This window comes from Streptomyces sp. NPDC098789, from assembly GCF_044759975.1.
Taxonomy (GTDB): domain Bacteria; phylum Actinomycetota; class Actinomycetes; order Streptomycetales; family Streptomycetaceae; genus Streptomyces.
The window spans coordinates 506072-556591 of record NZ_JBIWAJ010000004.1; the positions used below are offsets into that span (position 1 = coordinate 506072).

Consider the following 50520-nt stretch of genomic DNA (forward strand, 5'->3'; position numbering starts at 1 on the left):
TACGGGCGCCCGCCCGCTTCGCGCAGGACCCGGCCCTGGGTGTGGGTCCAGCGCAACCGCCCGTCGCGGCACCTGATCCGGAAGTAGGCGCCGTAGCTCTCCAGCCCGCCCTTGAGGGCGCTGGAGACCAGCGCGTCGAGCCGGGCGGCCTCGGCGGGCGGGACCCGGGGCGAGAGGGACTCGGGCCGCTCGTCGTAGTCCTGGGGGAGGGTGTCGAAGACGTCGAGGGCGGGCGGGTCCATGTGCATGAGTCCGGTGACCAGGTCCCAGTCGAAGCTGCCCATGCGGTTCAGGGAGAGCGACCGGTCCGGGTGTGCGGGCCAGTCGTCCGGCAGCGATACGGTGCTCGGCACCGGTCCACCATGACACACGCGCGGATCAGACGCTCTCCAATGAGTAACCCGGGTCCGGGGTGAAGTGCTGGCCGGGCACGGCGTAGGGGTCGGTGGGGTCGTCCGGGGCGTAGGGGTCGGTGGGCGCGTAGGGGTCGTACGGGCTCAGGCTGGGCCCGTCGGGGGTGGGCGGCAGGTCCGGGGGAAGGTCGCCGGGCGTTTCGCCCATCGGTGGAACGGCGGGCGGCGCGGGCGGGTTCGGCGGCGCGGGCGGGCGGGGCCGGCTCGGGGTGTTCGGTGCGGTGTCCCGGGCCGGGGGCGGGGCCGTGGCCGACCCGGACGGCGGGCAGTCCGGCGCGTCGGGCGGCGGCGGGACGGCGGCCCGCGGCGAGGACGGGGCCGTCGGCGGGGTGGTGCGCGCCAGGCTGTTGGGGTCCCGGGTGACGCAGGGCGATGACGGGACCGGGGGCTTCGCCGGGTCCGTCCGGTCGGTGGAGGGGATGCCGTCCGCCGGGTCCTGCGCGGGTGGCACCGCGGGGCTCTTGTCCTGGGCTCCGTCGTCGCCGGTCCTGCGCTCGATCCAGGTGTTGTCGCCGATGTTCGCGATGACGAGGCTGTTGATGACCTGGACGGTCGGTTCGATGACGATGACCTGGTGGGGGTCGTAGCCGGGCCAGGGGTCGCCCTTGAAGACGGGGTCGCCGCTCGCGGCGCGCGGGGACTGGAGCGGGTTCCCGCAGGCACAGCGGACCCGGGGCGTGCCGTGGTCGTCGACGAGGACCGCGGTGCCGGCCTGGAGGACGGACTGGAAGCCGGTGGCGCGGCCGTCCTTGAAGCCGTGGCCGGTCACCCGGGTGTCGGCGCGGAGCACGACCGGGGTCAGGCCGCGCAGGAACTCGGGGAGCTTCGCCCGTTCGATGCCGGCGGCCTCGGCGAAGGCCTTCGCCTTGGCGCCGTCGGAGGCCAGGTGGCCGACCTGGCGTTCGATGTCGCAGCTGCCGAGTCGCTGGGTGCCGCCGTAGAGGCCGGGGGTGGCGCCGCCGATGGTGCGGATGCCCTCGCCTGTGGCGTTGGGGACGGGGGGTTGCAGCGGCGCGGATTCCGCCGTCGCGGTGGAGGGGTTGAAGGGATCGGGGCCCGCCACGGCGACCGGCTGGAGCAGGACGTCCTGGCTCTCCGGGGCGGCCGCGGGGGCGCGCGAGCCGTCCCCCGGGCCGCCGCAGGCCGCGGCGAGCAGCCCGAGGGCGGCGAAGAGGGCGGTGCCCGCCGCTGCGCGGCGGCGGGCCGGCTGCGGGGACGCCCGGCGCGGCGGAGGTTGCGGTACGTGCTGATCCGTCACGAGGTTCTCCCTGTTAGCCCCTGTTGCTCCCCTCTTGTCTGCCGCATGTCCGGGGGTGTCGCAAGCGGAGCGTCACCGTGGAGCACCGGTGGTGACGGGTGGCGACACCGCGCCGCGGAGCGGATCCTCGACTCTCTTGAACATGTTCAAGAGACCCTCTAGGCTCACACCGTGAGTTGAACGCGTTCAAGGCGTTCGACCGCACGGGGGAGGGCGGTCCACGGTGACGGTACTGGTGCATTGCATCGTCACCCTGGGCATGCTCTACGTCGTCCCGGCCGGACTGCGCCTGATCGACCCGGCCCGGCTGCGCACGACCGCCCGGCTGTGGCCCCTGCTCGCCGCGCCCGGCGCCCTCTGCCTCTGGTTGCCCCGCGGCGCACTCGCGGGCACCCTCGCCGTCCTCTACGCGGGCGCCACACTGGCGCTCGCCCTGCACGCACCGGTCCGGCTGCTGCGCACCCGCTCGCTCGCCCCGCCCGAGATCGCGGTGCTCACCGCGCTCGTCACCCCCTCGGTCGCCGGGCTCGCGCTGGTCGCCGAACGCACCGGGCACCGGCTCTTCGGCTTCGACCTGGAGATCCTGGCCCTGACCGTCCCGCACTTCCACTTCGCCGGATTCGCCGCGGCCCTGGTCGCCGGGCTGGTGTGCCGGGCCGGCGGGCCCGGACCCTGGGGGCGCTGGGCGGCGTACAGCGTGCCGGGCGGGACCTCGCTGGTGCTCGCCGGGTACTTCGTCGACGACTGGGCGGAGCTCGCGGGGGCCGTCGTACTCACCTCGGGGATGTGGGCGGTGGCCCTGTTGACCTGGCGGGAGATCCGGCCCGGCGCGCCCGACCGGGGTACCGCGGCGCTGCTCGCCGGCTCGGCCGGCGTGCTGGTCCTCACCATGCTCCTCGCCCTGTGGTGGGCGCTGGGCGAGGCGAGCGGACTGCCGCACCCCACCCTGACCTGGATGGCCGCGACCCACGGCCTCGGAAACGCCCTCGGCTTCGCACTGTGCTCGGTGCTGGCCTGGCGCCGCCTGGAGGAGAACGCGTCATGACCCGCATCATCAGCGAGGGCGCCCACCGGCCGCGGCCCACGGCCGCCCGGACCGGCGCACTGACCTACCCCGACCGCGGGGCGACCCGGCTGCGCCCGCTGCCCACGGGGTACCACCACCTGGACCACCGGGTCCGGATCGGCCGCGGCAGGGCCGTCTTCGAAGCGGCCGGCGCCGCCGTCACCACCTTCGACCTGCACCGGGCGACCGGCATGCGGATCCGCGCGGAGCACGCGGCGGTGCGGCCGGGCGGCCGCGTCGAGGTCGGGATCGGCTTCGGGCCGCTGCGCGTCACCGCGCCCTGCGAGGTGATCTGGACGGCCTACGAACCCGGCCGGGCGGGCTTCGCCTACGGCACCCTCGACGGGCATCCCGAATGCGGTGAGGAATCGTTCCTGGTGGAACTGGCCGAGGACGGCAGCGTCTGGTTCTCGGTCACCGCCTTCAGCCGGCCGGGCGCCTGGTACACCCGCCTCGCCGGTCCGCTCGTCCCCCCGCTCCAGCTCGGCTACGCCCGGCTGCTCGGCCGCACCCTGCGCGCCCTGGTCGCGCGCGGCTGATACTGGAGGCGATGGACTGGTTCACGTCGCCCGGCTACTGGCTCGGCCGGCTGGTCTTCCAGCGGGCCCTGGCGGGCGTCTACGTCCTCGCCTTCGCCGGGGCCGCCCTGCAGTTCCGGGCGCTGATCGGCGCCCACGGCATGCTCCCCGTCCCGCGCTACGTCCGCCACGTGCCGCTGCGCGCGGCGCCCAGCCTGTTCCACCTGCACTACTCCGACCGGCTCTTCGCGTGCTGCGCCTGGTTCGGGGCGGCGCTGGCGGCGGCGCTCGCCGCGGGCGCGGGGGACGCCGTACCGCTGGGCGCGGCGATGGCGATGTGGGCGGTGCTCTGGGCCCTGTACCTGTCCATCGTGAACGTCGGACAGACCTGGTACGCCTTCGGCTGGGAATCGCTGCTGCTGGAGACGGGGTTCCTCGCGGTGTTCCTCGGCAACGCCCGGGTGGGGCCGCCGGTGCTCGTGCTGTGGCTGCTGCGCTGGGTGGTCTTCCGGGTGGAGTTCGGGGCGGGGCTGATCAAGATGCGCGGCGATCCGTGCTGGCGGCAGCTGACCTGCCTTTACTTCCACCACGAGACGCAGCCGATGCCGGGGCCGCTGAGCTGGTTCTTCCACCGGCTGCCGCGGCCGGTGCACCGGGTGGAGTGCGCCGCCAACCACGTCACCCAACTGCTGGTGCCGGCGGCGCTGTTCACCCCGCAGCCGGTGGCGTCCGTGGCCGCCGGGGTGATCGTCGCGACCCAGCTGTGGCTGGTCCTGTCGGGGAACTTCGCCTGGCTGAACTGGCTGACGATCGCGCTCGCGCTCTCCGCCGTCGACTTCACCGCGCTCGCGGGTCCGCCGCCCGCCGCCGCGGCGCGCGCGGGACCGCTCTGGTACGTGGTGGCGGTGTGCGCGCTGACCGCGCTGGTGCTGCTGCTCAGCCGGCATCCGGTCCGCAACCTGCTCTCGCGGCGCCAGGTGATGAACCGCTCCTTCGACGCGCTCCACCTCGTCAACAGCTACGGGGCGTTCGGGACCGTCGGGCGGATCAGGGACGAGGTGGTGGTGGAGGGGACCGCGGATCCCGCCCCGCACCGGGACGGCGCGTGGCGGGAGTACGGCTTCAAGGGCAAGCCGGGGAGACCCGACCGGATGCCGCGCCAGTTCGCGCCGTACCACCTGCGGCTGGACTGGCTGATGTGGTTCGCGGCGCTCTCGCCCGGCTATGCGCGCGACTGGTTCGGCCCCTTCGTGGAGCGGCTGTTGACCGGCGACCGGGACACCCTGCGGCTGCTCGCCCACAACCCCTTCCCCGACTCGCCGCCGCGCTACGTCCGGGCCCGGCTGTACCGCTACCGCTTCAGCACCCGGCGGGAACTGCGCGCGACGGGTGCGTGGTGGCAGCGGCGCCTCCTGCGCGAGTACCTGCCGCCCACCCGGCTCTCCGGGCCCGGGCCGGGGACGCACACGGAGCACGCCCCCGGCCCGGCGGAGCACGGTTCGGGCCGGACGGAGCACGGTTCAGGCCAGTAGGGCCGCCTCCTGCTCCGCGCTGATGCCCTTCTCGGGCCGGTCCGGGCGCTGCGGGGCGGCTCCGCCGATCCCCTGGAGCCAGCTCCAGGTATCGGCCACGGTCTCCTCGACCGGGCGGCACACCAGGCCGGCGGCGAGGGCCTTGGAGACGTCGCCGCCGAACATGTAGTCGTACAGCTCGCCCTCCGGCAGCCAGATGGGCAGCTCGATCCAGGGCTGTACCCCGGCCTCCTCGATCACCCCCGGAGCGGTCCACCGCAGCTCCGCGCCGCCGCCGGTGACGGCCGCGACGGATTCGAGGAGGGTGCCCATGGTGGCGTGTCCGAGCGGCGAGGCGAGGTTGTACGCTCCCCCGCGCCCGTCCCGCGCCGCGTCGAGGGTCCAGCGCGCCAGGTCGCGCACGTCGATGTACTGGAGTCGCAGCCCGCGCGGGCCCGGGGCCACCATCGGGCCGCCGCGCGCCGCGCGGCCCAGCCACCAGGGCAGCCGCCCGACGTTCTCGTAGGGCCCGACGATCAGGCCGGCGCGCACCAGCAGGGCGTGCTCCTCGCCGAAGACGGCGAGCGCGGCCAGCTCCCCGCCGCGCTTGTCCTCGGCGTAGTCCACCGTCTCGGCGTCGGGCGATCCCTCGACCACCGGGGCGTCCTCGCCCAGGCCGGGGGGCGAGGGGTAGGCGTAGACGGAACGGCTGGATATGTACGTGTAGTGCCCGACCCGGCCGTGCAGCAGTCGCGCGGCGTCGCGGACGGCGACGGGGGCGCCGCCCCAGGTGTCGACGACGAGGTCCCACTCCCCCTCGGCGAGGGCCGCGAGCCCGCCGGGGGCGGTGCGGTCTCCGTGGAGGGAGTCGACCCCGGGCGGCGCGTCGTGCCGGCCGCGGTGGAAGACGGTGACGTCCCAGCCCCGCTCCAGCGCGTCCTCGGCGATCGCCCGGCCCACGTATTCGGTCCCGCCCAGCATCAGCAGTTTCATGGCGCCAGCCTGCCCCGCGGCCCGGGCCGCGGGAAGCGGTGATCGCCGTCAGCGATGACGCTGTGGGCGTACAGGACGTACACGCCGTACGTCGACGCGGACGTACACGCCGTGCGCCGACGCACATCGGTGGCGCACGCGCACCCGCGCCCCGGCGCCGGATCGGCGCGGGGACGCGGGAGGGGTGGAGCGGCCGCCGGTACGTGCCGGGGCCGGGACGGTCAGTCGATGCCGGGCAGGATGTGCGGTTCCGCCAGGTCCTCTTCGTATCCGGCGAGCCGGATCGGTGCGGAGCGGGCCCACACTTCCAGGCTCCCCAGCTGGTCCGAGCGGTTGCGGGAGCGCTGGTCCGTCCGCTCCGTCACCCCATGGTCACGCTTGGTCATTTCAGGTGTCACCGCGCACTCCTTTGTGTCGCGTAACCCGGCGGGCGTACCGCTGCCGGGCAGGGAAAGGACATCCGGACGCGGTGGCGCCATGGTTCTCGATACGGAGCGTGGCCCTGGTGGGGCCGTCCGTGTGCCTCAGGGTACACATATGAGCGGGGCCCCGCTCGATGGAAAGGTAAAATCCACTTTCGACCTCTTGATTTCGGCCGATGTTCAGGATTTCGTCCCCGGTGCGCCCACGGCTCGGGTAATGCCCCCCGGCGGGGAACGGCGGGCCGGAACGACGGACGGCCCCGTACGACCGGGAGCGGTCGTACGGGGCCGTCGGGGCGGGGCAGCCGGGGCGGGCGGCTACCAGTTGCCGGGCGCGTAGTCCTTGAGGAAGACGCCGAAGAGGTCCTCGCCGGCCTCGCCGCGGATGATCGGGTCGTAGACCCGGGCCGCGCCGTCGACCAGGTCGAGCGGGGCGTGGAAGCCCTCCTCCGCGAGTCGGACCTTGTCCGGATGCGGGCGCTCGTCCGTGATCCAGCCGGTGTCGACCGCGGTCATCAGGATCTGGTCGCTCTGGAACATCTCCTGGGCGCTGGTGCGCGTCAGCATGTTCAGCGCGGCCTTCGCCATGTTGGTGTGCGGGTGGCCGGCGCCCTTGTAACCGCGCCCGAAGACGCCTTCCATCGCGGAGACGTTGACCACGTAGCGGCGCTCGGCGGCGGCCGCGGCCATCGCCGGGCGCAGCTTGCTGATCAGGATGAACGGCGCGGTGGAGTTGCACAGCTGGACTTCGAGCAGCTCGATCGGGTCCACCTCGGACACCGTCTGGATCCAGCTGTTCGTGTGGTGCAGGTCCGGGACCAGGCCGCCCGCGTCGATCGCGGTACCGGCGGCGATCCGCTCCAGCGAGGCCGAGCCGGAGACCAGGGCCAGCTCGGTGACGTCCTGGGCGGTGAGCTTCTCGCCGTGGCCGCTGGGCAGGGCCGCGACCCGGTCGACGGTGCCGCTGCCGAAGGTGCCGATGATCTCGGAGGCGGGCAGTTCGCCGGCGGGCAGCGGGGCGTTCTCGGCGGCGACCAGCTCGCTGTACGCGCCCGGGGAACGGCGCACCGTCTGCGCGGCGTTGTTGATCAGGATGTCGAGGGGGCCCTCGGCGGCGACCGAGTCGGCGAGCGCGACGACCTGCGCCGGGTCGCGCAGGTCGATGCCGACGATCTTCAGGCGGTGCAGCCACTCGTGGCTGTCGGGCATCGCCTTGAAGCGGCGGACCGCGTCGTTGGGGAAGCGGGTGGTGATGGTGGTGTGCGCGCCGTCGCGCAGCAGCCGCAGCGCGATGTACATGCCGATCTTGGCGCGGCCGCCGGTGAGCAGGGCGCGGCGGCCGGTGAGGTCGGTCCGGGCCTCGCGGCGCTCGCGGTTGAAGGCGGCGCAATCCTGGCAGAGCTGGTGGTAGAAGGCGTCGACCTCGACGTAGCGCGTCTTGCAGACGTAGCAGGAGCGCGGGCGCTGGAGTATGCCGGCGACCGGGCCCCTGGTGGCGGTGGTCAGGGCGTTGCCCTGGGTCTCGTCGTCGATGCGCTCGGCCGAGCCGGTCGCGGTGGCCTCGGTGACGGCCTTGTCGTTGGCGGTCTTGGAGGCGCGGCGGTCCTGGCGGCGGCGCTGCTTGACCGTGCGGTAGATACCGGCGGTCGCGCGACGTACCGTGACGGCGTCGGGGTGGTCGACGTCGAGCTCGTCCAGCTCGTCGAGCACGGCGAGGCAGACGGCCAGGCGCTCGGGGTCGATGCCCGGGCCGTACGTCTGGATGTCTTCGGTCACCGTCATGGCCGTTGCCGTTCCTCGATCAAATCGTCCGCGTCCGCGTTTCGCGAACTCCCCAAAAGCAGAACTGTACGGATCCGACGCGCCCGGGACCAAACCGCTCCCGCCCGCCTCACGCGCAGCGGCCGGATCATCACGTTATGTACGGAAGGGCCGCGTTCCGCGGCGGCAAGAGCGGTCATCCCGCTGGATGACGAACGGCTCCCACACGACCAGCGGACTACAGATTTGCTAGGCGTGTACTACTCCCGGAGTACAGGTGATCACCACCTGTGGGACGAGGAATACTCGAGCGGGACCAGGCATTGTGGCCACCATGAGTGCCCTAGCCCTGTCAGTCCTCCTCTGCTTGATCTCCGCGCTCGCCTACGCGGCCGGCGCGATCGTGCAGGAGCGGGTGGCGGAAAGCAGCCCCGGGCGGCCGTACGCGCCGCTCGCCCGGGGCGGCTGGTGGCTGGCCGTGGGGCTCAACGGGCTCGGCGCGCTGCTGCACGTGGTCGCGCTGGCCTACGGTCCGCTCAGCCTGGTCCAGCCGCTGGGCGCGCTCACCATCGTCTTCGCCCTGCCGATGGCCGCCGTCCTCGTCGGCCGCCGGGCGGGTGCGGCGGCCTGGCGCGGCGCGGTGCTGGCCACGGTGGGCCTGGCCGGGCTGCTGGCCCTCACCGGGGGCGACGGACGGGACGGGCAGACCCTGTCGGGCGGTGAGCGCACCCTGCTGCTCCTGCTGACGGCCGGTGTGTCGGCGGCGCTGTTCCTGGCCGCCCGCCGGGTCCGGCGGGCGGTGCTGCGCAGCGTGCTGCTGGCGAGCGCGGCCGGTACCGCCTTCGGCATGGGCTCGGTCTTCACGAAGTCGGTGGCGGAAGGCTTCGAACAGGGCGCCGTGTTCGGCCAGGCCCCGCAGTTGGCCTCGATCGCCGCGCTCGCGGCGGCCGGACTGGTGCTGTCCCAAGCGGCCTACCGGGGCGCCGGTCTGACCGCGCCGCTGGCCACGGTGACCGTGGTCAACCCGGTGGTCGCGGCCAGCGTCGGCATCTCGCTGTTCGGCGAGGGCTTCCGCTTCGGCGCCCTCGGCACGCTCGGCGCGCTGGTGAGCGCCGCGGTCGCGGCGGTCGGCCTGGTGCTGCTCACGGCCGTACCGCCGCGCGTGCGGGTGTCGTCCGACGCCGGTGCCGCTTCCGCGGCGCCCTCAGATGTCGACTCCGTGCCCGCGCAGGTAGGCGAGCGGGTCGACGTCGGTGCCGTAGCCCGGCCCCGTCCGGATCTCGAAGTGCAGGTGTGGTCCGGTCGTGTTGCCGGTCGAGCCGGAGCGGCCGATCCTCGCTCCCCCGCTCACCTGCTGACCGGCCTTGACCCCGAGGGCCGACAGGTGCGCGTACTGCGAGTACCGGCCGTCGGTGTGCCGGATCACGACCTGGTAGCCGTAGGCGCCGGCCCAACCCGCCGAAACGACCTCGCCGGGGGCGACGGCCTTGACGGACGTGCCGGTCGCCACCGGGAAGTCGACGCCCGTGTGGTAGCCGCTGGACCATGAGGAACCCGCGACGCGGTACGCCGTGCCCAGGCCGGCGTCCACGGGTGCGGTGAAACCGCCCGAAGCGGTGGCGGGCTTCGGCTTGGCCGCCGCCGGTTCGACGGGCTTGACCGGGTCGGCGGTGCGCGGCGGCTTCTCGGGCGAGGGCGTGGTCTTGGGCGTGGGTTCGGGAGTCGGCTTGGGAGTGGGCGCCGGGGTGGCCGCGGGCGGTGGGACCGGGGGCTTGGGCGTGACCGGTGCGGCCGTGATCCGCAGGGTGAGCCGCTGGCCCGGGAAGATCAGGTCGGGGTCGCTCCCGACGGTGGCCCGGTTGGTCTCGTAGAGCGCCTGCCAGCCGCCCTCGACGTGCTGGCCCCGCGCGATCGCCGAGAGCGAGTCGCCCGGCGCGACGACGTACGGGTTGGGCAGGACGGACGTGCCCGTCGGGGTGGGGCCGGCGCCGCTCTTGGCGGCGACCTGGGGCGCGGCGGCCTGCGCCGTGCCGGTCTGCGCCTTGCTGCCGGTCTGTGCCTTGCTGCCGGTCTGTGCCTTGTCCGTCGACGCCTTGCCGGCCGGCGCCTTCGGGGTCACCGCGGGTGCGGCGCCGCCCCGGCTGAGGCCCGCCTCCTTGGAACAGACCGGCCAGGCCTGCGGTCCCTGGGAGCCCAGCACCTTCTCGGCGACCGCTATCTGCTGGTCCTTGGTGGCGAGGTCGGCGCGGGCGGCGTACGCCGTGCCGCCGAAGGCCCGCCAGGTGCTCTGGCTGAACTGGAGTCCGCCGTAGTAGCCGTTGCCGGTGTTGATGTGCCAGTTGTTCGTGGACTCGCAGGCGGCGACCTTGTTCCACGTGTCGACGGTGGCGGCGTGGGCGGCGCCGGCACCGATGAAGGGCAGCGCGATCCCGGCGCCGCCCGCGGTCACCACCAACGAGGCCCGGTTGATGGTGCTTGGTTGGTACCGGCGGTGCCGGCCCCGTACGCCCATGGGAGCCCCCTTGAAGACATCAGGAACCGCACAACCTAACGCTGCCACCACGCCGTGACAAGGGGCGCAACAGGGCGCGTCACAAGGGGGGTTGAGTGGACCTCAGCGTGTGGGAGATCCATTGGCGGGCCCCGCGATGTAGCGTCGGCATCCTCCGTACCCGACGGGGCACCGGAGAACACCCCGGCACACCGAGGCACACCAGGAGCGCGACGATGAGCAGCACGGCCCAGATCGGCGTCACCGGGCTCGCGGTGATGGGCAGCAACCTCGCCCGGAACTTCGCCCGCAACGGCTACACCACCGCCGTCCACAACCGCACGGCCGCGAAGACCCGCGCCCTGGTCGAGGAGTTCGGCCACGAGGGCACCTTCATCGCCACGGAGTCGGCGAAGGAGTTCGTCGACGCGCTGGAGCGCCCCCGGCGCCTCATCATCATGGTGAAGGCCGGCGATCCCACCGACGCCGTGATCCGCGAGTTCGCGCCGCTGCTGGAGGAGGGCGACGTCATCATCGACGGCGGCAACGCGCACTTCGAGGACACCCGGCGCCGCGAGCGCGAGCTGCGCGAGCAGGGCATCCACTTCGTCGGCGTGGGCATCTCCGGCGGCGAGGAGGGCGCGCTGCTCGGCCCGAGCATCATGCCCGGCGGCTCGCCGGAGTCGTGGGCGTCCCTCGGCCCGATGCTGGAGAAGATCTCCGCCAAGGCCGCGGACGGTACGCCGTGCACCTCGCACGTGGGTCCGGACGGCGCGGGCCACTTCGTGAAGATGGTCCACAACGGCATCGAGTACGCCGACATGCAGCTGATCGCGGAGGCGTACCACCTGCTGCGCGAGGTGGCCGGGTACTCCCCGGCCAGGATCGCGGAGACCTTCCGCGCGTGGAACCGGGGCCGCCTGGACTCCTACCTGATCGAGATCACGGCGGAGGTGCTGGCGCACACGGACGCGGCGACCGGTCGCCCGTACGTCGACGTCGTGGCCGACGCGGCCGAGCAGAAGGGCACCGGCCGCTGGACCGTGCAGATCGCCCTGGACCTCGGGGTCCCGGTGTCCGGGATCGCCGAGGCGGTCTTCGCGCGGGCCGTCTCGGGCCACGCGGACCTGCGCGCCGCGTCCCGCACGCTGGGCGGCCCGACGGCCTCGGCGCTGTCGGCGGACGAGGCCGACGCCTTCGCGGCCCGGGTCGAGCAGGCGCTCTACGCGTCCAAGATCGTCTCGTACACCCAGGGGTTCCACCAGATCCAGGCCGGCAGCGCGGAGTACGGCTGGGGCGTGGACCCGGGTGCGGTGGCCTCGCTGTGGCGGGGCGGCTGCATCATCCGGGCCGCGTTCCTGGACCGGATCCGGGCGGCCTACGACGCCCGGCCGGAGCTGCCGAGCCTGCTGGCCGACGACCGGTTCGCCGAGGAGATCGGCGCCGCGCAGGACGACTGGCGCGAGGTCCTGGTCACCGCCGTCCGCCAGGGCGTTCCGGTCCCGGCCTTCGCCGCCTCGCTGTCCTACTACGACGCGCTGCGCGCGGACCGGCTCCCGGCGGCCCTGACCCAGGGCCAGCGGGACTTCTTCGGTGCGCACACCTACCGGCGCACCGACCGCGAGGGCTCGTTCCACACCCTCTGGAGCGGCGACCGCTCCGAGGTCCGCACGGACTGACACCGCGGGCCGCTCCGCGCCGTGCGCGGGGCGGCCTCCGGGGGTCAGCTCAGGGGGCCGGGCTGCGGGAGCGGCGCGGGGCCCGGGGGCGGCGGGATGGGGTCGGGCTCGGGTACCGGTCCGGGCACGGGCGGCGCGGGCCGGGGCGGCGCGGGCACCGGGGCCGGCACGGGCGGAGTCGGTGCCGGCGGAGTCGGTGCCGGCGGAGTCGGCACCGGGTCGGGCACGCCCGGATCGGGAGCGCCTGGCTCGGGCACTCCCGGGTCGGGCCGGGGCGTGGGGAACGGATCCGGCAGCACCGGCTCGGGGACCGGGTCGGGCCACGCGGGGCCGGGGGGCGGGTTCGCTACGTTTCGCACCATGGGCCCCGCCTTCCCCCGATCCCGGGGGCTATGCCCGTCGGAGCGCACCCACCGCCGCCGCGAGGCCGACCGCGGGACTGGACAGCAACGGGATGCCCGTCGTGGCCAGGGCCACCGCGCCCGCCATCGACACCTGGGCCAGCACGATCACGTCCGCGTCGACCACCGCGTCCACCGCCCGGGCCACGAGCGCCAGGCACCCCGCGTCGTCACCCGCTTCGAAGCGCTCCCAGGCACCCGGCACCACCCGTGCCCGCAGGGACAGGGCCGCCGCACTCCCCGGGCGTTCCCGCTCCAGGGCATCGGCCTCCTCCCGGAGCAGGGCCAGCGTCGGGGCCAGGGTGCTCTCCACCGTGGCCAGGACCGCGACGCGGGGGCCCGTACGGACGGCGGCCGCGGCCATCGGCCGGTCGACCCGCAGCACCGGGCGCCCGAGCACCGGCCCGAGCTCCTCCGCGACCGCCCCGATCGTCGAACAGGTGCAGAGCACCGCGTCGTCCCCGCTCCCGCTCGCCGGCTCGGCCAGCAGGGCCTCGATCTCCCCGGCCACCGCCCCGGGACCCACCACGCGGGCCCTGGCCAGCAGCTCGGGCACGACGAGGTGGCGCAGCGCCGTCCCCGGGTGGTGCAGGTCCCGCAGCGCGTCGAAGACGGGCACGTGCACCGGGGAGGTGTGCAGCAGCGTCAGCCCGCCCGGGCCGCCCTGCCCGCTCACCAGAGCGCCGGATCGGTGTCCAGCTGCCGCTTCGCCGCCGCGACGACCTCGGCCGACGGCTGCGGCGCTCGGTCGGGGTGACGGGCCGCCCAGCTGGCCGCGTACGGGCAGAGCGGGACCACGGCGACGCGCTCGGCGGCCGCGATGCCGTAGAAGGTGCGGACGAGGTCCCCGGCGATCCCCTTGCCCTCGTGGCCCGGTTCGACCACGGTGTGCACGGCGACGAGGGCGCCCGCGCCCGGCTCCGAGGCGAGCACGAAGTAGGCGATCACCCCGACCCGCTCCGTCCCCTCATAGGCCCGCAGCCGCCCGGCGGCCCGGTCGTCCCTGATCTCGATCGCCATGCCCATCGCCTCTCGCCTCTCGCCTCTTGTCCCGCGTCCCGCGTACCCGGCGTCTCGTCCCGGTCCTGCCACCGTCGTCAGACCGCGACCGCGTGCGGGCTGCGCCGCTGGTCCGTTCCCGGGACGGGGGCGGAGGGGTCCGCGCCCAGTTCGACGATCCGGTTGTCCGCGTCGACGTGCACCACGCGCGGCGCGAAGGCCCGCGCCTCGGCGTCCTCGAACTGCCCGTAGCTGATGAGGATCACCAGGTCACCGGGGTGCACCAGATGGGCGGCGGCCCCGTTGATCCCGATCACCCCGGAACCGCGCTCGCCCTCGATGACGTACGTCTCCAGCCGGGCACCGTTGTCGATGTCGACGATGTGCACCAGCTCCCCGGGCAGCAGATCGGCCGCCTCCATGAGATCGCCGTCGATGGTCACGGACCCGACGTAGTGCAGGTCGGCCTGGGTGACGGTGGCCCGGTGGATCTTGGACTTGAACATGGTGCGCATCATCGAGGTACTCCTGGATCTAGGCTCCCTGCCTGCGTTTGTGCAGGTCAAGTGCTGTTTCCCTACCCTACAACCCGTCGCGATTCCGGGCAGCTCCGCCCCGGTTGACGACGTCAGCGTACGCAACGACGACCGGAGGGCGGCCAGGGCCGTCGGCGCTGTGGCCGGGGCCACGGCGCGGGGCCCCCATCTTTCTCCGGAATGCCGTATTCACCCCCCTTGGCGGAAAGCGTCGGTGATGATGGTCGAGCAATGCTCGGATCCGGGGGCGACCCGGGACGTCATGCCGAATGAGGGCAGCGGAAATGGCAACGGCAGCACTGAAGTCGGGCCTCAAACGGCTCCTGGGGCGCACCGGTTTCGACATCGTGCGCAGCACCAACAGCCGGGGCGGGGTCGATGACTTCCTGCCGTTCGAGGCGACCGTGCGGGCCGCGCGGTCGGCCGGTCTGTCGGTCGGTGACTACATCGACGAGGTCATGAACGGCACTCCCGGCGCCACCCAGGCCACCATCGACGAGCTGCGCGCGCTCGGCGTCTTCGCGGCCGACCCCAGGACGGTGCTGGAGATCGGCCCCGGGTCCGGCCGGTACCTGGAGAAGACGCTCCTGGAGTGCTCTCCGGACCGGTACGAGATCTACGAGACGGCGGCGCCCTGGGCCGGTTACCTCGTGGACAGGTTCGAGGTGGTCGCCCGGCCGACGGCGGAGTGCAGCCTCGCCCCGACGCCCGACGCGAGCGTCGACCTCGTCCAGGCCCACAAAGTCTTCAACACCGTGACCTTCCTCAGCGCCTCGCGCTACTTCCTCGAAATGGCGCGCGTCACGCGGCCCGGCGGACGGATCGTCTTCGACGTCATGACGGAGACCTGTCTGGACCCGGTCACGATGCGCGCCTGGGCGGCGCAGGGCGGTGCGGGACACGACTCCTACCCGGCCGCGATGCCCCGCCGGGCGTGCGTGGACCTCTTCGCGACCCTCGACTGCACCTTGGAGGCCAGCTTCCCGGCCCGCATGGGCTTCGCCTCCACCGAGGTCCTCGTGTTCGGCAAGGGGGCCTGACCCCGGACCGCGCAACGGTCCGGGGTCGGGCCGACGGCGTCCGGTCAGACCTTGCGGATGTTGTACGACATGCCGCTGCCGACACAACCGGAGTTCTGGTACGAGCCGGTGACGACCCACCCTGCCGGGATCGGGGAGAAGGAGCACACGGAGGCGTAGCTCGCGGCGGACACGTTGCTGATGCTGTACGCGACGCCCGAACCGGCACAACCAGCACTCGAATACGAGCTGGTGACCACCCAACCCGACGGAATCGGCGAGAACGAACACACCGTCGCGTAGTTCACCGCCGACACGTTGCTGATGCTGTACGCGACACCCGAACCGGCACAACCAGCACTCGAATACGAGCTGGTGACCACCCAACCCGACGGAATCGGCGAGAACGAACACACCGTCGCGTACTTGGCCGCGGCCATGTTGCCGATGCTGTAGGCGACGCCCGAACCGGCGCAGCCCGCGCTCGAATAGGAGCTGGTGACGACCCAGCCCGACGGGATCGGGGAGAAGGAGCAGACGGTGATGCCGTTCTGCCCGGCCGAATCGGCGATGGTGTAGGCGACGCCGGTGCCGGGACAGCCGGCGGATCTGTACGAGCTGGTGATGACCCACCCTGCCGGTATGGGCGAGTTGGAGCAGACGGTCGCGCTGGCGGCGACCTTCTGCGCCGCCGCTTGCGACGGTGCGGTCATGGCCGTCATCACGCCCAGCATCAACAACACGACCGTCACCAGGTGCGGGACGCGGTTCCGTAAGGTCTTCAAGGCCAGCCTCATGTCTTCTCTACGTTCTACGAACGCGTGGATGCGTGGATGCGTGGATGCGCGCGAGATGAAGCGGTGGCTCGATGAGGACTCGGCCCAACAGCGGTCCATCTCGGGTGAGATGGTGTCAGAGTCACCCGAGGGGCACCAGTGGTGCCATGGGTACCAGAACCGGTCAGAGTGCCTCGCCCAAGGGCCCGAATTCGTCCTCCAGGTTCGCGGCCCAGTGCGCGGCGAAGTCGGGCTGCGTCCCGTCGGTGTCGGTGAACCCGTACTCCTGGTACAGACCCCATGTCGCCAGTGCACGACCGGACTTGGCTATCACGTCGGGGTCGGCGGCGAGTGCGGCGACCGCGCGGCCGAGGTAGGCGGGGCTTTCGGAGTGCGCGAAGTTCGGGTCCTGCGCGGCTCCCTCGCGCCAGGTGTCCTCGGTGACGCCCAGGTGTTCGAGCATGGCCTCGGAGCGCAGGAAGCCGGGGGTGAGGGCGACGGCCGCCACGTCGTACGGCCTCAGCTCGGCGGCTTGGGCGACGGCCAGGCGGATCACGCTCGACTTGGCCAGGTCGTAGAAGAAGGAGCCGCGGTAGCGGGCGGTGTTGCCGTCGGTGACCTCGACGACCAGCCCGCTCCTGCGGGCGGTCATCAGGGGCAGGGCGAAGCGGCTGGTGATCACGTGCGTGTCGACGGCCTGCCGCAGGAGCCGGAAGCCGGTGTCGAGGTCCTGCTCCCACAAGGGGTGTTGCCAGTCGGTCAGCGGGTCACCGCCCCAGACGCAGTTGACCAGCACGTCGAGCCGCCCGTCCTGCTCGGCCGAGATGCGCGCCACGAGGGCCTCGACCTCGTCGGCCCGGCTGTGGTCCACCCGGGCCGCGATGCCCCTGCCGCCGGCGGCGGTGACCCGGGCGGCGGTCTCCTCGATGGTCTCCGGACGGTCCAGCTCGGAGCGTCCGGCGGCGCTGCTGCGACCGGTCACGTAGACGGTCGCGCCGGCGGCGCCGAGCGCGAGGGCGATGCCCCGGCCCCCGCCCCGGGTTCCACCGGCGACCAGGGCCACCCGACCCGTGAGCGGCTGCGTGCGCGTGTCCGTGTGCGTGTGCGTGTGCGTGTCCGTCGTCATGATTCCTCCAGGTCTGACGTCGTGCGGTCGAACGTGATGCGGTCGAACGTGAGGGGTCTCATCACGTCGGTACGTGCGGGGACAGCGCGGTGTCCAGCTCCTGCCGCAGGCGCTGTGCGAGGCCGCCCTCGCGCGCGACCGCCCAGGTCACGCCGGTACCCGCGATGACGACCTGGACCGTGCGGGCCAGGGCCGCCGCGTCCGTGCCGGAGCGCAGCTCGCCCGCGGCGACCGCCTCCGTCAGCAGGCCGAGGATCGCCTCCGTCTGGGCGCGGTGGACCGTGAGCGCGCGCTCGTACAGCTCGGGGTCCCCGAGGTCGGCGCACCAGAACGCGAGGTGGTTGGCGAAGGTCTCGGGGGTGTCCATGGCCGCGGTCCACTCCGCGATCAGGGCCGCCAACGCGTCGAGCGCACCCTCGTGCACCGCACGGACCCGGGCGATCAGCTCACCGATGTCCTCGACCGTCCGGTCGGCCAGGGCCAGCAGCAGACCGCGCTTGGAGCCGAAGCGTTGGGTCAGTGTCGCCGGCACCAGGGCCACCTCGCGCGCCACGGCGGCCAGCGTGAAGCCGGCCGGACCCACCCGACCCATGACCTCGGTCGCCGCGCGCAGGATCGCCAGGTCGTCCACCCCGCGGGGTCGCGCCATCGCCCGTCACCTCCTATTAATAAATGGCTGTTCATTTATTAAAACACCCAGATCCCGCACACCGCGAGCGGCGCGGCGCATCAGGCGTCCAGGACGTCCAGCACCAAGGTGTGCAGGGCGTGGGCGTCCATGGCGGCGAGGTGGGCGACGAGCGCCGGGTCGAACGAGAGGGCCAGGGCCTCCGCCAGCAACCGGGGCGCGCCCGTGGCGCGGGAGATCCCGCCGAGGGCGCGCGCCCGGTGCCCGGGGTGGGGCAGCGCACGGGCGAGGGCGAGTGCCTCGGACGTCAGGCCCGCTCCGGCGAGCGCCACGGCGATGTCCGTCCGCGTGGCCTCCCGCAGCTTCGGGGGGAGGTCGAGGACGGTGTCGAGCGCCGCGCTCGACTCCCCCGCCGTCGCCGCGGCGACGGCGATGCCGGCGAACGCCTCGGCCCGGTCGTCCTCGTCGGTGATGGTGCGGGCGACTTCGGCCGCCGCTGCGCGGTCCCCGGACTCCGCCGTGGCCACGGCGACGGCCGCGAGCGCCTCGGCCCGCAGTTCGGCGTGGGGGATGGTGTCGACCAGCGCGAACGCCTCCTCCCGCTCCCGCGCCGCCGCCACGCACCGCGCGACGGACGCCAGGGTCCGGGCCTGGAGGACCGGAAGGGAGAGGGTGGCGACGCACGCGACGGCCGCGTCCCGATCCCCGGACTCCGCCAGCGCCACGGCGATGAGGGCGCGCGCCTCCTGCCGCCGGGTCGGGTGGGTGAGCGCACCGGCGAGCGCGAGGGCCTCGTCCACCTTCCCCGATCCGGCCATCGCCGCCGCGATGCGTCCGGTCGCGCGTGCCCGCCAGGAGGGGACGGAGATCGAGCCGGTGAGGTCCACCGCCACCTCGTGCCGTCCCTTCGCGGCCAGGGCCACGGCCACGTCCTCGAACGCCCGGTCCCGGGCATCGGCATGGGTGATCGCGCCGGCGAGTTCGATCGCGGCGTCCACCGCGTCGGCCGCGGCCAGTGCCCCGGCGACGTCCGTCAGCGCCCAGGCCGCCTGCTCGTGGTCGGCGGCGGCAGCGGCCGAACCGAGGACGGACGCGACGAGACCCGTGGTGTCGAGTACGACGGGGGGCTCGGCCGCGGCCGATGCGGCCACGGCGACGGCCAGGAGGCGCAGTTGGTGCGTGGCGGCGCTGCTGTGGGCCAGCCGCGCCGTCGTCTCGGCCAGCCGTTCGGCGGCCGCCGCGTTGCCCTCCTCGGCCATCGTCTCCGCCGTGCGCCCGAGCACGTTGAGGTCGGTGACCAGATCGGTGACGAGGTCGGTCACGAGATCGGTCGCCTCCTGACCCGCGCCGACCTGCCGGCCCGCGTCCACCTGCCGGCCCGCGTCCACCTGCCGGCCCGCGTCCACCTGCCGGCCCGCGTCCACCTGCCGGCCCGCGTCCACCTGCCGGCCCGCGTCCACCTGCCGGCCCGCGTCGTACGCCGCGACCTCCGCCCCGTCGGGCCCGGTCCTCGCCGCGGCCGTGACGATGCCCTCGTACGCGCTGGCCCGGGCATCGGCGTCGGCGACCGTGCGGGCGAGCGCGACCGCCGCACGGCGGTCCCCGTTCTCGGCGAGCGCCCGGGCGATTCCCGCCAGCGCCCACGCCTGTTGTTCGGGGTCGACGATGGACCGGGCCAACTCGATTCCCCCGTCCGGTTCCCGGGCCGCCGCCATCGCCCTGGCGATCTCGGCGAGCGCCCACACCCGCTGCTCGGGGACCGCGACGGTACGGGCCAACTCGACGCCCCCCTCGTGGTTCCCCGCCGCCGCCATCGCCCTGGCGATCTCGGCGAGCGCCCACGCCCGCTGTTCCGCGTCGTTGATTCCACGGGCCAACTCGGCAGCCTCGGGGTCGTGTTCGCCGGACACCGCCATGGCCACGGCGATGCCCCTGATCGTCTGGGCCCGTTGTTCGGGATGGCCCAGGGTGGCGGCGAGCTCGACCGCGGGACCGTACGCCCCGCCGTCCGCCATGATCACCGCGATGCCGGAGAGCGCCCGGCCCCGCTGTCCGGGATCGGTGATGGCTCCGGCGAGTTCGACGGCGCCGCCGTGGTCGCCCCCTTCCACCACGATCCACGCCACGACCATGAGCGCCGTCGCGCGGTGCTCGGAGTCCGTGATCGTGCGGGCCAGCTCCGCCGCGCCGCCGTGGTCGCCCGATTCCGCCATCGCCCCGGCCACGCTGGTGAGGGCCTGGGCCCGGAGCGCGGGGTGGACGACGCCGCGGGCGAGCCCGGTCGCGGGCCCGAACTCGCCGGCCGCGCACATGGCCACGACGATGCTCGTCACGGCTTGGGCCGACTGGTCGGGATCGGTGACGGACGAGGCCAGCCCGATCGCCTCGTCCCACCGGGAGCCGGCCGCCAGGGCCTGGGCGATCTCCGTCAGCGCCCGTTCCCGCACCTGCGGGGTGGTGAGGGCCCTGGCCGCCTCGATGACCTGCTCCGTCGCCTCCGCGGTGGTGCCGGCCGCGGTCAGGATGCTGCCCAGCAGGGTCTGTCCCGGCGCCAGGGGCGGGTGGCTCCGGTGCGTGGCGGCGGTGATCGCCCGGCGCAGGTGCCCCAGCCGGGCCCAGGTGGTGATGACGGTCGCGGGCAGCACGTCGGCCGTGTGCTGGAGGCTCTCGCGGCGGTGGGCGAGTCGGACGCAAGGAACGAGGTCGAGGTCGTCCGGGGCGGCCAGGTGGAGCTGGAACGCGGCGGCGATCTCGCTGAACGCCTGGCTGTCGGTACCGGTCGTCTGCCACAGGCGTTCGTGTCGGGCCCGGTCGGTGGCCAACGCGGTCAGGCGTGCGGTGTCCGCACGTTCGTGGAGGAGTCGGGGATACCCGCTCAGCAGGTAGTCGGCGCAGGCGGCGGGCCACGCGCCGGATCGGGCGCGCTCGGCCCAGGCGTGGATGCGGGCCCGGTGGGCGTCCAGCTCCGCGGGGTCGAGGAGGCCGCGGGCGCCGGTGAGGAGGTCCTGGTGGGCGAAGGAGTAGAGGGGTCGAGCCCGGCCTTCGGCGTCGGTGGCCCATTGGGCGGGGCGGTGCTGGAACGCCCGTCCGGTGCTGCCGCCGAGCACCAGCTCGACGCGGCGCCGCGAGGCGGTGGTCAGGTCGGCGAAGTCGGTGGGGCTCAGGCCGCCGCCGGCGGCCGCGGTGAGGCCGACGAGTTCCAGGCCGAGGCCACCGGAGGCGATGAGGGCCTCCAGGTTCCGTTCGGCATCGGCGCGCACCGCCTGCGCGGCGGGTGACACGGCGAGGGGGTGGTCGATGACGGTCGTCAGGAGCGGGCCGGTCCGGACGTCGGCGGGGACCGGCGGGTGGGGGCGGCCGGCGAGGACGACCCGCATGCCGGGCGGCGGCACCTGCGGCAGGCATGCCGCGATGCTCTGGCCGCCCACCGCGCTGGGGACGCCCATGTCCTCGTCCATGCCGTCCACGACCAGTACGAGCCGGCGCCCCGCGCCGCGGGCCCGGGCCGCCGCCCGGTCGAGGCCGTCGAGGAAGCCGCCGGGGGCGGTGCAGTCGACGTCGCCGTCCTGGAGGTAGGTGCGCAACTGCCCCTGGAGGGTGGTGAGGAAGGCGGTGCGGTCCGCCCGGCCGGTCATCCGCGCGGTGATGAAGAAGGCGAGCACGTCGACGCCCTCGGGCGGGTGGAGGGCGAACTGGGCCATGAGCGCGGTCTTCCCGGCCCAGGCGGGCCCCAGCCACCGCCAGTACCCGCGGCGCCCCGCCGCGCCGTCGCCTGTGTCGCCGTCCCTGCCGTCACTGTCACTGTCACTGTCACCGTCCGGCGCGCTGGCGAAGGCGGCCATGGCCGCGAGTTCCTCGGCCCGGCCCTCGAAGCGGGTGACGGCCGCGAGGTGGCGGATCTCCCGCCAGTACGCCGACCTCGGCTGCGCGGGCTGCCGGCCGAGGACCACGTCGCCGTCGATGCGGATGCGGTTGCCGTCACCGCTGACCCCCAGCCCGATCGCACCGCCGGCTGCGATCGAATGCTCGCCGCCCACCACCGGTGCGGACGCCGGCGCCCCCTGCACCCCCTGCACCCCTTGCGTTTCCTTCGGCGGGGTTGCCGCACCGGCGGGGGAAGGACCGCGCGGCCACCACCCCCGGGGTAACCAGCCGCTCACCGCTGTTCGTTCCCGTCGCCGGTGACCGCCTCACCGATGCCACCGGCGGCAGCGACACCCCGCTCCCCCGGAACGGGCGGCCCGGCGGGCGGAGCCGAGGGCGGTACGGACGCCGGGGCCGGCACCGACGGAGCCGGACCGCGGAAGCGGTTGGCGTCGCCGGTCACGGCGCGTCCGATGCCTTGGCCGGACTGCACCGAACGACTGCCGGCCGCCGTGGGACCGGTCCGCGCGGGCCGGGTCAGCCCGTGCACGGCGAGAGCGACGCCGCCGACGCCGGCCACCGCTCCCACCACGCTGGCCACGCTGGCCACGCGGTCCCCCGTATCCAGGTCCACCACCAGCGCGACGAGCACCAGGCCCACGGCCACCGCTGCCGACACCGCGCAGACCGCTCGCCAGATCCACCTGTTCCCCCGACCAGCCATCCCCGCCACCCCTCTTGGCACACCGTCACCAGTGCGTCCCCACGAGTGTCCAGCCTCAACCACGGGTGCACCAACCCGTGGGAGACACCCCCTAAGGAAGGTAGACCTCGTCCAGGGTGTCGATGACCCCGCCGGCGCCCAGGTGGTACCGGAAGGGGAGGCCGGAGTTCGGGTGGGCGACGAGCCACGCGGTGAGCTCGTGCACCGTGACCGGCTTGCTCGCGGAGCCCGCGAGGATCGGGGCCGTCGCGGTGATCTTCGCGGTCTCCGCGAGCGGGAGGTACGTCTCCACGCCGACCGGAGCGAAGGGCCCTCCGGCCGCGCCCGGCGCGCCGCCACAGGTCCAATTGCCGTACCTGACGATGAGGTTGTGCGATCCGCCCTCGGGCGTGTAGCGGTAGAGCGCGATGGTGTCCGGCGAGATCGGCATGACGTGGTCGCAACTGGGCTTCGGGGCGGCCGGGGTGGGCTTCTTCACCGGGGCGGCGCTCGCCGACGGCTTCGGCACGGACGACACGGACGGTACGGGCGACACGGACGCGGACAGCGTCGGCGCGGCGGGCCCGGGCGGGGTGGCGCCGGGCTTCGCGCCCGGCGCCGCCCCGGCGGCCGCCCCGTTGTCCTGGCAACCGGTCAGCGCCACCACCCCGCACACGGCGAGGGCCGCCCACGCCCCGCTGGTCCGTCTCCGGCTCCGTACTGCCCGCATGGTCGTCTCCCTCTGCCGTGCCTGCGCGTCGGCAGCACCGTAGCGAGCGGGATCCGGCCCTGGGGGCGGCCGGATCCGCATCGTCACCGGCTCGGGATCACGTTGTTGCGGAGTACGGACGTACCGACGTACCGACTTACGGACTTACGGACTTACGGACGTGCCCGGCCGCAGCGCGTCAGGAGTGCCCCGCGTGCGAGGGCGGTACGGACCCCCCACCCGCGGGGTCGGAGGACGCCGGGGCGGGGGAACCCGGTTCGGGGGACTCCGCGTGGGAGCCGGTGTGGGCGGCGCCCGAGCGGATGGTGCCGCCGAGGTGCTCGCGGGCCGGGGCCAGGGCCTCGGGCGAGGCGGCGGTGACGACCCAGCGCTCCCCCACGAGGTAGGTGCCGCCGTAGGCCTGCGATTCGGCCAGCCAGGCCGCCTGGCCCGCGTCCGCGGTGAAGGTGGCCATGCGGTAGCCCTCCTTGCCCGCACCGCAGGCGCCCTCGCGCAGCTCGTCCGCCTCGACCGTCACCTCCGCCGTGCAGCCGAGGGCCGCGGCGAGCTCCTGGATCGTGCGGGATCCGGACCCGGCGGGAGCGGCGGGAGCGGCGCGCGCGACGGGCGCGGAGGACCCTTCGTGCGCGGCGGACCCTCCGTGCGCCGTGGGCGCACCGCAGGCGGCGCACAGGAGGGACAGGGACAGGGCGGTCGCCGCGAGGAAACGGCGGCCGGTGGAGCGCGGCGGGTTCGGCACGGATCAGCCCGCCGCCGGGGCCTTCTTGCCCGCGTCGGTGACCGCGAACCAGAGGCCCTGCTTGTTGTGCCCGTTGGTCTGGCCGGGCGCGGTGTCACCGGTGAAGGTGTAGACGGGCCAGCAGTCGATCGTCAACTGCATCGAGCCGTCGGGCCGTTTCACCGATCCGACCAATGCCTCGGGAATTCCGTTCACCTTCTTCTTGTCCACCGCCGCGGCCGGCTTCCACGTATCGAGACAGGCACCGAGGCACCCGAATTTCATCGGCCAGGCGCTGTCCTTGTTGAATCGATAAAGGGTGCGGCCCTGTCCGTCCACGAGAATGTTCCCGAGTTTCGCGTCCTTCGTGACGGAGAGTTCCGCGCCCTTTTGGTCCGCACCGCCCTGACCCTCGCCCTGCTGGTCCGCGCCCATCTGACCGGCGCCCATTCCCGCCATGGTGGAGCCGTCCGCCGGCTTCGCTCCCGCCCCCTTCTGGTCCACGGCCTTCTTCCCGTCGGCCGCCAGCGCGTGCCAGGTGCCGCCGACCCCCTCTCCCTTCGCCTCGCCCGCCTGGGTGTCCTTCGCGTACCGGTACACGGGCCAGCCCGCGAGGGTGAGCTGGCGGCTCCCGTCCGGCCGGACGACCGCGCCCAGCAGGTCGGCCGAAATGCCCGCCGAGGCCGTGGCATCGTCCGCCGGAACGGCGGGCCAGGTCGTGGCGCAGGTGCCGTCGCAGGCGGACTTGGGCGGCTGGGCGGTGTCCTTGTCGAACCGGTAGAGGGTGGCGCCGGCCCCGTCGGTGACCACGTTGCCCACCGACTGGATCGCCCGTACGGCCAGCTGCCCGGCCGCGGCGCCCTTCGCCCCGGCGGCGCTCCCGGAACCGGCGGCCGGGTCCGCCGCGGAGTCCGCTCCGTATCCGGAGCCCGATCCGGAGCCGTACCCGTCACCGTTCCCGTTGCCACCGCTCGGGGATTTGCTGCCGGCCGGCTGAGCCGCGTTCGCCGTACGGAAGTTCTCCGTGTCGCTCCCGCAGCCCGCGGCCAGCAGCACCACCGCGGCCACCGATCCCAGCATGACCCCACGACGCTTGTTGTTCACGATTTCTCCTTCTGCCGAAGACATCCGGTGAATAGGGATGGTGAATGGGGGTGAAGGGGGCCCGATGAAGGGGACCGACGCTTTCACGCCCTGTTCCATTCATAGGGCCCGTGGACCCCCGCACCTTCGAATCTCCCGGAATTTGTCAGATCGCGCCAAAGGGTGAACTGCCGAGAACTACTCCTGAATACGGAGAGCGAGCGCGGGACAACGCCGCACCGCGCGCAGGGCCTTCGGGCGCAGTTGCACGGGGACCTCCATGACCCCCTGCGCCGGATAGCCGTCGCCGTCCAGCCGGACGACGTCGGGCAGCAGGTCCACGCACAGGCCGTGGCCCTTGCACAGGGTCCAGTCCACGACGAGGCGTTCGGGGTTCGCGTCGGCGGGCAGCGGCAGGGCGCCCAGCACGCGGCGCCCGCAGCCGCTGCCCACGGCGTGGTCGCGGAACTCGTCCGGGAAGACGGCGAGCGCCGAGGCCACGAAGGACGACGTGCCGTCGGGGTGGCTGCACGCGCCGCGGCGGCGCACCGCCCGCATCCGGGCCTCCACCGCTTCGAGTGCGGCCCGTCCGCCGCCGGCCACGAGGTCGGAGACGGCTCCGGCGAGCGAAGGCAGCCCCCGGACGCACGGGCCGCACTGTCCGGCGCTCTCGTCGGCCATCCAGCGCACCACCCGGGCCACTTCGCCGGCCGGGCAGGTGTCCTCGGGCAGCGGCAGCACGGCGCCGGCGCCGAGCACCGCGTCGTACGCGGCCAAGGACTCCCGGGAGAGCGCGGCGGACAGCGCCGCCCCCGGGGTCAGCCAGCGGCCGTGGAAGCCCCCGACCAGGACGCCCTGGCCGGGTCCCGTTCCGCACAGCCCCAGTACGTAGGCGAGGGAGGTCCCCGTGGGCACCTCCACCACCGTCGAACCGGCGACCGTCAGCAAGATCGTGCCCGGTTCCGCGGGGAGCCCGACGGACCGGTAGTCCAGTGCGCCGAGCCGGGCGGCGACGGCGAGCTGGGCGTAGGTCTCGGTGTTGGACAGCAGGGTCGGCAGGCCGCCGAGCCCGCGTTCGCTCGTGCGGACCTTCTGCCCGGACGGGAGGGCCTTGCCGCCGTCCAGCCCCGCGATCAGGGCGGTCCCCTCGCCCGTGACGAACCGCTCGGGCAGCCGGGTGACGCGGATCCGGCTGCCGGTGGCGCCGCGTTCGGCGACGGCGGCGCGCGCGGAGCGTTCCACGTCCTCCCGGGTCACGCCGACGACCACCTCCTCCGCGCCCAGCGCGGCGGCGGCGAGCAGGGCGCCGTCGAGCACGAGGTGCGGGGCGTGCAGCCACAGCGCGGCGTCCTTGAGGCAACTCGGTTCCCCTTCGGTGCCGTTGACGACCACCGCGGTGCGGCCCTCGCGCCCGCGGGCGGCGCGGGTCACGGCCCGGAGCTTGCGGGCGAAGGGGAAGCCCGCCCCGCCCCGCCCGCGCAGGTCCGTGTTCTCGGCCAGGGCGAGCAGTTCGTCGGGGCGGTACGGGGGCGGGCTGCCGTGTACGGCGAGGTGGCCGCGCCGGTCGAGCCGCTCCGCGACGTCGAGCCCGGCCAGCAGCCGGGGGTGCCCCACGCAGCCGAGGGCCGGGTGGGGCGCGTACGTCACTGCCGGCCCCGGAATCCGTCGAGGGGTCCGACGGGCCGTTCGGCGTCCGCCACGAACCCACTGACACCGAACACCGGTTCGTACGGCTGTGGTTCGGGCCAGGGCAGTACGGGCATCGGAGCCGGCGCGGCCCGGCCCGCCACCACCGGCGCGGCGGCCATCGTCGGGGTCAGCGGTGCGGGAGGCGCCAGCGGTGCGGGAGGCGCCAGCGGCGGGGCGGGCGGGGCCAGCGGCGGGGCGGGCGGGGCCGGGGGCCCGACCCGCACCTCCTGCGGGAGTCCGGGCCGGTCCGGTTGGCCCGCGAGGCGGGCGGCCAGGCGGTCACCGGGTCGTTCCGCGGGCTGGTGGACGAACGAGCGGGTGGCAGCGGGGCCTTCGCCCGGGGCGGGGGCCGCGGGCGCCGGGGCGGCGGCCGCCCGGGCGGGCTGGGCGGGCTGGGCGGGCTGGGCGCGCAGCCGGCCGCGCAGCCGCAGGGCGAGCACGCCCGCGACCGCGATCAGGCACAGGGCGTACGCGACGGTCACCCACCCGCTGGCGGGGCGGCCCGACTTGAGCCCGTGCACCAAGGAGGCGCCCCAGGCCGGGTAGGCACCCATGTGCAGCGCCCGCCACCACATCGACCGGCCCTTGGTGGCGAAGGCGCTGCGCACCGCGCCGGAGACCGCGACCGCCACGAAGAGGTACCCGGCGAGCGTGCCCAGCCCGATGAGCAGGGCCTGGTCGGGATCCGCGAAGGGGACGACGACCGCGGTGGCGGTGGTGTGCGACTCGGCGACCTTGACCCAGACGTGCAGGGCGAGGAAGCCCAGCCCCGCGACGGCGAGGCCGCGGTGCGCGCCCTGGGCGGCGAGCCGGTGGCCCGAGGCGAAGAGGGTCCGGTCGGTGGCGGCCAGGCCCCACAGGACGGCGGAGGTGAGCGAGACGAGCGAGAGCACGCCCGCCCCGTAGTCGAGGAAGTCCCACAGGTGGGACAGGGCGCCCGCCTGGGCGGCCACGCCCAGGGAGACCAGGGCCGCGAGGGCGGCGGCGGCCAGGGCGCCGGGGTGCGCGCCGCCCCGTGCGGAGAGCAGGGGTGGCCGTCGCAGGGCGCGGCGGCCGACCGCGGCGGCCGCGGCGGCGCCGGCGTGGCGTCTGGTGCGGAGGGCCCGGTGGGAGCGGGGCGCGCGGATCTGGGACAGGGGCATCGAGTTCTCCCATACGCCAGGACCGAGCACTCCACGTCACGCGCTCGGCGCCCGGGGTGATCGTCGGAACTGCTCGGCAGCGGGCGGCAGATGGGTGCCTCGCCGACCGGGAGCGGGGGCCGGAGTGCATGAGCATCGTGGAGCTTCGCAACGTCTCCACAGGATTTATCGAAACGTGACAACTTCTGGTGCCCACAGCGTCATCGCATCGAGTATCCCCGGAAGATTCCCTTCCAGTGGTGCGGATGTGACCGGGTTGACGCCCGGTTCGCCGCTACACAGGGGGAGGCGGGCCCCGACGGGGCGTGCCACCCTCCCACGGGACAGGCCGTACCCCGGCATGAACGAGGTAACAATGTGCGAACTTCTCAACCGCATCTGGTCCCGCCCGCGCGGCGAATGGACCCGGGTCCTGCGAAAGGAACTGCCCGCCCTGGCCGCGGGCATCATGGAGGAACTCCGCGACGGGCTGCCGGAGTTCTCCACGCTGGTCGAGGACCTCGGCGACGACGTGGTCAGACAGCAGGTGGAGGCGGCCCTGCTCACGGTCCTCGGTTACCGCGAGAGCGCCACCGGCACCTGCGGCGGCGAGGCGGAGCCCGATCAGGGGGTCGCGGACCGGCAGGACATCACGGAGCGGCCCCGGATCCCCAAGCAGCGCGACGACGAGCCGGGTGCGCGAGCCCCGCGCCCCGCTCTGTCCGCCGTGCCCACCCAGGGCTCCGGCAACGCTCCCGACCGCGCGCGGCGGGAGCTCTTCGCCGTCCTCACAGGTGACATGACCATGGCTGACGTGCTCCTCGACGAGCTCGCCGAGGCCGCGCACTGGCCCCTGCCGGACAGCGTGCGCGCCGTCGTCCTGGCCACCCCCGGAGACACCCAGCAGCTGGCGTCCGTACTGGACGACGGCCTCGTGGGCATGGTGGGCGGCCAGCCGTGCCTGCTCGTCCCCAGCCCCGAGCCGGACGCCCGGGGCGCCCTGGAGGGCGCCCTGCGCGGCCGTTTCGCGGCCGTCGGCCACCCCGTCGCCCTGCGCGACAGCGCTTCCTCGCTGCGTTGGGCACTGCGGCTGCTGGCCCTCACCCCGACCCGTGCGGGACTGGACGCGCGGGCCGTCTTCGTGGACGACCACCTCTCGACCCTGTTGCTGCTGCAGGACGAGCCCCTGGCGCACGCGCTGGCCGCGCGCTGGCTGCGGCCCCTGAACGACCTCACCCCCCGCCAGAGCGAGCGGCTCGAAGTGACCCTGCTGGCCTGGTTGGAGGGCGGCGGCGCGCCCGAGGCGGCGAAGGCGCTGAGCGTGCACCCGCAGACCGTCCGCTACCGCATGCGGCAGCTGGAGAAGCTCTTCGGCCCCGGGCTGCGGGACCCGCGCACCCGGTTCGAACTGGAGATGGCCCTGCGCAGCCGCCGCCTGATGGCCCAGGTCCGGCGCCAGCACTCGCGCGTGGGCCGCAGGGCCCGCACCGTCACGGCGGACTTCCGCCCGCTGGACGTCATGGCCCGCGTCAACGGCCTCTGACCCGAACTCCCGACCCCTCCCCCACCCACGGGCTCCGGCCCCTCCCCCGCCCGTACGGCGGAGGAGGGGCCGGAGCCGCACTCGGGACGGCGCTGGGGAGGTGGAGGGGGACGCCGCCCCGAGGGTCTGGTGCCCGCGGGACCCGGGGGCCGCGGGTCAGCGGCAGGAGCGCCCGCCGTTGATGCAGCGCACCGCGTTCGCCATGAGCCCGTCCGACATCACGTTGATGAAGTCGCCGTGGTCGGTGACCGGCTTGTGCAGCTGCTCCGGGAAGCTGTCCACCGCGAACCGCGAACCGGCCGGCACCCCGTAGACGATCCGCTGGACCAGCTGCGGGATCGCCTTGAACCCCGCGGGGCAGGCCCCGTTGGCCCCCGCGAAGGCCACGTGGGTGCGGTGGTTGGCGCTGTCGGTGTTGCGGCCGTCCCAGCAGCTCTGGAAGGTGAAGGTCCGCACGACGTCACTGCCCTTGGGGCAGATCGGGTACTTGTCCTTGAGCTGGCGGTTCTCGAATCCGGTGCAGCTCCAGGACGCGTTGGCGTTGGCGACGCCGTTGGTGAAGGCCTTGGCGTCGCCGGTGATGATCCGCAGGAACCGCGGCATGGCCGTGACCTTGGCGGCCGGGCTGCCCTTGAAGTCGGTCGTCACCTGCTTCGGCTTCAAGATCGTGCCCACGTTCGCGTCCTTGCCGCCGCCGGGCGCCTGCGCGTCGCGTTCCGCCCGGCCGTCGCGCAGCCGCAGCACCGGCCAGTAGTAGGTGGACTGGTCGCCGTTGGTACAGGTGGTCCCGGCCGCGGCCAGGCTCTGGTTGGTGGAGAAGGCGTCCGTGGTCTTGTTGCCGACGTAGTCGTGCATGTGGTGGGCGCCGTTGCCGACACCGGGCGCGACGATCACGTTGTCGGGGTTCAGGTGGCGGTTCTCGTTGCGGCCGCAGTTCACGGCGAGGGAACCGGTCGAGGCGCGGGACGAGGGCGCGGGGGTGCGCACGTTCGGACGGACGGTGTTGATCGCGACGAAGTCGCTGCGCGCCGGGCCCCCGCTGCCCGCGCCGCCCTTGCGGGCCGCGTCCTGGGCGTTGCCCCCGGCGTCCGCGGCGGCCCGGGGTTCGTCCGCCGGGTCCGCGGCCGCGGCCTGCTTCATCACGCAGGATCCGAGCGCCTCCAGCCCTTCGGGGCGGGCGGAGGCCCGGCCGAGCGCGTCGGTGAGCCGGCCGATGGTCGTACCGCGCTGCTGCTTGAGCGTGCCGAGCAGGGCGTCGCCGCGGGCGCGGCCCGAGGCCAGCTTCGTGTAGGCGTCGGCGACCTGGGCGTCGAGCTGGGCGAGGTTGTCGTCGACCTCCGCGCGGGCCTGCTCGGGGACGGTGCGCAGCTTGTCGCCTACGTCGGGGCAGTCGATGGTGGCGGTCACCGGGGCGCTCCGGGTCGAGTCCTGGCCCGCGGAGGCCTGCTGGGTGACGATCACGACTCCCCCGCCGCCCAGGACGAGGGCGCTGGCGAGGGCGAGGGCCTTGTGCGTCGGCCTCAGACGGCGTTTGTGGCCGTTCTTGCTCATGCGATCACTTCACTTCACTTCGTCGGTCGGGGGACCTGGGAGGGGGAAGGGGTGGGGGCGGGGGTGGCATCGGCGAGCCCGTCGAAATCGACCAGCCCGCTGGCTTCGAGGACCGAGATGTGGTCCAGCACCGTGGTGTTGGCGTCGGTGGCGAGCTGGCGGACCATGGAGTTGCGGGTCTGCGCCCGGATCTGGGCCACCAGGGCGAAGACCTTGCCGTGCGCCCGGCGCAACAGCTGGACGAAGAGCCGCTCGTACTCGGCGCCCTGGGCGCGGTCCAATTGGCCGAGCCAGCCCTGCTGCTGGTCGCTGGGGCGGTCGGGCAGGTCGATTCCGAGGGCCTCGCCCACCTCCAGGACGCGCCGGTCGAGCTCGGTGTGGCCTTCGACCAGGTGCTCCCCGGCGGTGCGCACGGCGGGCCGGGTGCCGCGCTGTTGGGCCTGGCGCCCCGCGGGCAGCTCCCACAGTCCGGCGAGCCGCACCTTGCGGACGAAGTCCCGGTCCTGGGGGCTCAACGGACCGAAGGCCGTGCTCAGGGTCCCGGCGCCGTCGTCGTCCGCGGCCGGCGCTTTGGCGGACGCGGCCGCGGCCGCCGTGGCGGCGTTCTTCCCGCCGAACTTCTGTACCGGGATCAGCAGGGCGACCAGGGTGAAGGCGAGGGCTCCGATGACCACGCCCGTGCCGATCACCTGGCGCGAAGCGCGCGACATGCCGGCGAGGGACGAGCGGCGGAATGACAGCACTGTGCCTCCTTGTGCGGGTCCGGGAAGCCGCGCCGTGTCTGCCTGCGGCGCGGTGCTCCCGGGTGCCAAGGGACGCTAGGCGAGTTGGGGGGCCCGTACGGAAGGGCCATCACGAACGGACAAAGATCCGGGCGTCCCCTCGGGCGGATGGTACGGTTCCGCCCGGCCGCCCCCGGATCGCCCGGGCAATCCGACCGTTCGCAACTCCTGTGCCACGACGCATGGTTGAGTGGGATCGAGCCTTGTGGAAGCCCTGTGACAGGAGACGCGCGATGCGCCGGTACGGACCCGCCCGCCCCGCCCTCACGGCCCTGGCGGCCCTCGCGCTCGCCCTCGTCACCTCGGGCTGCGGCGGCGGCGACGGGGCGTCGAAGGAGGTCTCCCAGGAGGGCAAGGGGGGCTATCCGTGGGTGGCCACCGACGAGATCTGCAACGCCCTGCCCTACGGGAAGCTGACCGACCTCCTCGGCAGCCGCGAGGAGGTCGCCGACCGGGCCAAGCGGACCACTGGCGGCGCCCCCGGCTTCACCTGCACCCAACCGCTGGCGGAGCGCGGCGCGGTCACCTACGGGGGCGTGAAGGTCGAGGTGGACTTCAGCTTCACGGAGGGCGTGGACTTCGCCAAGCAGGTCTTCGCCACCGGCCGCAAGGACACACCCACCACCGTGCCGGACGGCCATCTGGTGGAGGTCGCGGGTGTCGGCCGGGAGGCCATCCGGTTCGGCTACGACAAGCCGACCGAGCTGCACCAGGTCCGGGAACTCCAGGTCAGGGACAGCAACTTGCTGCTGACCGTGGTGCTCACCGTGGACGCCCGCCAGCAGCCGACGTCCGAGAGTCTGGGGAAGCTGGACGCGGCCGTCGACTCCTTCGCCCGGGGCGTCCTGGACGCCGTAGCGAAATGACCGTACATGAACAACCCTTGACGCAAGGTTGACGCTCCCTTCGACCGCCCCGGCCGCCCCGGCCGTTACGGTCCCTCCCATGTCCACACGACCGACCGCCCTCCCGGTCCTCCCCTACCGCAAGCCCACCCGCGGCCGCGACTACTGGGTCCTGGACGACGTGCTCGCCGACCCGGACGCGGTCCGGGAGCGCGCGCTGGCCAGGGACGACTGGACCGAGGGGTACCCCCACAAGCCCGAGAGCTGGCCCGGGCTGCGCGTCATGCCGGGGCTGGACCCGGGCGAGCTGGAGCGGGTGGAGCGCCTGGTCCGCAAGGCCACCGGCGCCCGCGAGCTCTGGGCCGAACGGCCCGCCGGCGGCGGCACCTTCAACCACAACTGCGTGCAGGTCGTCGGCGCGGGCGAGTGCGAGCCCCGCCCGCACACCGACTCGCGCAGCCTGTGCCGCTACGCCGCCGTGCTGTACCTCAACCCCCGCGTGCCCAAGGGGTGCGGGACCAGCTTCTACCGCCAGAGCCTGCCCGGCGGGGTGCTCGGCGGCAACCAGGTGATCGCCCCGCACAACACCCTGGTCGACGCCCTGGGCACGCGGTTCGTCGCGCCGGACTCCTTCGTCCCCGACGTCGAGGTCCCGCACCGCGCCAACCGGCTGCTGCTCTACTCCGCGAACATGATCCACAGCGCCACCGACTACTGCGGCGCCACCCTGGAGGACAAGCGGATGACCGCCGTCTTCTTCTGGAAGGCGGCCTGACCCCGCCCGCACGGGTGCGGGCGGGAACGGGCGACGACGGTCACGGCACCGGCCCCGGACCGGCTCAGCCCAGCCCGGCCGGGAGCCGGCCCGTGTGCAGCACGCCCAACACCTGCGTGGCGCGCGTCAGCGCCACGTACAGGTCGCTGGACGCCAGGTCCGCGGGCTCGACCACGATGACCGTGTCGAACTCCAGCCCCTTGGCCTGGCGCGGGTCGAGCAGGACGACCGGCCGGGTCAGGTCCGGCTCCTCCCCAGGCCGTACGTCCACGTCCGTGGCGGCCAACGCCGCTGCCAGCGCCGCGTGCAGCGGCCGGGGCGCGATCACCGCGAGCCGGCCCTGCGCCGCACCGTGCTCGGCGACGGCTCCGGCGACCGCGCCCGGCAGGTCGTCGGCTTCCCGGACCCAGGGCGCGACCCCGGTGGAGCGCACCGAGCGGGGCGGTTCGAAGCCGGGGTGGTGGGCCCGCAGCACGGCCGCCGCGAGCTCCATCACCTCGGCGGGCGTGCGGTAGTTGACCCCGAGCCGGGCCAGCTCCCAGCGATCGCCGACGTACGGCTCCAGGATCCGCTCCCAGGAGCCGCAGCCGGCCTCGTCGCCCGTCTGCGCCGGGTCGCCGACCAGGGTCATCGAGCGGGTGGGGCAGCGGCGCATCAGCAACCGCCAGGCCATTTCGGAGAGTTCCTGGGCCTCGTCGACGATGACGTGTCCGAAGGCCCAGGTCCGGTCGGCCGCGGCGCGCTCGGCCGCGCCGCGGTGGTCCTCCTCCTCCTGCCGCTCGGCCATCCGCTCGGCGTCGATGAGGTCGTGGGCGGCGAGGAACTCGCTCTCCTCGTCCTCGAACTCGTAGGACTCCGAGCCCTGCGAGAGGTCGAGCACGCCCTGCGCGTACGCGACGCGCCGCTGGCGGTCTCGCTCCTCGGCGGCGCGCAGCGCGCTGTCGTCGGTGCCGAGCAGCTCGGCGGCCTCGTCCAGCAGCGCGACGTCCGCCGGGGTCCACGCGCCCTCGGTGCGCCGGACCAGGTCGGCCTCCTCGGGTGCGAGGTGCGTGGGGTCGGCGAGGAAGTCGGTGATCAGCCGCTCCGGGGTGAGGGAGGGCCACAGGACGTCGATGGCGGCGTGCACCGCGCCGCTGGTGGCGATCTCCTTGCCCAGTTGCGCGACGTCGTCGGGCCCGAGCAGGTTGGGGCCGCCGTACGGGTCGGCGCCGAGCCGGTCGGCGAGCTGCTCGGTGAGCGCGTCGATGATCCGGAAGGCGAAGTAGGGGCGGGCGAGGTTGTGCGGCAGGCCGGTGGCGCGGGCCCGGTCCCGGGCCTCGTGCGCCATCGTGCGGTGCAGCAGCAGGGTCCCGTAGTCGTCGTGGTCGATCTCCAGCGCGGCCTCGGGGACGGTGTCCGTGTCCTCGCCGAGCCCCGCGGGCACGTGCTCCGGCAGCGTCTGACGGTCGCTGACGACCCGGGCCAGTACGTCGGCCATCGCGGCGCGGCCCTTGACGGCCGCGGCGCCGGGCCGGTCGGCGGCGGTGGCGTGCACCCCGGGGAAGAGCTCGCCGAGGGTGGCGAGCAGGACGCCCGTCTCGCCCAGGGCGGGCAGCACCTGGCCGATGTAGCCGAGGAACGCGGGCCCCGGGCCGACGATCAGGACGCCGCGCTTGGCGAGCAGCTCGCGGTGCGCGTAGAGCAGGTACGCCGCCCGGTGCAGGGCGACGGCGGTCTTGCCGGTGCCCGGGCCGCCCTCGACGACCAGCACGCCGCGGTACGGCGAGCGGATGATGCGGTCCTGCGCGGCCTGGATGGTGCGCACGATGTCGTGCATGCGGCCGGTGCGGGCGGCGTCGAGCGCGGCGAGCAGCACGGCGTCCGCGTCGGCGCCCTCGTGGCCGGTGCGCTCGGCGTCGGTGAGGTCGAGGATCTCGTCGTGCAGGGCGGTGACCTGCCGGCCGCGGGTGGTCAGGTGGCGCCGGCGGCGCAGCCCCATGGGGTGGTGGCCGGTGGCGAGGTAGAAGGGGCGCGCCACCTCGGCCCGCCAGTCCAGGACGAGGGGGGTGCGGTCCGCGTCGTCCTGCCGGATTCCGATGCGGCCGATGTGGTGGTCACGGCCGTCGGAGAACTCCAGCCGGCCGAAACACAGGCCGTTCTCGCCCGCGTTCAGGGCGGAGAGCAGCCCGGATTGTTCGGCGACCATGACGTCGCGCTCCAAGCGGGCCTGGAAACCGGTCCCGATGTCGCGCAGGGCGCCCCGTACGGTGCGTTCGGCCTGTTCGCGCAGGTCGTCGAGGCGGTCGTACAGCTCGGTGATGAATTGCTGCTCATTCTCGAATTCCGTGGTTGACAATTCCACTCCCGACGCGATACAGTGTTCCCATAAGCTTGTTCATGGCTTCCGCATGCCCCACGAGGCATCGAAGTCGTGAATCATCAAATATACGCAGAGAAATACCCCGGTCGTCAATCCGACCGGGGTATTTCTTTTATGCGGAACCCAGACGCTTCAGGCCTTCAGGAGCTCGACCGATCAGAGCCGGCACCACTTCACCGGGGTCAGGTCCTTGACGTAGCGCGCGGCGACCCACGCCTCCACCTTGGTGTTGAGGCGGTACCAGAGGTGGTTGTCCCCGACCTTCTCGCCGCGCTCCTTGCAGAGGATCTCCAGCTTCTGGTGCGGGTGGACCCGGCCCAGGTCGCGCGAGTGGGTGGTCGGCCTGCTGCGGACGGTCAGCGGGCCCTTCGAGATGACCTTGCCGAGCGCGTACTTGTGCTCCGGGTACTTCTCGGGCTCCGGCGTGGCGCCCGGGTGACGCGCACCCCACTGCTCGTTGGACATGATCTGCGTCGCCGGACCCTCGTCCGCCACCGCGGCGCCCGCACCGCTCAGACCGAGCAGCAGACTCCCCGCGGCGAGGGCGAGGACCGTCCTGGTGGGCTTCGACGTGATCGAGGTGATCGACATGAGCGGCTCCCGTGCGAAGACTTCCGGCGACCCGTCCGGTCGCCCGGGACGACTATGGCCCGCCTCCCCCGCCGGCCCCCGCCCGCCGCGCGCGTCCGATCGGGTGGACCCGACCGGCCGGCGGGGATCCGTCGCCGCCCGGCCCGCGGGGCACACGGAAGATGGGCGGACGCGGACCGGGGAGGCGGACGTCCATGGACTGGCTGCGCGCGCACGTCTTCGAGCCGTACCCGGAGCTACTGGTCTTCCTGACCGTCGCCGTCGGCTTCCAGATCGGCCGGATCCGCTACCGGACCTTCGCGGTCGGGGCGGTGACCGGCTGCCTGGTCGCCGGGCTGCTCATCGGTTCGCAGACCCACGTGGAGATCACCGGACCGATCAAGTCCGTCTTCTTCCTGATGTTCCTCTTCGCCCTCGGCTACGACGTGGGGCCCAAGTTCTTCCGCTCCCTGCGCAAGGACGCCGCCCCGCAGGTCCTCCTCACCCTCGTCGTCTGCGTCAGCGGACTCGCCGTCTGCTGGGGCCTGGCCCACCTGCTCGGCTACGGGCCCGGGCTGGCCGCCGGACTGCTGGGCGGGGCCCTCACCCAGTCCGCCGTCATCGGGGTCGCCGCCGACACCATCGGCCAGCTGCCCGGCCTCGACACGGCCGCGTCCCAGGAGCAGGCGCACCTCGTCGCCGTCGCCTACGCCGTCACCTATCCGCTGGGCACCGTACTGCCCGCGATCCTGCTGCCCACGGTGTTCCCGCGGCTGCTGCGCCGGGACCTGGCCGTCGACAGCGCGCTGCTCGGCGCCGAGCTCGAAAGCAGCGGGCCGGATCCGGACCTGGACGCCGGCAAGGGCTACTACCAGCACGTGCTGCGCGCCTACGACGTGGACGTGGAGGGGTTCGCGGGCCGCGGCATCGGCGAGTTCGAGGCGGAGCAGCGGGAGTTGGACCGGCGGATCTACATCACCCGGGTGCGGCGGGACGGGAAGGTCATCGACCACGACCCGATGACCCTGCTGCGGCTCGGGGACACCGTCGCCGTGAGCGCCGTGCGCGGGGACCTGGTCGCCTTCGACGCGCGGACGCACATCGGCATGGAGTCCGACGACATGGAGCTGCTGGGCTACCGGACGGAGACCCTGCACATCGTGCTCACCGACCGCGCCTACGACGGCACCACGATCCGGACCCTGCGCCACGCGGACTTCATGACCGGGGTGTTCATCGTCAGCCAGGAGCGCGCGGGGGCCGAGCTGCGGATGGGACGGGGCAACGCGCTGCGCCGCGGCGACACCCTGGTGATCACCGGACCGCAACCGCTGGTGGAGACCGCCGCGGCGCACCTGGGCACGGCGGTGCCGACCACCTTCGCGACCGACATGGTGTGGATCGCCAGCGGGCTGTTCATCGGCGGGTGCATCGGCATTCCGGCCCTGCACGCGGCGGGCGCCCCGCTGTCGCTGTCCACCTCGACCGGGGCCCTGTTGATGGGGCTGGTCTTCGGTCACGTCCGCAGCAAGCGGCCGACGTACGGGAACCTGCCCTCGGCGGCGCAGTGGCTGCTCGGCACGCTGGGGCTGTGCATGTTCGTGACCATCGTCGGGCTCAACGCCGGACCGAGCTTCGCGAGCGGGCTGGTCCGGGCGGGGTGGCCGCTGCTGGTCGGCGGGGCGGTGGCGACCTCGGTACCGCTGGTGGTCGGCTTCGTCTTCGGCCACTTCGTCCAGCGCATCCCGCTGCCGACGCTGATGGGCGCGCTGTCCGGGGCGCAGACCACGACGGCGGCGATCGGCGCGCTGAACGAGCGGGCGCGCAGCCAGATCCCGGGGCTGGGGTGCACCGTCCCGTACGCGCTCGGCAACGTGCTGCTGACCCTGTGGGGTTCGGCCATCGTGCTGCTGACGGGCTGAGCCGCGCGGGCGCGCTCACTGCGGTACGTCGACGGGCGCACCGAGGGCGCGGGCGCGCTCGGCGGCCCAGACCAGGCGGTGCGTCGCCAGGCTGGTACGGGGTCCGGAGAGCAGGAGGTCCGCGTCGCCGGTCGCCACCGCGGCCAGGAACGCCTCGGTCAGGGCCAGGTCCCCGCCCCCGTGGCCGCCCTGCGGCGACCCCCCGGCGGGTGCGACCAGCTCCTCGCGGCCGGTGCGGAAGTCGGTGACGCGCAGGGTGGCGCCGTCGCCCTCGATGTGGCCGTGGGTGCCGAAGAGCCGGGTGCGGCGGTCGCCCATGGGCGTGAAGGCGCTGACGGTGAAGGTGGCGGTGGCGCCGTCGGCGAATTCCATCACGACGACCTGGTGGTCGGCCGCGTCGTTGTCGCAGGCGTACACGCAGCGGCCGTACGGCCCGGTGCGCAGTGCTTCGCGCACGGCGGCCGCGGTCGGTTCGGGCGTCACCGCGGACAGCGGCCAGAACTCGCGGCGCGGATCCCCGAGGCAGTCGAGGTAGAGGCGGGGCGCGGAGTAGGGGCAGTCGGGCTCGACCGCGCAGTCGGTGCAGCGGGCCGCGGCGCCGGGCGGGGCGCCCTCGGGCCGGAAGTGCGTGCGGCGGCCGTAGGACATGACCGTTGCCGGGGAACGGCCGAAGAGGTGCACGAGCCAGTCGAGGTCGTGGCAGGCCTTCGTGAGCAGGAGCGGGCCCGAGGTGTCGGAGCGGCGCCAGTTGCCGCGGACGAAGGAGTGCGCGAAGTGCCACCAGCCGACGGGCTCCAGGTGCTCGGCGCCGACGAGGCGGCCGATCCGGCCCTCGTCGAGGAGCGCTTTGAGGGTCCGGGAGTAGGACGTGTAGCGCAGCACGTGGCAGACAGCGAGGAGGACGCCGTGGCGCTCCGCGGCGGCGGCGATCCGCTCCGCCTCGGGCTCCTCGGCGGCCATCGGCTTCTCCACCAGGAGGTGGTGGCCGGTGGCCGCCAGGGCGACGGCGGGCCCGGTGTGCATCCGGTCCTGGGTGGCGATGATCGCGGCGTCGGCGTGGCGGCCGGCGGCGGCCAGGGCCCGCCAGTGCGGGTGGACCCGGTCGGGCGGGACGCCGAACTCGGCCGCGGCGGCGGCCCGTCGGATCGGGTCGGGCTCCGCGAGGGTGGTGACGCGGCCGGCGCCGGTCGCGTGCGCGTGCCGGGCGTAGGTCAGGCCGCGCAGGCCCGCTCCGACCAGGGCCAGGGTCACTGGCGTGGCCGGGGGGTGGTGGGGGTGCGGTGTCATGCGGGGCTCCTGTGACGGGGGGGGGACGGGGGTACGGGGGTACCGGGTACCGGGGTACGGGTGTACCGGGTACGGGGTACGGGTTGTGCTGGCTGCGGATCGGTCGGGCCGGTGCGGCTCGTGGGGCCTCCGGCGGCGCCTCAAACGCCGGCGGGGCTGGATTCGGTGGGGCCCGGGGGTCTGCGGGGGCGGATCGGTCCGGCCGGTGCGGCTCGTGGGGCCTCCGGCGGCGCCTCAAACGCCGGCGGGGCTGGAATTGGTGGGGCATGGGGTTGCTCTGCCCTGGGTGGGGGGTGGTGAAGCACGGGGCGCTCGGCGCGGTGGGGGCGGGGGCGGGGGGCGTCGCCGTATTGTCGGCGCGGGGAGGGTCCGGGGTCGTCCGGCCACGGGATCACGCAGCGGCAAGGAGCAGCAGTGGCGCCGACCGACCCCCTCCACTTCCCCAAGGACCCCGCCGGTCCCGAGGGCCGGGGCCACGAGCCCCTGCACGTGTTCGTGCTCTCCGGCTCCTCCCGCACGGGCTCGGTCAACGCCCGCCTCGCGGCGCTGGTCGCGCAGCTCGTCGTGCGCACGGGGGCGACCGCGGACCTCGCGCACATCGGTGACTTCCTGATGCCCCCGTACGACGGGGACGACGAGGCCGAACAGGGTCCGCCCGCCGCCGCCGGCGCGCTGCGCGACCGGCTGGACGCAGCCCAGGCACTGGTGATCGCCTCCCCGGAGTACAACGCGTCGGTGCCCGGGGTGCTGAAGAACGCGGTCGACTGGGTGTCGCGGCTGCGCCCGCAGCCCTTCAAGGACAAGCAGGCCCTGCTGGTCTCGGCCTCCCCGTCGCTGGTCGGCGGCAACCGCGGCCTGTGGGCACTGCGGGTCCCGCTGGAGCACCTCGGGGCGCGCGTGTACCCGGACATGTTCAGCCTGGCCATGGCCCACCAGGCGTTCGGGGCGGACGGCGCGCTGACGGACGCGGGGCTGGGCGAGCGGCTCGGGTCGACGGTGGACTCGTTCCTCGACCTGGTCGAGGCCGACACGCGCTACCTGAGCCTCCAGCGCCGCTGGTACGAGTTCCTGGGTGACCGCAGCGACGCGACGGTCACGGCCCGCGCGCAGGACTAGGGCGCGCCGGCGCCGTAAGTCCATGACAGCACGCGGGTTTGTCCATGGGCCTGCCGCGGCAGCGGTCCGCAAGCTGACGTGATCAGCGAGCGGACGGCCGGCCTCCACGTCGTGCGGTTCCGCGCGCAGGAAGCGCCGACTCCCGGAGGTCCGATGCGCACCCCCCTCTGGCCGGCCGCAGCCGCGGTGGCCGGCCTCGTCGCCACCCTGGTCGTGGCCGTGCCCACCGCGATGGCGGCGACGCCCGTCACCCTGACCTCGCCCGAGCTGTCCGTGAGCGTGGACCCCGCCTTCCCCCGGGTGATCGGCTACACCCGACGTGCGACGGGTGACGTGCTGAACGGCAACGAGGACCCGCTCTCCGCCGTGGTGGTCAACGGGACCACCTACACCCCGACGGTGACCTCCACCGCGGGGGCGTCGGGGATCGACTACGTCATGTCGTTCTCCGGCGTGACCGTCAAGTCCTCGCTGTCGGTGACCGGTTCGGTGGTGGACTTCAAGGTCACCTCGATCCAGGACACGGCCGCGCTGCGCGTGCGCAGTTTCTCGATACCCGACCACACCCTCGTCAGCGTGCGCAGCGACCAGCCGGGTGCCGCCCTGTCCACGGCCTCGATGTACACGGCCACCACCGGTACGGGCGACGCCTTCACCCCGGTCACGGCGAGCACGCCGGTCGACGCGACCGCCAAGACGGTGATGTACGGGTTGGTGAACACCGGGAAGCTGGCCGCCGCCATCGACACCAACGCCCGGTACGACCAGCCGTCCGGCCCCACCGCCCGCGAGAACGGGCGGATCAGCGAGCGGGTCACCGACAAGGGGTCCTACCGCCGGGCAGGCCTGTGGAGCGGGGACTGGCTGTACCGGCCGAGCGGCGCTCCGCTCGACGATCCCGAGCCGCTGCCGTACGCGCGCGTGGCGATCACCGCCGACCGCAACGCGGACGCGGTGGTGGACTGGCAGGACGCGGCGATCGCCTACCGGGACGTGTGGACCCCGCCGACGGGCTGGCAGCAGACCGCGGACCGGGTGGTGCAGCGGATCCCGTTCAACTTCGCCTCGGCGGCCACCCATCCCTTCGCCGAGACGCTCGACGAGACCAAGCGGGTGGCCAGGGCCACCGACGGCCTCGGCCAGTTCGTGCTGCTCAAGGGGTACGCGTCGGAGGGGCACGACTCGGCGCACATGGACTACAAGAACATCGGCTCGAAGCTGGGCGGCGCCGCCGGTCTGAACTCCCTGATCACGGCCGGGCACGCCTACAACGCCGACTTCGGCGTGCACATCAACGCGACCGAGGAGTACCCGGTCTCGGCCACCTTCGACCCGGCGCACCAGAGCGGCGGCCTCGGCTGGGACTGGCTGGACCAGTCGTACTACGTCGACACCCGCAAGGACGGCCAGTCGGGCGACCGGCTGAAGCGCCTCCAGGACCTCAAGGCCGCGGCTCCCGGACTGGACTTCCTCTACGTGGACGTCTGGTACGGCGACGGGTACGTGTCGCGGAAGCTGGAGCGGGAGATCGGCTCGCTCGGCTACCAGTTGGCCACGGAGTTCCCCAACACGCTGACCGAGCAGTCCCTGTGGCACCACTGGGCGGCTGACGTCGACTACGGCGGCAGCGACCTCAAGGGCATCAACTCGACCATCACCCGCTTCATCGCGAACCACGCCAAGGACGACTGGATCGCGCGCAATCCGCTGCTCGGCGGCGCCGAGGTCACCGCCTACGAGGGCTGGCAGGGCAAGAAGGACTACGCCGCCTTCCTGAACACGACCTTCGCCACCAACCTGCCGACCAAGTACCTCCAGGAATCGCCGATCGTGAAGTGGACGGCCGACACGGTCACCCTCGCGAACGGCACCTCGGTCACGACGGCCGGTGGCGCCCGGAAGATCACCACGGCCGGGCGCACGGTCCTGGACGGCTCCGCGTACCTGCTGCCGCGCGACGGGAAGCTCTACCACTGGAACGACAAGGCCGCCTCGACGACCTGGACCCTGCCGGCGGGCTGGAGCGCGCCCAAGCTGTACCAACTGACCGATTCCGGCCGCCGGTTCGTCAAGGACCTGCCGGTCACGGGGGGCCGGGTGACCATCGACGCCGCGGCCCGCACCCCGTACGTCGTCACCGACGGGGCCGCCCCGGCGCAGGGCGACCCGCAGTGGGGCGAGGGCACCCCGGTGAAGGACCCGTCCTTCTACTCCGGCGACCTGAACGCCTGGAGCGTCACCGGGGCGGGCGCCGCGGTGACGCGCAACGCCCAGGGGCAGAACGAGCTGACCCTGGCCGCGGGCGCCGCGCCCACCGTGTCGCAGCAGCTCACCGGCCTGACCCCGGGGACCTACGCCGCCTCGGTGTGGGTCTCCACCGCCACCGGGCGGGCCGCCACCCTCAAGGTGTCCCCCACCGGGGGCGCGGCCGCGTCCGTGTACGCCGACTCCTCGCCGCTGGTGAACAACCTCGGCGGCAGCGAGAAGAACGGCACGAGGATGCAGCGGATGAGGGTGTTCTTCGACGTGCCGGCGGGCCAGTCCACCGCCACCCTCCAGCTGTCGGCCGCCGCGGGTGCGGGCACCGTCGTACTGGACGACGTCCGCGTGGTGCGCAGTGCGCGCACCCCGCTCGGCGGGCACTGGTTCACCGAGGACTTCGAGAACGTCGACGCGGGCTGGGGGCCCTTCGCCTTCGGTGGCGCGGGTGGCTCGGCGACCGATCCGCGCACGCACATCGCCCAGCGCAACGCGCCCTACACGCAGGCGGGTTGGAGCGGCAAGCTGGTCGACGACGTGATCGGCGGCCAGAATTCGCTCAAGTCGCACGAGGAGCGCACCGGCTTGGTCTACCGCACGCTGCCGCAGACCCTGCGGCTGGTGCAGGGGCGCTCGTACAAGGTGAGCTTCGGCTACGAGAACGGCTTCGCGGGCGACTACCAGTTCGTCACCGGCGCCGGGAGCACGGAGAGCGCCACCGCGCTGGGCCAGGCCCGGACCGCGACCACCTTCACCAGGACCTTCACGGCCGGGGCGGACGCCTGGATCGGGATCCGGAAGGTGAGCGCCGAGGACTCGCACAACGAGGCCGACTTCGTGCTCGACGACCTGGCGGTGGACGACCTGGGCCCCGCGGGCGGCGGTGAACTCCTGGTGCCGCAGTCGCAGATGAGCGTGAAGGCGGTGGACAGCGAGGAGACGGCCGGCGAGAACGGCCGGGGCGCGAACGTCCTCGACGGGGACCCGGCCACGATCTGGCACACTCAGTGGTACCGGGCCACCGCGCCGATGCCGCACGAGATCGCCCTGGACCTGGGGGCCGCGTACGACGTCTCGGCGCTGCACGTCCTGCCGCGGCAGGGCCAGAGCAACGGCCGGATCGCGGACTACCAGGTCCTCACCTCCGCCGACGGGGTCACCTGGAGCGCTGCGGCGGCGGGGACCTTCCCCGACACCGCGGCGCAACAGGACGTGGGCTTCACGCCCCGCTCCGCGCGCTACGTCAAGCTCAGGGCGACGCGGGAGGTGGCGGGCAACGCCTGGACCTCGGTCGCCGAGCTGAACGTCGGCTACCGGCCCTGAACCGTCAGGCCTGGTGCGTCGGGCCTGGTGCGTCGGGCATGACGCATCAGGCCTGCGCCGGCTGGCTCGGCAGCGACTGCTGCTCGCGGAAGCGACCGGGGGCCACTCCCACCCGGCGGCTGAACAGGCGGCTGAAGTAGGCCGCGTCCTCGTAACCGACCCGCCGGGCGACTCCGGCGACCGGCAGGTCGGTGCGGGCGAGGAGTTCCTTGGCCCGGCTCAGCCGGATCCCGAGGAGGTACTCCTTGACCCCCTCGCCGGTGCTGCGCCGCACGGCGCCGCGCAGTTCGTGCAGCCCCATCCCCAGACGCGCGGCGTGCTCCGCCACCGAGATCGGCAGGAGCGCGTCGCGCGCGAGGGTGTCCATCACGGCGTCCCCGTGCCGGGAGACCTCCGCACGGGCGTAGCGCAGGGCGACGAAGAGGCCGTGGACGGCGGCCGCGGCCTCCACGTCGAGCAGCGGGCCGCCGCGCCGGGCCGCCCGGACGATCCCGTCGATGACGTGGCGCACCCCGGCCGTCTCGGTCAGCGGGACCACCGGCCGGTCCGGGGTGATGTAGCCGAGGTCGGTGTACGCCTCGACGCTGCGGCCCGCGAAGTCGACGAAGCCCTCGTCCCAGCCGGTGGCGGGGTCGGGCCCGTAGTGGTGCACGACTCCGGGCATCAGCCACAGCAGCGCGGGCGCGACCACCTCCTGCGGCGCCCTGCCGCCGTGGCTGAACCAGCCGCGGCCCGCCGTGACGACCACGGCGACGTGGTGGTCGAGGACCCGTGGCCCGACGACGGGCAGCGCGCCCCGCTGGAGGCCGACGCCGAGGCAGACCAGGCCGAGGCGGCGGTGGTTGGCGGTGGGCGCGAAGTACCGCATCCAGCTGCTGTAGGGCGGCGGACCGGACGGCGTCGGCGTGAGCTCGGGCGTGGGGGCGGGCGTGGACTCGGGCGTGGGGGCGGACATCTGCGGATTGTGATCCACGACCGTGCGCGCCCTCAAGGGGCCCGCTCCCGCCACCGCGGCGGACGCCCCGGCGGCGCGGGCGCCGACGGCCGGGTCAGGCGACGGTGATCGCGTCGAGTTTCGCGCGCAAGTAGTGGTGGGAGTCGACCGGTTCGTGGACCACCCGGCCGGTGGGGGCGGGCAGGGATTCCACCCGGGTGTGCGGGTCGCACTCGTAGAAGTAGACGAGGGAGACCAACTCCTCCGCGGGCGCTTCGGCGGGCGGTGGCAGCACGCGGTGGCGGCCCGCGCGCCAGCGGTCCCCGGTCCAGCGGGCCATCAGGTCACCGATGTTGACGGTGAGGGCGGCCGGGTCCCAGGGCGCGTCCTGCCAGCCGCCCGCGTCGGTGTGGATCTGGAGCCCGCCCGCGCCCCGTTCGCGGTCCAGGACGGTCACGGTGCCGAAGTCGGTGTGCGCGCCGATGCGGAACTGGCCGGGCAGGGGCGGTCCGGTGTGCTCGGCGCCCGGGTACCAGTTGACGTTGAAGCCCCAGGTGGGGTGGCCCGTGTGGCGGGTGAAGAGGTCCGGGCCCGCGCCGAGGGCGAGCGCCAGCAGTTCCAGCAGTTCGTCGGAGAGGGCGCGCATCCGGCCGAGGTACTCCGTGACCAGGGCGTGCAGTTCGGGGACTTCCGCGGGCCAGGCGTTGGGGCGGAACCACTCGGCGTCGACGGCCGGCCGGCCGGTGGGTTCGTCGGCCGCCCAGGACCAGGACTCCTTGAGGTCGGGCGGGGAGGGGGCGCCCTCGGCGTAGCTGTTGGCCTCGGCGCCCGGGCCGAGCCAGCCGCGATCGCCGACGGCCACGGCGTAGGGCTGCTTGGTGGTGGCGGGCAGCCGGAAGAAGGTGCGGGCGGCCGCGCGGATCCGGGCGGGCAGGGCGGGGTCGATGCCGTGCCCGGCGACCAGCAGGAAGCCTGCTTCCTGGAGGGCCCGGTCGACGCGGTCGGCGGTACGGGCGCGGGCGTCCGGGCCGTCGGAGCGCCAGGGCCCGAGGTCGATCACGGGGACGGGCGAACGCGTCATCTGCGGCCTGCTTTCCGGTCGGTGCCCGGGGCCGGTCGGTGCCGGGCACGGGAGGGCGTCACGGGGGGACGGCGGGTGCGGGTCCATGTTCGCAAGCCGTCCGCCGTCCAGGTGTTGACGACGCGCTCGGCGCTCACCCCGCATTCCACGGCCCGTTCGCAGCCGAGCGGCTGCCAGTCCAGCTGGCCGGGCGCGTGGGCGTCGGTGTCGATCGCGAAGAGCGTGCCCGCGGCCACGGCGCGGCGCAGCAGTCCGCGGGGCGGGTCCAGGCGCTCCGGCCGGCTGTTGATCTCCACGGCGGTGCCGGACGCGGCGCAGGCCGCGAAGACGGCGTCCGCGTCGAAGGTGGACTCGGGTCGGGTCCGGCCGGTCACCAGGCGGCCGGTGCAGTGGCCGAGGACGTCGACGAGGGGGCTTCGGACGGCCGCGAGGAGGCGGCGGGTCATGGCGGCCGGTTCCATCCGGAGCTGGGAGTGCACGGAGGCCACGACGAGGTCGAGTGCGTCCAGCAGCTCCGGTTCCTGGTCCAGGCTCCCGTCGGCGAGGATGTCGCACTCGATGCCGGTGAGCAGCCGGAACGGCGCCCAGGTGGCGTTGAGTTCGGCCACCGCGGCCAGCTGTTCGCGCAGCCGATCCGGGGAGAGTCCGCGGGCGACGGTCAGCCGCGGCGAGTGGTCGGTGAGGACCGCCCACTCGTGGCCGATCTCCGCGGCGGCCCGCCCCATGTCCTCGATGGGGCTGCCGCCGTCGGACCATTCGGAGTGCAGGTGGCAGTCGCCGCGCAGGGCCGCCCGCAGGGCGGCGGCCGCCGGGCTGGGCGGCGGTTCGCCCTCGGGATGGGCGGCGACCTCGTCCTCCAGCGTCCGGAGGTAGGCGGGGACCGTCCCGGCGAGGGCCTCCTCGATGACCCGGGCGGTCTTGGGCCCGATGCCCTTGACCGCCTCCAGGGTGCCCGCGGCGGCCCGCTCGGCCGTCTCCCGGGGGCCCATCGTGGTGAGGGTCCCGGCGGCGCCGCGGAAGGCGCGCACCCGGTAGGTGGGGGCCTGTGCGCGCTCCAGCAGGAACGCGATCCGGCTCAGCGCCGCCACCGGGTCCATGCCCCACCTCCTGCCGTCGGCCTCCCGCCGTCATCGCCGCGCGGGGGCCCGTGACCCCAGTCTGGCAAGGGACACGCGGTCGAGCACCCCGACCGCGCGTAGGCTGGGACGTGGACTCGGGTGCGCTCCGCCGGGAGGCGGTGGATCATGACCGGACTGGTGTACCGGAGCTTTGACTCCGCGGACGAGACGAGGCCGTTCGAGGACGGCAAGGGCAGGCTCGACCTGTTGCAGACGGACGGCGGCCCGGTGGGACGCGCCGTGTTCGAGCCCGGCTGGCGCTGGTCGCAGCACATCAAGCCGCTGGCGGGCACGGAGAGCTGCGAGTCGGCGCACACCGGGTACATCGTGAGCGGCCGGATGAACATCGCGATGGACAGCGGCGAGAGCGCCGAGGTCGGCCCGGGCGACTTCATTCAGATCGCGCCCGGGCACGATGCCTGGGTGGTGGGCGACGAGCCGTGCGTGGCCTTGGACTGGACGGGTTACGGAAACTACGCTCAGCCCAGCAGCGCGTAGACCGTGGAGGCGGTCGCCGCGGGTTCCGTGGCGCCCTCGGGGGTCATGGTGACGTCCGCGAAGGCCATCCGCTTGCCGAGCTTGGTGACGCGGACGCTGACCAGGACGTCCGTGCCGACCACCGGGCGCTGGAAGCTGGTGGACTGCTGGACCGTGGTCATCGGGCCGTAGGCGCCGCGCGCCGCGGAGATGGCGATGACGGTGGCGGTGTCGGCCGCGGCCATCAGGGCCTGGCCGCTGAGGCCGCCGCCGTCCCGGGCGAGCCGCTCGGACCAGGGCAGGCGCAGCACGGTCCGGTCCGGGCCGCTCTCCTGGACGACGAGGCCGAGGTCGAGCACCCAGGGGGCGAAGTTCTCGGCGAGGATCTTCTCGCCGTCGGCCGGGGTGAGGGGTGTCTGTGTCACAGGGTGCATTGTGGCGGCCGGGACCGGCCGCCACAACACCTCGGTGCGCGGGCGAACCGTCAGAGCGTGGCGGCGAGTTCGGTGCCCTGGCGGATGGCGCGCTTGGCGTCGAGTTCGGCGGCCACGTCGGCGCCGCCGATGAGGTGGGCGTCGATGCCGGCCGCGATCAGCTCGTCGAACAGGCCCCGGCGCGGCTCCTGTCCGGTGCACAGGACCACGGTGTCGGCGGGGATCAGGCGCTGTTCGCCGCCGACGGTGATGTGCAGGCCCTCGTCGTCGATGCGGTCGTAGGCGGCGCCGGCCACCGAGACGACCCCGCGGTGCTTGAGTTCGGCGCGGTGGATCCACCCGGTGGTGGTGCCGAGACCGGCGCCGACCTTGGTCTCCTTGCGCTGGAGCAGGTGGACCTGGCGCGGGGAGGCCGGGCGGTCGGGGGCGGCCAGCCCGCCGGGGCCGCTGTACGTCGTATCCACGCCCCAGTGCCGGAAGTAGACGGCGGGGTCCTGGCCGGCGCCCTCACCGCTGTCGGTGAGGTACTCGGCGACGTCGAAGCCGATGCCGCCGGCGCCGACGACGGCGACGCGCTCGCCGACGGGCGCGCCGTCGCGCAGCACGTCGAGGTAGGTGACGACCGAGGGGTGGTCGACGCCCTCGATGTCGGGGGTGCGGGGGGTGACGCCGGTGGCGACGACGACCTCGTCGTATCCGCCCAGGGCGGCCACGTCGGCGCGGGTGTCGAGGCGGACGTCGACGGCGAGGCGCTCCAGCTGGGTGGCGTAGTAGCGGATGGTCTCCTCGAACTCCTCCTTGCCCGGGATGCGGCGGGCGATGTCGAGCTGGCCGCCGATGTGGCCGGAGGCCTCGTAGAGGGTGACGGCGTGGCCGCGCTCGGCCGCGGAGACGGCGCAGGCGAGTCCGGCCGGCCCGGCGCCGACGACGGCGACGCGCTTCTTCGACCGGGTCGGGGAGAGGACCAGTTCGGTCTCGTGGCAGGCGCGCGGGTTGACCAGGCAGCTGGTGATCTTGCCGCTGAAGGTGTGGTCGAGGCAGGCCTGGTTGCAGCCGATGCAGGTGTTGATGGCCTCGGGGCGGCCGGCCGCGGCCTTGGCGACGAAGTCGGCGTCGGCGAGGAAGGGGCGGGCCAGCGAGACGAGGTCGGCGCGGCCGTCGGCGAGCACCTCCTCGGCTATCTCCGGGGTGTTGATGCGGTTGCTGGTGACGAGGGGCACCGAGACCGCGCCCATCAGCCGCTTGGTGACCCAGGTGTAGGCGGCGCGCGGGACGGAGGTGGCGATGGTGGGGATGCGGGCCTCGTGCCAGCCGATGCCGGTGTTGATGATGGTGGCGCCGGCCGCCTCGATCTCCTTGGCAAGGTGGACGACCTCGTCGAGGGTGGAGCCGCCGGGGATCAGGTCCAGCATGGAGAGCCGGTAGATCAGGATGAACTCGGCGCCGACGGCCTCGCGGGCCCGGCGGACGATCTCCAGCGGGAAGCGGACGCGGTTCTCGTACGAACCGCCCCAGCGGTCGGTGCGCCGGTTGGTCGCGGCAGCGGTGAACTCGTTGATCAGGTAGCCCTCGGAGCCCATGATCTCGACGCCGTCGTAGCCCGCGAGCTGTGCGAGGCGGGCGGCGCGGACGAAGTCCTCGACGGTCTCCTCGACCTCGTCCTCGCTCAGCGCGTTCGGGACGAAGGGGCTGATGGGGGCCTGGAGGGCGCTGGGGGCGACCAGGTCCGCGTGGTAGGCGTAGCGGCCGAAGTGGAGGATCTGCATCGCGATCTTCCCGCCCTCGGCGTGCACCGCGTCGGTGATCACCCGGTGCTCGGCGGCCTCGGCCTCGGTGGTGAGGCGGGCGCCGCCCTCGAAGGGGCGGCCCTTGTCGTTGGGGGCGATGCCGCCGGTGACGATGAGGCCCGCGCCGCCGCGGGCGCGCTCGGCGTAGAAGGCGGCGAGGCGCTCGAAGCCGCGCTCGTGCTCCTCCAGGCCGGTGTGCATCGAGCCCATGATCACGCGGTTCGGCAGGGTGGTGAAGCCGAGGTCCAGCGGGCTCATCAGGTGCGGGTACTGGCTCATGCGGGGGCGCCTCCTCGCGCGGGGGTGATGACCCTGTTGTAGCGAGCCGCCGGACCTTTTGCAACTAGGTGCATAACAACGGCGGGGTGCTGTGGGTCCCGACATCGCGGGCCTTTCGGCCCTGCCGGGTGGGACTTGTGGCGGACCTCACGCCCCGAGGAATGGCAAAAAATGAGGGAATGCCCGCTCTTCCAGCCCCCGGCACCGGCCGCCGCGGCCACGCCCACGGCCCTGCCGACAGCCCGGCCGACAGCCCGGCCCGCTCCCGCTCCCGCGTGCTGCGCACCGCCGCCGCGGCCACCGTCGTCACCACCGCGCTGATCGGCTCCTGAGGGGGCGTACCCCGCCGTCCGCGCTGAGGTGGGGGTCAGTGCCGGAGGTGCGGTGCTCCCGCGGGCGCCGACCGCGGAGCGCGGAGCGCGGAGCGCGGAGCGCGGTGGGAAACCTCGGCTCAGCAACTCATCATCGAGTGGCCCTCGGCCTAGTAGTGCTTTGTTACCTGGTGTCGTAGGGCTGCCACGGGGTGGGTTGTCGGCAGGTGGGGCAGGTGCCGGTCCAGGTGGCGATGAGGTG

General features: G+C 73.8%; 43 protein-coding genes and 1 pseudogene (1 of these 44 running past the window's edge). 15 read left to right on the top strand and 29 right to left on the bottom strand.

Features of this window, described 5'->3' with window-relative positions:
* Together ACIQWR_RS12400 and ACIQWR_RS12405 are read right to left on the bottom strand one after the other, a co-directional pair.
* Positions 1–371, bottom strand: partial view of a SpoIIE family protein phosphatase gene (locus ACIQWR_RS12400; RefSeq protein WP_404007350.1) — the beginning only. 1690 nt of this gene lie to the left of the window's left edge; only the first 371 of its 2061 coding nucleotides appear in the window; its start codon is at positions 369–371; its stop codon lies off the left edge, out of view.
* Positions 372–378: 7 nt separating this feature from the next.
* Entirely contained in the window at positions 379–1671 is a 1293-nt protein-coding gene (locus ACIQWR_RS12405) for a DUF6777 domain-containing protein (protein ID WP_404007352.1), read from the bottom strand.
* 223 nt (positions 1672–1894) lie between these two features.
* On the opposite strand from ACIQWR_RS12405, the gene ACIQWR_RS12410 reads away from it, so the two are divergent.
* Genes ACIQWR_RS12410 through ACIQWR_RS12420 form a run of 3 tightly spaced genes read left to right on the top strand, consistent with a single transcriptional unit; the run spans position 1895 to position 4787 of the window.
* Complete coding sequence (locus ACIQWR_RS12410; protein WP_404007354.1) at positions 1895–2716, top strand: YndJ family protein; 822 nt, start codon at positions 1895–1897, stop codon at positions 2714–2716.
* On the top strand, positions 2713–3276 hold the full coding sequence (locus tag ACIQWR_RS12415) for a DUF1990 family protein (RefSeq protein WP_404007357.1): 564 nt from the start codon (positions 2713–2715) through the stop codon (positions 3274–3276). The genes ACIQWR_RS12410 and ACIQWR_RS12415 overlap by 4 nt, the downstream gene beginning before the upstream one ends.
* A gap of 11 nt (positions 3277–3287) precedes the next feature.
* Entirely contained in the window at positions 3288–4787 is a 1500-nt protein-coding gene (locus ACIQWR_RS12420; protein WP_404007360.1) for a lipase maturation factor family protein, read from the top strand.
* Here ACIQWR_RS12420 and ACIQWR_RS12425 read toward each other — a convergent pair.
* The 3 genes from ACIQWR_RS12425 to ACIQWR_RS12435 form a co-directional block, all read right to left on the bottom strand.
* A complete protein-coding gene (locus ACIQWR_RS12425; RefSeq protein WP_404007363.1) occupies positions 4776–5759 on the bottom strand; it encodes an NAD-dependent epimerase/dehydratase family protein in 984 nt (327 codons plus the stop codon). The genes ACIQWR_RS12420 and ACIQWR_RS12425 overlap by 12 nt on opposite strands.
* Positions 5760–5980: 221 nt before the next feature.
* Entirely contained in the window at positions 5981–6157 is a 177-nt protein-coding gene (locus tag ACIQWR_RS12430) for a hypothetical protein (RefSeq protein WP_404007366.1), read from the bottom strand.
* A gap of 342 nt (positions 6158–6499) precedes the next feature.
* Positions 6500–7963 carry an SDR family NAD(P)-dependent oxidoreductase gene (locus ACIQWR_RS12435; protein WP_404007369.1) on the bottom strand — a complete coding sequence of 488 codons (1464 nt, stop codon included), beginning with the start codon at positions 7961–7963 and terminating at the stop codon, positions 6500–6502.
* 313 nt (positions 7964–8276) lie between these two features.
* On the opposite strand from ACIQWR_RS12435, the pseudogene ACIQWR_RS12440 reads away from it, so the two are divergent.
* A pseudogene (locus tag ACIQWR_RS12440) lies at positions 8277–9020 on the top strand (DMT family transporter); the annotation flags it as partial.
* Between the two features lie 126 nt (positions 9021–9146).
* Here the strand turns inward: ACIQWR_RS12440 and ACIQWR_RS12445 are convergent.
* Positions 9147–10454 carry a transglycosylase family protein gene (locus ACIQWR_RS12445; protein WP_404007371.1) on the bottom strand — a complete coding sequence of 436 codons (1308 nt, stop codon included), beginning with the start codon at positions 10452–10454 and terminating at the stop codon, positions 9147–9149.
* 215 nt (positions 10455–10669) lie between these two features.
* On the opposite strand from ACIQWR_RS12445, the gene gndA reads away from it, so the two are divergent.
* Positions 10670–12112, top strand: coding sequence for an NADP-dependent phosphogluconate dehydrogenase (gene gndA, locus ACIQWR_RS12450; RefSeq protein WP_404007373.1), 1443 nt, complete (start codon positions 10670–10672; stop codon positions 12110–12112).
* Between the two features lie 390 nt (positions 12113–12502).
* Here gndA and ACIQWR_RS12455 read toward each other — a convergent pair whose 3' ends face one another.
* From ACIQWR_RS12455 to panD, 3 genes are all read right to left on the bottom strand, one after another.
* Entirely contained in the window at positions 12503–13189 is a 687-nt protein-coding gene (locus tag ACIQWR_RS12455; protein ID WP_404007376.1) for an aspartate/glutamate racemase family protein, read from the bottom strand.
* On the bottom strand, positions 13186–13533 hold the full coding sequence (locus ACIQWR_RS12460) for a GNAT family N-acetyltransferase (protein WP_404007379.1): 348 nt from the start codon (positions 13531–13533) through the stop codon (positions 13186–13188). Before ACIQWR_RS12460 ends, ACIQWR_RS12455 begins: the two co-directional genes overlap by 4 nt.
* Before the next feature lie 77 nt (positions 13534–13610).
* Positions 13611–14030 (bottom strand): aspartate 1-decarboxylase, encoded by a 420-nt coding sequence (panD, locus tag ACIQWR_RS12465; protein WP_404007381.1) that lies wholly within the window; start codon positions 14028–14030, stop codon positions 13611–13613.
* Positions 14031–14332: 302 nt separating this feature from the next.
* On the opposite strand from panD, the gene ACIQWR_RS12470 reads away from it, so the two are divergent.
* Positions 14333–15088: a class I SAM-dependent methyltransferase gene (locus tag ACIQWR_RS12470; protein ID WP_404007384.1), complete on the top strand. Its 756-nt coding sequence runs from the start codon at positions 14333–14335 to the stop codon at positions 15086–15088.
* 44 nt (positions 15089–15132) lie between these two features.
* Here ACIQWR_RS12470 and ACIQWR_RS12475 read toward each other — a convergent pair whose 3' ends face one another.
* From ACIQWR_RS12475 to ACIQWR_RS12500, 6 genes are all read right to left on the bottom strand, one after another.
* Complete coding sequence (locus ACIQWR_RS12475) at positions 15133–15852, bottom strand: hypothetical protein (RefSeq protein WP_404007387.1); 720 nt, start codon at positions 15850–15852, stop codon at positions 15133–15135.
* Positions 15853–16027: 175 nt separating this feature from the next.
* Positions 16028–16969 (bottom strand): SDR family oxidoreductase, encoded by a 942-nt coding sequence (locus tag ACIQWR_RS12480; RefSeq protein ID WP_404007390.1) that lies wholly within the window; start codon positions 16967–16969, stop codon positions 16028–16030.
* 61 nt (positions 16970–17030) lie between these two features.
* Positions 17031–17618, bottom strand: coding sequence for a TetR/AcrR family transcriptional regulator (locus ACIQWR_RS12485; protein WP_404007393.1), 588 nt, complete (start codon positions 17616–17618; stop codon positions 17031–17033).
* A gap of 80 nt (positions 17619–17698) precedes the next feature.
* Positions 17699–21673, bottom strand: coding sequence for a hypothetical protein (locus ACIQWR_RS12490; RefSeq protein ID WP_404007396.1), 3975 nt, complete (start codon positions 21671–21673; stop codon positions 17699–17701).
* A gap of 80 nt (positions 21674–21753) precedes the next feature.
* Positions 21754–22140, bottom strand: coding sequence for a hypothetical protein (locus ACIQWR_RS12495; RefSeq protein WP_404007398.1), 387 nt, complete (start codon positions 22138–22140; stop codon positions 21754–21756).
* Between the two features lie 136 nt (positions 22141–22276).
* Positions 22277–22615, bottom strand: a complete 339-nt coding sequence (locus ACIQWR_RS12500) for a hypothetical protein (RefSeq protein WP_404007401.1) — start codon at positions 22613–22615, stop codon at positions 22277–22279.
* Between ACIQWR_RS12500 and ACIQWR_RS12505 the strand changes: the two genes are divergently transcribed.
* Positions 22614–22937 (top strand): hypothetical protein, encoded by a 324-nt coding sequence (locus ACIQWR_RS12505; RefSeq protein ID WP_404007404.1) that lies wholly within the window; start codon positions 22614–22616, stop codon positions 22935–22937. The two genes, ACIQWR_RS12500 and ACIQWR_RS12505, sit on opposite strands and share 2 nt — an antisense overlap.
* 135 nt (positions 22938–23072) lie before the next feature.
* On the opposite strand, the gene ACIQWR_RS12510 is transcribed toward ACIQWR_RS12505, so the two are convergent.
* The 4 genes from ACIQWR_RS12510 to ACIQWR_RS12525 form a co-directional block, all read right to left on the bottom strand.
* Entirely contained in the window at positions 23073–23633 is a 561-nt protein-coding gene (locus ACIQWR_RS12510; RefSeq protein WP_404007406.1) for a hypothetical protein, read from the bottom strand.
* A 3-nt stretch (positions 23634–23636) separates the two neighbouring features.
* Positions 23637–24716: an SCO0930 family lipoprotein gene (locus tag ACIQWR_RS12515; protein WP_404007409.1), complete on the bottom strand. Its 1080-nt coding sequence runs from the start codon at positions 24714–24716 to the stop codon at positions 23637–23639.
* 177 nt (positions 24717–24893) lie between these two features.
* Positions 24894–26342, bottom strand: a complete 1449-nt coding sequence (locus tag ACIQWR_RS12520; RefSeq protein WP_404007411.1) for an NADH-ubiquinone oxidoreductase-F iron-sulfur binding region domain-containing protein — start codon at positions 26340–26342, stop codon at positions 24894–24896.
* Positions 26339–27526, bottom strand: a complete 1188-nt coding sequence (locus ACIQWR_RS12525) for a hypothetical protein (RefSeq protein WP_404007414.1) — start codon at positions 27524–27526, stop codon at positions 26339–26341. Before ACIQWR_RS12525 ends, ACIQWR_RS12520 begins: the two co-directional genes overlap by 4 nt.
* A 355-nt stretch (positions 27527–27881) precedes the next feature.
* Here ACIQWR_RS12525 and ACIQWR_RS12530 point away from each other — a divergent pair, with 355 nt between their 5' ends.
* A complete protein-coding gene (locus ACIQWR_RS12530; protein WP_404007416.1) occupies positions 27882–29048 on the top strand; it encodes a PucR family transcriptional regulator in 1167 nt (388 codons plus the stop codon).
* 156 nt (positions 29049–29204) lie between these two features.
* Here ACIQWR_RS12530 and ACIQWR_RS12535 read toward each other — a convergent pair whose 3' ends face one another.
* Positions 29205–30599 carry a DUF1996 domain-containing protein gene (locus tag ACIQWR_RS12535; protein WP_404007419.1) on the bottom strand — a complete coding sequence of 465 codons (1395 nt, stop codon included), beginning with the start codon at positions 30597–30599 and terminating at the stop codon, positions 29205–29207.
* A 14-nt stretch (positions 30600–30613) separates the two neighbouring features.
* Positions 30614–31342, bottom strand: coding sequence for a DUF4142 domain-containing protein (locus ACIQWR_RS12540; RefSeq protein ID WP_404007422.1), 729 nt, complete (start codon positions 31340–31342; stop codon positions 30614–30616).
* A 272-nt stretch (positions 31343–31614) separates the two neighbouring features.
* On the opposite strand from ACIQWR_RS12540, the gene ACIQWR_RS12545 reads away from it, so the two are divergent.
* Together ACIQWR_RS12545 and ACIQWR_RS12550 are read left to right on the top strand one after the other, a co-directional pair.
* Positions 31615–32247: a hypothetical protein gene (locus ACIQWR_RS12545; protein ID WP_404007425.1), complete on the top strand. Its 633-nt coding sequence runs from the start codon at positions 31615–31617 to the stop codon at positions 32245–32247.
* 79 nt (positions 32248–32326) lie between these two features.
* Positions 32327–33001, top strand: a complete 675-nt coding sequence (locus tag ACIQWR_RS12550) for a DUF6445 family protein (protein WP_404007427.1) — start codon at positions 32327–32329, stop codon at positions 32999–33001.
* Between the two features lie 64 nt (positions 33002–33065).
* Here ACIQWR_RS12550 and ACIQWR_RS12555 read toward each other — a convergent pair whose 3' ends face one another.
* Both ACIQWR_RS12555 and ACIQWR_RS12560 read right to left on the bottom strand, forming a co-directional pair.
* Positions 33066–35336, bottom strand: coding sequence for a HelD family protein (locus ACIQWR_RS12555; protein WP_404007430.1), 2271 nt, complete (start codon positions 35334–35336; stop codon positions 33066–33068).
* A gap of 180 nt (positions 35337–35516) precedes the next feature.
* Positions 35517–35951: an SH3 domain-containing protein gene (locus ACIQWR_RS12560; RefSeq protein WP_404007433.1), complete on the bottom strand. Its 435-nt coding sequence runs from the start codon at positions 35949–35951 to the stop codon at positions 35517–35519.
* Positions 35952–36145: 194 nt separating this feature from the next.
* Between ACIQWR_RS12560 and ACIQWR_RS12565 the strand changes: the two genes are divergently transcribed.
* The gene (locus tag ACIQWR_RS12565; protein ID WP_404007435.1) at positions 36146–37852 is read left to right on the top strand and encodes an aspartate:alanine exchanger family transporter; all 1707 of its coding nucleotides are present in this window, start codon (positions 36146–36148) and stop codon (positions 37850–37852) included.
* A 15-nt stretch (positions 37853–37867) separates the two neighbouring features.
* Here the strand turns inward: ACIQWR_RS12565 and ACIQWR_RS12570 are convergent, their stop codons facing one another.
* Positions 37868–39139, bottom strand: a complete 1272-nt coding sequence (locus ACIQWR_RS12570; protein ID WP_404007438.1) for a Gfo/Idh/MocA family protein — start codon at positions 39137–39139, stop codon at positions 37868–37870.
* A gap of 483 nt (positions 39140–39622) precedes the next feature.
* On the opposite strand from ACIQWR_RS12570, the gene ACIQWR_RS12575 reads away from it, so the two are divergent.
* A complete protein-coding gene (locus ACIQWR_RS12575) occupies positions 39623–40255 on the top strand; it encodes an NADPH-dependent FMN reductase (protein WP_404007528.1) in 633 nt (210 codons plus the stop codon).
* Positions 40256–40408: 153 nt separating this feature from the next.
* Positions 40409–43837, top strand: a complete 3429-nt coding sequence (locus ACIQWR_RS12580; RefSeq protein WP_404007441.1) for an endo-alpha-N-acetylgalactosaminidase family protein — start codon at positions 40409–40411, stop codon at positions 43835–43837.
* 46 nt (positions 43838–43883) lie between these two features.
* On the opposite strand, the gene ACIQWR_RS12585 is transcribed toward ACIQWR_RS12580, so the two are convergent.
* The 3 genes from ACIQWR_RS12585 to ACIQWR_RS12595 form a co-directional block, all read right to left on the bottom strand.
* Complete coding sequence (locus ACIQWR_RS12585) at positions 43884–44705, bottom strand: AraC family transcriptional regulator (RefSeq protein WP_404007531.1); 822 nt, start codon at positions 44703–44705, stop codon at positions 43884–43886.
* Positions 44706–44886: 181 nt separating this feature from the next.
* On the bottom strand, positions 44887–45852 hold the full coding sequence (locus tag ACIQWR_RS12590) for an isopenicillin N synthase family dioxygenase (protein WP_404007444.1): 966 nt from the start codon (positions 45850–45852) through the stop codon (positions 44887–44889).
* Positions 45849–46949: a PHP domain-containing protein gene (locus ACIQWR_RS12595; RefSeq protein WP_404007447.1), complete on the bottom strand. Its 1101-nt coding sequence runs from the start codon at positions 46947–46949 to the stop codon at positions 45849–45851. The genes ACIQWR_RS12590 and ACIQWR_RS12595 overlap by 4 nt, the downstream gene beginning before the upstream one ends.
* 147 nt (positions 46950–47096) lie before the next feature.
* Here ACIQWR_RS12595 and ACIQWR_RS12600 point away from each other — a divergent pair, with 147 nt between their 5' ends.
* Positions 47097–47468 (top strand): cupin domain-containing protein, encoded by a 372-nt coding sequence (locus tag ACIQWR_RS12600; RefSeq protein WP_404007450.1) that lies wholly within the window; start codon positions 47097–47099, stop codon positions 47466–47468.
* Here ACIQWR_RS12600 and ACIQWR_RS12605 read toward each other — a convergent pair.
* Together ACIQWR_RS12605 and ACIQWR_RS12610 are read right to left on the bottom strand one after the other, a co-directional pair.
* The gene (locus ACIQWR_RS12605) at positions 47450–47881 is read right to left on the bottom strand and encodes a PaaI family thioesterase (protein WP_404007453.1); all 432 of its coding nucleotides are present in this window, start codon (positions 47879–47881) and stop codon (positions 47450–47452) included. The genes ACIQWR_RS12600 and ACIQWR_RS12605 overlap by 19 nt on opposite strands.
* A 50-nt stretch (positions 47882–47931) precedes the next feature.
* Positions 47932–49947, bottom strand: coding sequence for an FAD-dependent oxidoreductase (locus ACIQWR_RS12610; RefSeq protein ID WP_404007456.1), 2016 nt, complete (start codon positions 49945–49947; stop codon positions 47932–47934).
* Between the two features lie 179 nt (positions 49948–50126).
* Here ACIQWR_RS12610 and ACIQWR_RS12615 point away from each other — a divergent pair, with 179 nt between their 5' ends.
* Positions 50127–50279, top strand: coding sequence for a hypothetical protein (locus tag ACIQWR_RS12615; RefSeq protein WP_404007459.1), 153 nt, complete (start codon positions 50127–50129; stop codon positions 50277–50279).
* Positions 50280–50520: the final 241 nt, after the last annotated feature.

Bases quoted from the DNA above. Each gene is read 5' to 3' on its own strand.
- ACIQWR_RS12415 (WP_404007357.1), top strand. From the start codon at position 2,713: ATGACCCGCATCATCAGCGAGGGCGCCCACCGGCCGCGGCCCACGGCC.
- ACIQWR_RS12420 (WP_404007360.1), top strand. From the start codon at position 3,288: ATGGACTGGTTCACGTCGCCCGGCTACTGGCTCGGCCGGCTGGTCTTC.
- ACIQWR_RS12425 (WP_404007363.1), bottom strand. From the start codon at position 5,759: ATGAAACTGCTGATGCTGGGCGGGACCGAATACGTGGGCCGGGCGATC.
- ACIQWR_RS12435 (WP_404007369.1), bottom strand. From the start codon at position 7,963: ATGACGGTGACCGAAGACATCCAGACGTACGGCCCGGGCATCGACCCC.
- ACIQWR_RS12445 (WP_404007371.1), bottom strand. From the start codon at position 10,454: ATGGGCGTACGGGGCCGGCACCGCCGGTACCAACCAAGCACCATCAAC.
- gndA (WP_404007373.1), top strand. From the start codon at position 10,670: ATGAGCAGCACGGCCCAGATCGGCGTCACCGGGCTCGCGGTGATGGGC.
- ACIQWR_RS12460 (WP_404007379.1), bottom strand. From the start codon at position 13,533: ATGGCGATCGAGATCAGGGACGACCGGGCCGCCGGGCGGCTGCGGGCC.
- panD (WP_404007381.1), bottom strand. From the start codon at position 14,030: ATGATGCGCACCATGTTCAAGTCCAAGATCCACCGGGCCACCGTCACC.
- ACIQWR_RS12470 (WP_404007384.1), top strand. From the start codon at position 14,333: ATGGCAACGGCAGCACTGAAGTCGGGCCTCAAACGGCTCCTGGGGCGC.
- ACIQWR_RS12480 (WP_404007390.1), bottom strand. From the start codon at position 16,969: ATGACGACGGACACGCACACGCACACGCACACGGACACGCGCACGCAG.
- ACIQWR_RS12485 (WP_404007393.1), bottom strand. From the start codon at position 17,618: ATGGCGCGACCCCGCGGGGTGGACGACCTGGCGATCCTGCGCGCGGCG.
- ACIQWR_RS12505 (WP_404007404.1), top strand. From the start codon at position 22,614: ATGACGTGGTCGCAACTGGGCTTCGGGGCGGCCGGGGTGGGCTTCTTC.
- ACIQWR_RS12500 (WP_404007401.1), bottom strand. From the start codon at position 22,615: ATGCCGATCTCGCCGGACACCATCGCGCTCTACCGCTACACGCCCGAG.
- ACIQWR_RS12525 (WP_404007414.1), bottom strand. From the start codon at position 27,526: ATGCCCCTGTCCCAGATCCGCGCGCCCCGCTCCCACCGGGCCCTCCGC.
- ACIQWR_RS12530 (WP_404007416.1), top strand. From the start codon at position 27,882: ATGTGCGAACTTCTCAACCGCATCTGGTCCCGCCCGCGCGGCGAATGG.
- ACIQWR_RS12535 (WP_404007419.1), bottom strand. From the start codon at position 30,599: ATGAGCAAGAACGGCCACAAACGCCGTCTGAGGCCGACGCACAAGGCC.
- ACIQWR_RS12545 (WP_404007425.1), top strand. From the start codon at position 31,615: ATGCGCCGGTACGGACCCGCCCGCCCCGCCCTCACGGCCCTGGCGGCC.
- ACIQWR_RS12550 (WP_404007427.1), top strand. From the start codon at position 32,327: ATGTCCACACGACCGACCGCCCTCCCGGTCCTCCCCTACCGCAAGCCC.
- ACIQWR_RS12560 (WP_404007433.1), bottom strand. From the start codon at position 35,951: ATGTCGATCACCTCGATCACGTCGAAGCCCACCAGGACGGTCCTCGCC.
- ACIQWR_RS12565 (WP_404007435.1), top strand. From the start codon at position 36,146: ATGGACTGGCTGCGCGCGCACGTCTTCGAGCCGTACCCGGAGCTACTG.
- ACIQWR_RS12570 (WP_404007438.1), bottom strand. From the start codon at position 39,139: ATGACACCGCACCCCCACCACCCCCCGGCCACGCCAGTGACCCTGGCC.
- ACIQWR_RS12580 (WP_404007441.1), top strand. From the start codon at position 40,409: ATGCGCACCCCCCTCTGGCCGGCCGCAGCCGCGGTGGCCGGCCTCGTC.
- ACIQWR_RS12585 (WP_404007531.1), bottom strand. From the start codon at position 44,705: ATGCGGTACTTCGCGCCCACCGCCAACCACCGCCGCCTCGGCCTGGTC.
- ACIQWR_RS12590 (WP_404007444.1), bottom strand. From the start codon at position 45,852: ATGACGCGTTCGCCCGTCCCCGTGATCGACCTCGGGCCCTGGCGCTCC.
- ACIQWR_RS12595 (WP_404007447.1), bottom strand. From the start codon at position 46,949: ATGGACCCGGTGGCGGCGCTGAGCCGGATCGCGTTCCTGCTGGAGCGC.
- ACIQWR_RS12600 (WP_404007450.1), top strand. From the start codon at position 47,097: ATGACCGGACTGGTGTACCGGAGCTTTGACTCCGCGGACGAGACGAGG.
- ACIQWR_RS12605 (WP_404007453.1), bottom strand. From the start codon at position 47,881: ATGCACCCTGTGACACAGACACCCCTCACCCCGGCCGACGGCGAGAAG.
- ACIQWR_RS12610 (WP_404007456.1), bottom strand. From the start codon at position 49,947: ATGAGCCAGTACCCGCACCTGATGAGCCCGCTGGACCTCGGCTTCACC.
- ACIQWR_RS12615 (WP_404007459.1), top strand. From the start codon at position 50,127: ATGCCCGCTCTTCCAGCCCCCGGCACCGGCCGCCGCGGCCACGCCCAC.